Origin of the sequence: Comamonas sp. E6 (genome assembly GCF_001010305.1) — a bacterium.
GTDB classification, from domain to species: Bacteria; Pseudomonadota; Gammaproteobacteria; order Burkholderiales; family Burkholderiaceae_C; genus Comamonas; species Comamonas thiooxydans.
On sequence record NZ_BBXH01000027.1, the window covers coordinates 1 to 57065 of the forward strand.

The window sequence follows — 57065 nt, forward strand, 5'->3', positions numbered from 1 at the left end:
CGGGAGGGGTCTGGTTTGGAGCGTGGCGCCCAGTTGATGGACGCCTGCGATGGATCAAGTACCAGGCAGCTGGGATGACCAGCATGCTTAGGAGGGGGGCCGTGACCATACCGCCGACCATCGGTGCGGCGATGCGGGTCATGACTTCCGAGCCCGTGCCATGTCCGACCAGAATAGGAAGCAGACCCGCCATGACTACAGCCACGGTCATGGCCTTTGGCCGCACGCGCATGACGGCTCCCTCGCGAATGGCAGCCAGCAACGTTTCTTCATTGTCCGGCTCGCCTGAGGCTAGATGCTGTCTCCAGGCGTTCTGCAGGTAGACCAGCATCACGACGCCAAACTCGGCGGCAACGCCGGCCAGGGCAATGAACCCCACGGCAGAGGCCACCGACACCGCGTGACCGAGCGCCCAGATGAACCAGAATCCACCGACAAGCGAGAATGGAACTGCTGCCATGACCAATGCGGCATCGCCTGCACTGCGAAACAGGACGTAGAGCAGCATGAAGATGACAGCCAGAGTGAGTGGTACGACGACTTTCAGGCGTTCCGTAGCCCGCTCCAAGTACTCGAACTGGCCAGACCACGACAAGGCATAGCCGGCAGGCATGGCCACCTGCTTGGCGACAATGGCTTGCATGTCATGGACGACGGAGCGCAAGTCCCGGCCACGTACATCGACATAGACCCAGCCCGAGAGCCTTGCGTTTTCGCTGCGGATCATAGGTGGGCCTTCTGCGATGACGATCTTGGCAACGTCCTGCAGGAGCACAGTGGCACCCTTGTCTGTCACGAAAGGCAGCTTGCGCAGGCGTTCCAGCGAATCGCGGATTTCGCGCGGGTAGCGGACGTTCACTGGAAAACGCTCTCGACCCTGAATGACTTCTCCGACATTCTCACCACCGATGGCTGTGGATATGACCGCCTGCACGTCTGCCACAGAAAGTCCGAACCGCGCAGCGGCTTGTCGGTCCACATCCACGTCAATGTACCGGCCCCCTGTCAAGCGTTCGGCTAACGCGGAAGAAACACCAGGCACTCCGCGCACGGCGGATTCAATCTGTGCCGCGAGCTTGTCGATGGTGGCGAGGTCTGGTCCGGCGACCTTGATGCCGACGGGGCTCTTGATGCCGGTGGCCAGCATGTCGATGCGGTTGCGGATCGGGGGCACCCACACGTTTGATAGACCCGGAACCTTGACCACCCGGTCCAGTTCTTCAACCAGCTTCTCCGGGGTCATGCCAGGACGCCATTGCTCACGTGGCTTGAACTGGATCGTGGTCTCGAACATCTCCAGCGGCGCAGGATCGGTCGCAGTATCTGCCCGTCCCGCCTTGCCGAACACACGCTGAACCTCGGGCACTGTTTTGATAAGCCGGTCTGTCTGTTGCAACAACTCTGCGGCCTTTGAGACCGAAATACCAGGTAACGCCGAGGGCATGTACAACAGATCGCCTTCGTCCAGCGGCGGCATGAACTCACCGCCCAGCCGCATGACCGGAATTGCGGTGATGGCCAGGGCCAATGTCGCTGCCAGCAGCGTGAACTTAGGAAAACGCAAAACCAACTCCAAAGCAGGCCGGTAAATGGCGATAAGGCTTCTGTTGATAGGGTTCGCAGTTTCCTTTGGAATGCGTCCTCGAATGAGGTATCCCATCAGCACTGGAACCAGAGTCACCGACAAGCCAGCAGCAGCCGCCATCGCATAGGTCTTGGTGAAGGCCAGTGGCGAGAACAGCCGTCCTTCCTGGGCCTCCAGGGTGAACACGGGCAGGAACGACAGCGTGATGACCAGCAGCGAGAAGAACAGCGCAGGACCGACCTCCACGGCTGATTGCGCGATCAGTTCCCAGCGCTCGGCCACGGACGATGGGCGTCCATGTCGTTCTTCAAAGTGCTCCAGATGCTTGTGCGCAGCTTCGACCAGGACCACCGAGGCATCGACCATAGCCCCTAGAGCAATGGCCACACCGCCCAACGAGAGAATGTTCGCGCTCACGCCTTGCCAGTGCATCACGCCAAAAGCCGCTAGCACCCCAATAGGCAGTGTTACAACTGCCACCAGCGCGGAGCGCAGGTGGAATAGGAAGATGGCACAGACGACGGCGACGACGGCGAACTCCTCCAGAAGCTTGACACGCAGGTTGTCGACTGCACGATCAATGAGTTTGGAGCGGTCATAGGTTTCCACCACCTCAACGCCTTTGGGCAGACTGGGTTTGAGCGTCTCCAGCCTGGCTTTGACGGCTTCGATAGTGGCTCGGGCATTCTTGCCGGAGCGCATGACTACTACCCCTCCCGTGACTTCACCCTCACCATCTAGTTCGGCGATGCCCCGTCGCATTTCCGGGCCTATCTGGACTATGGCCACATCTCTCAGCAGCACGGGTGTCGCTCCGCTGAGGGTGATCGGGATGGTACGGAAGTCCTCCAGTGATTGAAGGAATCCGCGCGAGCGCACCATGTACTCGGTCTCGGCCATTTCCACTACCGAGCCGCCAGACGACTGATTGGCCTTCTGCAGGGCCTGCACGACCATGGACTGTGTGATGGCGAGCGTTCGCATGCGGTCCGGGTCGAGCACCACCTGGTATTGGCGGACCATGCCGCCGATGCTGGCGACTTCCGCCACATCCGGAACGGTTTTCAGCTCGAATTTCAGAAACCAGTCGTTGAGGGCTCTCAGCTGTCCAATATCGTTATGGCCGCTGCGGTCGACCAGCGCGTACTCGTAGACCCAGCCCACACCAGTGGCATCCGGGCCTAGCGCGGCTGTCGCACCTACTGGTAAGCGGCTTTGCACCTGGTTCAGATACTCCACCACCCGTGACCGTGCCCAGTATGGATCGGTCTTGTCGTCAAACAGGATATAGACGAAGGAGTCGCCAAAGAACGAATAGCCTCGGACGGTTTTAGCCCCAGGTACGCTCAGCATGGTTGTGGTCAGCGGGTAGGTCACGAGGTCCTCCACCACCTGGGGCGGCTTGCCTGGGTAGGTGGTGCGAACGATCACCTGTACGTCGCTGAGGTCCGGCAATGCATCGACCGGGGTGCGAGATGCCGACCAGATGCCTACCGCCACGAGGAACGCGGTGGCAATCAGCACTAGAAAGCGGTTGGTGATGGACCAACGGATCAGAGCAGCAATCACTTGGCGCCTCCGGTGGTTCCAGCGGCGCTGCCGCTTTTCTGCACGGAGATGACTTCCCAATCCATGGGCCCGCCTTTTCGGAACTCGAAGCGCACCAGATCTCCTGGCTTCAAGCCCGTGAGCGTCATCGAGTCGGCCTTGCCAAAGCTCATTGTCATGGCGGGCCACTTGAGAGCCGGCACAGGGCCATGCGAGATCGTGATCCCGTCGTCATCCATGCTTTCCACCTTGCCCTCGGCGCGGAAGATGTCGGGGGCTTCGGTGGCCGTAGCGGGCACAGGCTGGGATTGCCCGGCCTCCATGGCTCCCAGAGCTGACTTGAGCCGCGCTTCCGAGTCCACTAGGAATTGGCCGCTGGCAATCACCTCTTCGCCTTCGCGCAAGCCTTGCAGCACCTCCAATTGATCACCCAAGTCCTCGCCCAGTTTGATTTCCCGAGGCTCGAAGTTGCCAGACTCCTTGCGGACGATGACCAATGCACGGGTGCCGGTACGGATGACGGCTTCGGAAGGCAGGACTAGGCGCGAGGCTGGAGCGTCGCCGACCTGCAGGCGCAGCAGCAACCCGGGTATCAGTTTGCCGCTGCGGTTAACGACCTCGAATCGCGCTTGCAGGGTGCGTGTGCTGGCGTTGACCTGTGGCAGGATTTCCTTCAACTCGCCTTCGAAGGTTTGGGATGCATCGGCTTGCAGAACGGCCTTGACCTTCTGGCCACGCGTCAGACGTACGGCTTGTGCTTCCGGCACTTCAGCCACGGCCCAGACCTTCTCTAGGCCGGAGATACGGAACAACGTAAGGCCAGGTGACACCTGGGCTCCATCTCGCACACCAAGTTCCGTCACCACGCCATTTACCGGAGCCTGCAAGGTATAGCGAGCTTGGGCGACCCCGGTTTCCTCACTCTTGCGTACCAGTTCTGCGGGGATGGACATGGCGCGCATGCGCTCACGGGTTGCCGTAATAAGCTCCTGAGGTACACCTGAACGCTTGAGTGCGAGCAGTTCGTTTTGTGGCCCCAGCCACTCGGGCGCAAAAATGGTGGCCAAAGCCTGACCTTTGCGAACCTGCTCCATGGGAGCGCGCACAGCCAAATGCTCGACATAACCGGCAACACGGGTCTGGACGGCAACACTCAGGCGCTCATCGAACTGCACCGTGCCAACGGCGTCGAACGACGCGCCGATGTCGGCTCGCTTGACCGTCGCGGTCCGGATGCCGAGGTTCTGCTGCACCGTTGGACTGACTTTGACGCCTGTGTCATTGGCATCGTCCGCATAGACGGGCACCAGTTGCATGTCCATGAATGGCGACTTGCCCGGTTTGTCAAAGCGTGGTCCCGGCACCATGGGGTCATGCCAGTAGAGGATCTTGCGCTCGCCTGCGGGAGCCTTGGATTCCGAGGCGGCTACGGCTTTGGGGGCAGCGCCTTCGGAGGTCAAGCGGCCAATAAAGAAGCCACCGGCTGCCAGCAGTACGCCTGCCGTAACCAATGAAGTGACCAGTGCTGTGCGCTTCATTGGGCACCTCCTTGAGCGATGGGTTTGAGGTTCAGTTGGGCCTGCGTACGTACCAAATCACGCTGCAGTGCGAGGAGTTTTCTCTGAGCTTCGACCTCGGCATGTCGTGCCTCAAACACAGCGGTCAGGGCCAGTTGATTGGAGCGGTAGGCTGCCAGGGCGGCGGAAGTGCGCTGTCTGGCCGGGGTCACTACGGAGCCTTGGTATCTCTCGATACGCTGCTGCAGGCGCGCGGCGTCGCTAGTCAAGGTGCGGTAATCGGCCATGGCTGCGCGCATTCCCTCCGTCAGGTCAGCCTCTGCTTTGTCGACCATGGCCAGCTTGGCCGAGGTTTCGCGGTCTTGGCGCTGGCTTGGTGCGATTTGGAGCGGGATGCTGACACCGACCGAAACCAAATCGGAATAGCCGGTGCGCTGGCCGTAGGACACTTCCCAGGTCCAGTTGGGAGAGCGCTCCTTGGCTGCGACGTTTGCACTCTGGCGAGCAATTTCGACGTCGCTTTTTAAGCCTGCGACGGCTGGATATCTCGCCACGTAGTCCCATTCCTCGGGAACCGGGAAGGCAGGCGGCTTGTTGAGGGCATCGGGAAGAATGCCGATCCAGCGTTGCAGACTGACCATGGCTGCAGACTGCTGTTGGCGAACCTCTTCGCTTTCATCCTCTGCAATCCCTTTGGCGGATAGGAGCTGCAACGCTTCTGCGCTGTTGCCTGTGGCAGCTGCTATGCGGCTTTTTGCCGCATTCAGCTCCTCGTGCAAGTGATGCTCGGTTTGTGTGGTTAGCTTGAGTGCTTCAGTGGCGAACCACGCATCGACATACGCCATGCTGACCTGCAGGCGAGCCTCGGCTTCGGCAATGTCTTTTTGTACGGCATCGCGGTCGGCCCGTGCACGAGCCACACCTTCGCGCGCGGCTCGTTTATCTGCAGAGAGCCACTCCTGGCTGACACCGATGCGCTTCATCGTCATGGACTCACGGGTACCGCTGAAGCGGTCTGAGCCGGTAACCGGCAAATTGTCGATGCCGGCCCGCAGCATGGGATCTGGCAACTGACCCGCAGCCTGGATGGAATGGACAGAGCCTTGCATCGCCGCCTGGGCTGCGCGGGCTGCTTCGGAGCGTTGGACGGCCAAGCTTATTGCCTGGTCGAATGAAATCGATTCTGCAGCAGCAACGGCCGGCAGAAAGACAGCAGCCAAGGAGGCTGCTCGCAAAAAAATAGGGGACATGGAAACTCCGTGGACGAACGAGGGCATTGCCGGCGTATGGACAAGCCACGCCAGCACCAGTCAGTCGACGAAGTGATCAGACTCTGAGTCTGAGAGTAGAGAGAAAAAGAGGGTCCGGAGGCGGTCGAACGTCCAAGGTGATGGGCCAGGACACTGCAAGCGCAGCATCAAATTCGAGCACTAGCGGCAGCTCCAATACCTGCACGATGGCTGGTAATGACGCCACGGGCAGTTTGATTGCCTCGAAGGTCACATCCGGGGCATTGGTGTACTGATGACACAGAACCGGTTGCTGTTGGTCCATGCCTTCGCATGGCATGCCGGCCTCCATCCTGGCCGTCATCGCTTCAACGCTGTCCTCTTGCGGGCAGACGTAGCCCGCCAACGCCAGCTGTGCGAACAGCACCGAAAGCACCACCACGATGGCGGTGGTCAGGCGGTAAATGCGACGATGCAGCATGATTACAGGAAGTGCAGTCAATCTACCAGCCTTGGGCAGTCAACGCTACACGACATAACCGCTTTCTAGATGTCAAAGGTCTTAGAGGGGGCAGATGGCCTGCACGCATCTTATTCGTCGCCTTGGCTAAAGGAGGCTGAAGAAGCCTCCATATTGTAAACACAAGTCCCAGATGCTGAAATGTCAGTCAAGCAAAGCCAATAGGTGAATGAAATGGTTTAAGTCTTAGGCCCAGTATACGACGGTGGACCTAAGACACACTCAAGGCTTAGCGCGCCATAGATTGGAGACGGGCCTCACGCTCTGAAGGTGATTCACGCAGCAGTTCATTGATTACTTCTGCGCGTGTTTTGCTAGAGCCCACGCTAGGTACCTGGGTTGGATAGTTGCTTTCGCCGTACGACAGGCGACCCTGTTTCATCGCAGTTTCAGTTTCTGCGATGACTTGAGCTCGGGTTTTTTGGCTCACGAAATGCTCTGGATGCACGATCACGCCTCGTTCATTATTTGCCGGATGCTCGTAGCCTGCTGAGGCAATACCCGGAAGCGCTAGGACAATGGCTGCTGCAGCACTTGCCAGTGTGGAAGAGATGAAGAATCGGCTTTTAGACATGGTTGAAGCTCCTAAGAAAGTCGTTGAACACAATCTCCTGGGCCTTGATCAAGGTGAAGAGAAGATGTGTTGATCTTAGGAATCGGCGCCCAACAAAATCGGGACAGCGCGGTGACATTGTTGTCAGCTTCTTTGCAGCCTCCTTGGCTTCAGAGGTTCAACTCAGTGCGCCAGTTGAGACGAACAAAGCATGGCATGTAAATCCGTTCGAGGTGGCTCAAGCAGGATTGCGAAGTACATCTAGACATCCACGCAGCTTAAAGGTTGAGACTCGCTTCGCAACCCGGAGGTTATGCCGACCGACTATTGGAAAAATGGAATGGCATGCATGACCAACCCTGGACCTATTGTCAGTACGCCAGTGTTTAATGGCTTTCTCGTGCACGGTTTCAGAGGCGTGGTCGAGGCGGCTGCGGCGACTTTCTGCATTGCCTCTTGTTCACGTTGGTTCTATCTCCGTATTTCAAGAAATATGGAAAAAAAGCCAGGCTTCATCGCCATTGTTCGTGGGATTACTGCTGCAGCGATAGGAAAAATCATCGGTGCAGTTGCAGTCATTGCGCAGCGATCAATTACAGACGGGATCGCCGCTGCAATTTCTATCATTTCTACAGTAACTCAGTGGAAACTTCAAACAAAGCTCCCAGGGCCAGTCATCGTCGCAGCAGCTTCAGTTGTTGGCCTTGTCATCTATCAACTAGATCATTGACATCGTAAGGCGAGTGCGGTTCACGCGTGTCGGCACGCTGAATCTGCACATCAGTGTTTGTGTTCGTGCTGATGATGGAAATCTGGGAAATGCTCATGGTTGTGCGTCGTAGGCTCATGAGTGTGCAAATGTGCATGCTTACCCGTTGGCATCGACCCGTCCGCGTGGACATGCTGATGATGCTCATCATGTTCATGTTCATGACTATGTTCTAGCAACTCATGGGTGTGCTCGTGCTGATGGGTTTCAGTAAGGTGTAGCCAGACCCCGATACCCATCAAAACGCCAGCAACGAGCAATCGAGGCGATGCAGGCTCTCCCAAGAAAGCAATGGCCAGCACGGCTCCAAAAAACGGCGCGATGGAGAAATACGCCCCTGTGCGAGCTGTACCCAGATAGCGCAAGGCGATCACGAACAAGACCAAGCTCGTGCCATAGCTCAGGAAGCCAATCACCGCCCCCAAAGCCACGACTCCTGGTGACGGCCAGACTGCGCCAGTCGCCAGAGCCAACAGCAAATTGGTAGCGCCGGCAGCCAGGCCCTTCATCATTGCAATGAATGAGGCATCCGCAATCGATACCTTACGAGTCAGATTGTTGTCAATGGCCCAGGACAGACAAGCGCCGAGCACTGCAAGCGTGGGCCAGAGGCTGGCAGTGCCCGTTTGGCTTGGCCAGCTGAGCACTACCGCACCAGCAACAATTGCCACCATCCCCAAGGCGATACGGTGATCAAAGTTTTCTTTGAAAACAAACCACGCGAGAACGGCTGTCAGTACGCCCTCGGCGTTGAGCAGCAGAGATGCGTCGGTCGCAGCCATCCCAGACAAGCCTGTCATCAAAAGCAGCGGCCCCATCATGCCGCCTGCTACAACGGCTCCGGCAAGCCATCCCATCTCATGCCGCTTCAGGGCGACTGCAGGAGCTTTCGTAATCAGCCTGTAGATCAGCAAGCCGATACCAGAGCCGAGGTAGAGAATGCCTGCCATCAACCAGGGACTGGCATGCTCCAGCAGCATCTTGACTGCTGGTGTACCTGCTCCAAATAGAACTGCCGCGCCGAGTGCCGCGACAACTCCACGGTTTGCCAAAACATTCATAGCTACCTCGTCTTACCTATGCTTTGTCGAGCTGGGTATTACTTCACCGAAAAACGCACGGTGACAGTTTGGCCTTCAACGCCGGTGATGGTCGCAACAACTTTGCTGCCCTTGGCAACCTTGATACCTGTTGCTTCAAGTTTGTTGCCACCGGCAGGCTTGATGTCGGCTTCAGACTTTTCCGCACCATTGAGCACGGTCAGTTTTCCGCCCATCTTGCTCACGTCAGCAGGATCGTCGTGATCGATTACGTAGATGGCAGCACCATTGGCTTGTGGAACCAGTTCAAAGGACAGATCGCTGGCCGATTGGACAATGCCGCCGTGCTGAGGCTTGGCAGTGCCATGCGCGATGGCGTTCATGCTGATCAGAGAAAGGCCCAGGACAGCTGCAGACAGCAGTTTTTTCATAACTATTCCTAGCTAAAGCGAGGCGCATCAAGGGCTGCGCCTCAAAGCCCGTAATTGCTTTAAAACGCTTCTTGCTGCTCAGGCGTGCCTTCGGCTTCTGGATTTGAAGCCAGAAGCTTTTCGGTGGCCGTTCGACCAAATGCCAGGTACATCAGTGGAGTCAACAACGTATCTAGGAGCGTGGAGCTCACCAAACCACCGAAGATGACCACCGCAACTGGATGCAAGATTTCCTTGCCAGCAGCATCGGCAGACAGCAGCAAAGGCGTCAGGGCAAACGCAGCTACCAGCGCAGTCATCAGCACAGGTGTCAGGCGCTCCAGTGAGCCGCGGACAACCATGGACTGGCCGAACTGCTCCCCTTCAAACTTGCAGAGGTTGATGTAGTGGCTCACCTTGAGGATGCCATTGCGAACTGCAATGCCTGTCAAGGTAATGAAGCCCACCATGGAGGCCACGGAGAGCGTGATTCCCGAAAGCCACATTGCAATCACACTGCCCACCAGAGCCAACGGGATATTGGCCATGATGATCAAGGCCAGCGTCGTGGAGCGGTAGCGTGTGTAAAGCACCAGGAACACCAAAGCCAGAGACATCAGCGATAGCCACGCAATCTTTTGCGCAGCCTGCTCCTGAGCCTGGAACTGCCCCTCCAGAGAGATGGAGTTGCCTGTCGGTAACTGGGTGCGATCTATCGCCGCACGAATGTCACGCACGATACGACTCATGTCTGAACCGTCCGTGTTGGCATAGACCACGATGCGACGACGACCGTTTTCCCGGCCAATCTGGTTGGGTCCATCCGTCTCGGAGACCGTCGCAATCGCTGAGACAGGAATCCTGCCAGCCGGCGTGTCGATCAGGGTTCGAGCCAGGTCTTGCGGGCTGCGACCTTCATCGGGCAAACGCAACACCAGTTCGTAGCGACGAGGGCCATCCACGATCTGTGCACCATGAGCACCATCCGTCAGCGCTTGCAGCACACGAATAGCCTCCCCGGGAGCCAACCCCACCTGGGCGGCTTTCTGATGGTCAAGACGCACAGTAATCTGAGGAATCAGCACTTGCTTCTCGACGGTCAGGTCAACCAGGCCAGGGATGCTTGAAAGACTTTGGCGCATCTGCTCGGCCAAACCACGCAGCGTGTCGGTATCGTCACCAGAAATTTTCAGGGCGATCTGAGCGCGAACACCGGACAGCAAGTGATCCAGGCGGTGAGAAATCGGCTGGCCCACAGCAACTTGTGCGGGCAGCACAGACAGCTTTGCGCGAATATCGGCCATCACGGCTTCACGATCACGCTCGCTGCGCTTCAGATCAACGTCGATCTCTGCAGAGTGAACCCCTTCCGCGTGCTCGTCCAGCTCAGCCCGGCCTGTTCTGCGCCCAACCTGGGTGACCTCGGGCACCTCCATGATCAAGGTCTCAGCCAAGGAGCCCATTCGATTGGCTTCTGCCAATGACGTCCCCGGATTGAACACCATGCCCAGAACCAGCGAGCCTTCATTGAAGGCTGGCAGGAACGCTCTCGGGAAGAAGGGAACGCTGGCCAGTGCAATCACTACTGCAGCCAAGGCCGTAGCCATCAGCGCTTTGCTTCTTGGGAAAGACCAAGCCAGCAGCTTTTCATCCCATTGCTTGAGGCGTCTGACGATGGGGCTGTCCCCATGATCAATGCGCTTCATTCTCGGCAGGAGGTAGGAACACAGTACCGGCGTCACCGTCATCGACACCAGCATGGAAGCCAGAATGGAGATGATGTAGGCGATGCCCAGCGGCGAGAACAAGCGGCCTTCGACCCCTGGCAGAGCAAACAGCGGCACGAACACCAGCACCACGATGGCCGTGGCATAAACGATGCCGGAGCGAACCTCCACGCTGGCTTTGCGCACAACCTCAAGCGTCGGCATCGGGTGCTCCTGCTCCCGGTTTTGCTTGAGTCTGCGCAGAATGTTTTCTACGTCCACCACCGCATCGTCAACCAACTCGCCAATGGCAATGGCAAGTCCGCCCAAGGTCATCACATTGATGGATTGTCCCAGCCAGTGAAATACCAGCGCCGTGGCAGCCAGCGACAGTGGGATCGCGACCAGTGAGATCAGAGTGGTTCTGGCTGAGAGCAAGAAGGCAAACAGAACGATGGCGACCATGATGGCTCCATCACGCAGTGCCTCTGTCACGTTGCCAATGGAGGCTTCAATGAAATCCGCCTGTCGGAACAAGGCTCTTGGTTCGTTGATGCCTTCAGGACGGCCCTTGCTTAGTTCACGAAGCGCTTGCTCGATGTCACGCGTCACGCGAACGGTATCGGCTTCAGGTTGCTTCTGAACGCTGACGATGACCGCAGGAGAGCCGTTGTAACCACCGTCACCGCGCTTCATGGCCGGAGCAAACCGGACATTGGCAACCTGCTCCAGGCGGATTGGACGGCCATCTCGCCAGGCCACTGCAGCGGACTGCAGGTCCTCGACCTTGTTGGTACGCCCAATGTGGCGGATCAGATATTCCCTGCTATTGAGGTCTATGAAACCGCCGCCTGCGTTGCCTGCAAACCCCTTGAGAGCCGCTTCCAGCTGAGAAAGGGTGACGCCGAACTGAGCCATCCTGGCGGTGTCAGGCTCGACACGCAATTGACGTACTTCACCCCCGATGGGAATGACTTGCGAAACACCTTGGACAGCCAACAAGCGAGGACGCAGCACAAAGTCTGCATACTCCCGTGCCTGCATGGGTGTTGCGGCCGATGCGCCTTTTTCGCCCACATTCAAGGGCAAGGCCAGCAGCATGACCTCACCCATGATGGAAGACACAGGGCCCATCACCGGCACCACATCAGCGGGAAGTCGCTCGCGTACGAGCGCAAGCCGCTCCGCCACCAACTGGCGATTGCGGTAGATGTCAGTTCCCCAGTCAAACTCGGCATAGAGAATCGACAAACCGACCCCGGACATGGAGCGCACGCGAGTGACCCCCGGCATGCCATTCAATGCTGTTTCAATGGGGAAAGTCACCAACTGCTCGACTTCTTCAGGGGCCATGCCCCCGGCTTCGGTCAGAACAGTGATTAGAGGTTTGTTGAGGTCCGGGAAGACATCAACAGGCGTTTTGACCGCTGTGATGATCCCGTAGACCATCAATATCGCAGCGAACGCCAGCACAAACAGCCGGTTATGCAGGCTGTTACGAACAATCCAGTTGAACATGTGTCACCTCACAGTTCAGCGGATTTGTGCGATCAGCGCCGCACCTTGAACCACGACCCGGTTTTCATCGCCAAGCCCCTTGGTAACGACGATCCGGTTCGCATCCAACGCTTGGTACTGCACGGGCTGAGGGATATAGCGCTCTGCACCTGACTTGATCCAGACGACAGGCTCATTGGCAGGGTTGCGAGTAATCGCCTGTGCGGGAAGAACAAAGCCTTTGACACTTTGCTTGGAGTTGGCAATCACGGTGACAGGTTGGCCAATAGCAATCGGTAGCTGTTGAGTGCCATCGGACGCAACCGCCTTGAAGGTCAATGGCAACACACCGTCACGCAAGCTTCGACCAGCACCAATGAGCTCCAAACGGACTCCCGGCGTCGCTTTGATCGTTGCTGCACTGATGTTGGCTGCTAGAGCAGGATCGGCCGTTGTGGCCTCCACCATGACCTTGGCTGGATCGGTAATCTCAAACAAGACATCCTTGGATTCGACAACCTGACCGAGCACCACATTGGCGCTGGCGATGACACCCGAAACCGGTGCGACAACGTTTTCCTTGGCAGCAAGTCCGCCACCGATTGCGCTTTCACGTGCCCTCAGGCTTGCAAACTCTGTCTGAGCCGCTTCAATCTCTTTGCGTGGGACAGTGCCTTCAAGCCCTTTGAGTCGCTCCACACGCTTTTGCGCAATTTCGCGGGCACCTCTGAGCTCGGCCAACTGGGCACGCTGTCCTGACAAGGCAAGTGGATCTGCGTGATGGGCTACGACCGCCAGGACCTCCCCTTTACGTACAGTCTTGCCAGCAAACGGCAAGCCTTGGGATCCGGCCTCAATCTTTCCGCCCACAACCGTCTGAACCAGGCCGCTTGCATTGGGGTCCGCGATGACTTTGGCTGGCAGTTCGGTGGTTGCGCTTGCTTCGGACATCAGGGCAATTTCCGTGCGAATTGCCAATCGACGCTGGGACAACATGGGCACATTGACGCTGCCATCAGGCAGACGACTCAAACCTGCTGCCGATGGAGCGGCCGAGGCGGTATCCAGATGCTCTCCGTTGGGGCCATGAGCGCCCGGAGAGGCTTGAGCCATGGTGACGGCCAAGACCGCAGACATGATGACGATGCGTTTCATTGGGCGCCTCCCTTTGCTACCTTGCTGTTAGAGCCACGGCCCAAGAGCCATCCCAATCCACCCACTGCGGCCAATGCCGCAATTGCCAATGCGCCAAACAGCAAAGCGTTTTCATCTCCATGAGCATGGGTGGCCTCAGCTGCAGCTTGGGTCGCCCCGACTTCCAAAGTGCCGTCCAGCAGGTCAGACTCTTTGCCATCCAGAATCGTGATCACCAGCGCGTGTGACCCTTTCTTGCCGAGTTCTGCCAAGAACTTCTCGTCAGCCACGGCATAGTCGCCCTGGTCCGAGTGATAAGGCGCAGGGGCTTTCAGTTGACCCAGCTCGACTTCCACCTTGGCTTGATCCACGGGTTCATTCGTAGCGAATCGATTAATGAACATCGAAAACTCACCGCCCTGCAGGCGACCAACCAGCTCGTAGTCTTCGGACTTAGCCTCGAACCTGGGTGCAGAAGAAGTGGCTCCTGCCGTAGGTGCTGCGTCCAAATGCTCTCCATTGGGACCGTGTGCACCAGGGGATGCCAAGGCGATCCCTGTAGTAAGGGCGAAGCCACCCAGTAAGAGCAAGCGCTTCACGGCGCAAGGAGTTGAAAACGGAGAATTCATGGCAGTTGTCCGTAGGCTTGTTGAAGACGTGCACGTGCGAGGCCAAATGCAGCCTCCTGCCGAGCAGCGCTGTAGTCGGCTTGAGCTGCGGCACTGGCTGCGCGCAGAAGCTCTGGGAGCGATGTCTCGCCTGCATTGAAGGCGGCACGAATCAGCTTGGCTCGTTCGTTAAGCAACGCGGCTTTTTCACGCTCGGTCTGCAACTGCAACTGACTTGCCGCTGCTGCAGCCTTGGCGCTTTCCATGCGAGCAGACAACTGAGCACGAAGCACCTGTTCCTTGCGCTGAGCTATGTCCAGCTCGGTCAAGGCGGCAGCTTGCAAGGGTGCATTTCTATCGTCTGTGCCGAACGGAATACGCACAGCAAGGCCCAGGCTGTAGGCGGAACCCTGACCATGGCCTGGAATGTCTTGCCTGAACTTGGTGATCAGCTCTGGAGCACTGCGATTCGATTTGGCAACCAAATCCAAACGCTTATGTGCCAGGTCTACTTGCTGTTCTGCACGCAACAGTTCGGGATGCTCAGCCAACTGGCGAGGAGATGGGCTTTCAGCACTCGCAAACGTAGCGTCAGGTGTTTGGGCCAATCCTGTCAGGGCTGTCCACTGGCGCTTTGCTGCTTCAAGCTGGGTTTCAGCCTGTGACTGAGTTGCTTGTGCGCTTAAAAGCTCCCCCTTGGCTGCCAAGGCATCTGCTCTTGCCAGATCACCGGCTTTCACACGTTTATCCACGTCTGATGCGATGGCCGCAAAAGTGCTGGTCTGCTGCTTTGACAAAGATTGGCTGGCCTGCAACTCAGCAATCTGCCAATGCAACTCACGGACAACCTCTGCAACACGCAGTTTTCCCTCAGTTTCAGACAACTGAGATAGAGATGACAACGAATCTGCGGCTTGTTGCTTGGCGCTTTTCTGGCCGGGAAGCCAGAGCGGCACCGCCAAAGCTACTTCAGTCTCGCGAGCGCCATTGTTGCTTTGCAGGCGGTCATTGCGGTGGCTCAACTCCACTGAGGGAGGTGCAGCCCAAAGAGCACTTGATGCTTGCTTTTCTGCGGCTGCCTGCCGAGAAATGCCTGCAGCCTCAGCAGAGGCAACGGCGCGGCTCCAGGCCGCCTCAACGGCAGTCGCCAAGGTTGTTTTTTGAATGTTGCTGCTCGATTTTGGCGCAGCAACGCTTTCCATTGGCTGTGCGTACGACGTGCACGCCAACGTCAGCCCTGCAAGAATGCAGAGCCTCCATTTAATTTTGGGGTTCACAAAGCCTCTAAATGCTCTGGGTACATAGCAATACCGTCGCGAGGTACTGCGACAGATCTGACATGCACGAACGAAGGGATGGCTTCAGACGGATGAAGCCGACCTAAAGAGAGCTAGGCTGTGAGTCTGGGAGGCCGTCGAAGACCTTCCAGGATCGGATGGGGGAGCATGGAATCGACGACCGGGCAGAGTGGAGAGCTTACCCAGTCGGGCACCGGAACACTCAAGGTGAAAGCTTCAACCGCTGCAGATGGCATCCCATTGGCCATCATGTGCAGTTTGGAGTCAGAGGAGTCATCGAGCTCCACGGCACCATCATCATGGTGGTGGTGGCCTTCCTCTTGAAGATGCATCGCCGCATGCTCAAGCGCTTCATGTGACGCGAAGACAGGCATCTGGCCAGCCACAGCAAGGGCTTGCCAGAAGACGCTCAGCATCACGAAGAACATGGCCAGACGGCGTGTCATAGTTCAGAAATTATATGTGGAAGGTATCTCCCACAATCTTTGTGGACGCTGCGAAATTGTTTGACGCACGGCCAGACCAGTATTGCTCATACTGACTGAATTTGCGTAACGCTTCCACTGAGGCAGAAAGCTGCCGCTCAATGAAAAGTCACGAGAGTCTGCTTCCGGCGAAAGCAGCGGCCAAGCAAATGCTTATATGAGTGCCGTTGATGAGTTCAGTGGATTCACTTCCACTGAAACATGCGCTAACTCCTCATGAATAGTGACAAGTTGGCGGATGTAGTCAGGGGTGACTTCAGAGTTTCCTTCTACGGCAATGACGGCGGCATATTTCCCTTTGCCCACCCGCCAAACGTGCAGGTCCGTGATGACAGCCCGATATGGACCTTCGGCGATGGATTCTCGAATTTCTTCGGCCACTGGTGCATCCATCTCGGCATCCAGCAAGACTCGACTGCTATCACACAACAGACCCCACGCCCAAATGGCGACTAGAGCCGCACCGACGATGCCCATCAAGGGGTCCAGCCAACCAAAACCCCAGTGTATTCCACCCAGCAAAGCAACGATGGCTAGCACCGAAGTAGCGGCATCCGCAAGGACGTGAAGATAGGCTGAACGCAAGTTAAGGTCGCCATGATCTGAGTTGTCGTCGTGGTTGTGCCCATGGTGATCATGGCCATGATGCTGATGCTGATGGACTAAGGGCCAGAGTTCCTTGCCCACGCAGTAAAGCGATGGGCGCAGAGCAAGGGTAGGAACCTTCGCCACATTCAGCGAGGCACGCCGATCCAGAACGCTTACGTCGAACGCTTCAACAGGTCCTGCCGAACGGAGGTGCTCGACTGCGATGTCTATGGATCCGTACAGGAAGTCCGGTCTAGGAACGAGGGCTGGCAGCATTTTTACAACCACTATCGTTTGCACGAATCGTTGAGCCGAAGACCGCCGGTCGCGTATTTTGTTAAAAGTTTCACCAACCTCTGCTTTTATGTCACACAGGAAAGCGAGGGGGCTTCACACTCAGCGTGTTTAGTTCGCAGTTGATTGCATGCGAGCATCCCGTTCAGCTGTTGTTTCATTACGCATTTCGTTGATAACTTGCTCGCGGGTTTTGCTCGATCCAGTCTCGGGAGTACCACTTGGGAAATTGCTTTCACCGTAAGAAAGGCGGCCTTGCTTCATGGCGGCTTCAGTCTCGGCCTTGACTTGAGCTCGGGTTTTCTGGCTTACAAAGTGCTCCGGATGCACGATCACGCCTTGTTCATTGTTGGCTGGATGCTCATAGCCTGCGGACGCAATTCCAGGAAGAGCCAGTGTGATAACAGCAGCAACGCTTGCGAGTACAGAGGAAATGGAGATGCGGTTTTGAGACATGGTTGGCTCCTAAGAAAGTTGATGAACACATCTCCTGGGCCTTGATCAAGGTGAGGAGAAGATGGGTTGATCTTAGGAAGCAGAGCCCAACAAAAACAGGACTGTCCGGTGACATTGTTGTCAGCTTTTTCGCGGCAGTTCTTATCCCAAATCTGTACACCAAAAGCCCAAAGCGAAAAGTGAAGACCAACCTAGTTGGTGTACACCGCGTGCTCCAGTGCTTGTGCAGACAGACACTTGACATTCACATGATGTGAAGGATGAAACTTTAGCCACAAGCTTTAAAGGAGTACGTAATGGCTATTTTTCGCATCAATGACATGAAATGTGGTGCCTGTGCCGCGCGGATTCAGCGCTCCATTTTGGCAATCGATGATGAAGCAAAGATCGGAGTGAATGCGCGAGATAAAACGGTGCAAGTCTCCGGCGATCTGAGCGACACCGACTACGTGTTGGCTATCCAGGCCGCTGGATACACTCCAGAATTATTGGCGTTAGCAGAAGCCGAGCAGGCAAATGCTGAGAAGCCGCAGACGAAATGCTGCGGCTCCACTTCAGCCAAGACATCTTGCTGCGGATAGTGTCTTCTTGCTTTCAAGAAAAACCTGTTTTCTGATCTACTGAGGAAGTCGGCTGCGGAGTGGGGAATTTCAAGGTGAAGCGAGTTCGTCCATCGGCTGAAGTGGCGGTAATGGAGCCTCCATGAGCTTCGACAATTGCTCGGGTGATTGCCAAACCCAATCCGCTACCGTCTGAGTCCGGATGAGCCCTGGAAGGGTCAGCTCGGTAGAAGCGGTCAAATAACCTGGGCAGGACTTTGGGATCAATGTCCTGCCCTGTATTTTCCACAGTGACAAGTGTCCAGGAAGCTGCGGTCTCAATGTCGATGGTGACCATGCCTGCTTGCGGCGTGTAGCGCAAAGCATTAGATAGCAAATTACTCACAGCACGATGAAACATCAGCCGATCACCATCAATGAGTCCATCGCCTTTTAATTTCAAATGAATTTGCTTTTCTTCCGCGACAGCCTCGTAGAACTCCAGCAATGCATATGCTTCTTGTTGTGCGAAGAACTGCTCCTTACGCGGCAAGCTCACGCCCCGTTCGGTTTTGGCCAGGAACAGCATATCTGACACCATGCGAGCCAAACGCTGAAACTCTTCGGCATTCGAGGCAAGAATGTCTCTGTATGTCGCGGCATCACGCTTGGACGCCAGCACAACCTGAGTCTGGGTCAACAGGTTGCTGATGGGTGTACGTAGTTCATGGGCCAAGTCAGACGCGAAATCTGTCAGTCGCTGAAAATCATCCTGCAACCGATCCAGCATGCGATTGAGCTCATGCGCCAGATCGGCCATTTCAACGGGCACAGCCTCGACCGGCATGCGTTCACTCATCTTCTGCCCGGTCACAACTGCCGCCCGTGATTTCATCTCTCGCAGCGGTGCCAGCCCTTGCCGAGCGGCGAGCCAAGACAGAAGCGAGCACAGCAAAATTGCGGCAATCACATAAATGGCGAAGCTTGCTCGAATTCCGTCGAGAAATTGAATGTGATGCTTTGTGTCTGCAGCGATCAGTACCTTTAATGGTGACGGTGCGTAGGCCGGTAGCGTCTCAAAGCTCAAGGTGTGGAATTCTGCATCTGCGTGCCGCCACACCCCAAACGATCCTTCCTTGTCGATAAAACCCGAGTTGCGATCCGGCACTGCAAAGCCGGATGCGGGCGATTGAAATACGGTTTCTCCTTGGGCATCTTTCACCTGGACTTGAAGATCCTCGTGATAGTTCAGTGCCTCATTTAAACGCCAACGAGCATCATCGACCGACTTGGTGTTCTGGAGAATTTTCTCGATCAAATGGCGCTTGTCTTGAAGCGTCATTCGGTCCAATTCCACGAAATGCTTTTCTGTAACAACTAGGAACAAACCACCTAAGCCAAGCACTACGGCTGCCGCAACAGACGTGAAGAAAAGGGCCAAACGACTAGTTAAAGAGAGCTTTCCCTTGCGAGTGAAACGCTGCACCTATTCCTCCTCAGGAACGTCAAGCACGTAGCCCATTCCCCGTACGGTCTGGATTAGTTTGATCGAGTGGCCTTCATCAATTTTGGCTCGCAGACGGCGCATGGCCACCTCAATGACGTTGGTGTCGCTGTCGAAATTCATGTCCCATACCTGCGATGCGATCAACGAACGTGGCAGCACTTCACCATGACGACGCATCAGCAACTCCAAGAGTCCAAACTCTTTGGCGGTGAGATCAACACGTTTGCCATTGCGAGATACACGTCGACGCAGCAGGTCTAGCTCAAGATCTGCAACAGTCAGAGTAGTGCCTTCGTTGGCCGGATGTCCTCGTCTAAGAATGATGCGAACTCTGGCAAGTAGCTCAGCAAACGAAAACGGCTTCACCAGGTAATCATCTGCACCGAGCTCCAGCCCTTTGACGCGATCCTCGACATGGTCCCGTGCAGTAAGAAACAGGACCGGCATATGTAGGCCCCGATCACGCAGAGCTTGGAGGACCTGCCAACCATTGAGACCCGGCAGCATGACGTCCAAGATCACCAATGAGTATTCTCCTTGCAGAGCCATATGCAAGCCATCTGAACCATTTGGAACCAGATCAGCAATGTAGCCAGCTTCGGTCAACCCTTGGCGCAGGTACTCACCTGTTTTAGGCTCATCCTCGACAATCAAAACCCTCATGTAATCGCTCCGCTGCAGTAGATGCTCAAGAGTGTGCCTAGTTTGACGCCCTCTGACATGAAGATAAGAAAAATGTAATGCTCCTGAAATCCTGGCGATAGAAAGACTTAACACTGCCTAGTTGCTCCCTCCTGGTCAGTCATCAAGCGTGGCGAGCAGAGTGAACCTCCTGGCTGCAACGAAGGCATTTCTTGATAGACGCCTCCAGTCGCAGTGAACATGACGCGAGCATTACATGAATGTAATGAGCGAGTCACTCCACCGAAATTCAGCGCGCCCTAGCATACTGAACATATCGAGCGCTCTTTGCTTCAAGCAAGCGTCGCCGAAAACGATTTTGTTGAAAGCTCTGGAGGATTTCACCTTATGCCGCGTCATTCGCCATTTTTTGTCACTCCCACTCAAGGGTTCTCTCGTCGGCGCTTCGTTCAGGGACTGGCCGCAGGAGGCGTGCTGGCGGGCCTGTCAACGCAGTCGCTCATGGCATTCGCGCAGCAGAGCTCAACAGTCCGTGGGGCCGCGCCGGTGCTGAAGGGTAACGAGTTCGATCTGGTGATCGCCGAGTCCGCAGTGAACTTTACGGGCAAGCCTGGCATGGCGACAACGATCAATGGATCGCTTCCTGCACCAACCCTGCGCTGGCGAGAGGGTGAGACGGTGACGATTCGCGTCACGAACAAGCTTCGCGAGGCCACTTCTATTCATTGGCACGGCATTATCTTGCCCTACCAGATGGATGGAGTTCCAGGCATCAGCTTTGCGGGCATTCCTCCTGGAGAGACGTTTACCTACCGCTTCAAGGTTCAGCAAAGCGGTTCCTACTGGTATCACTCACATTCAGGCATGCAGGAACTCACCGGCATGTATGGAGCGATCATCATTGATCCCGCAGGACCTGAGACTATCCGTGCAGATCGTGACCATGTCGTGCTCTTCTCTGACTGGACTGACGAAGACCCCATGCGCGTTTTCGCAAAGCTCAAGGTTCAGGGCGACTACTACAACTACAACCAGCCCACGGTCTTTGATTTCTTCCGTGATGCATCGCGTGATGGCGTGTCAGCGGCATTAGACAAGCGCAAGATGTGGAACGAGATGCGCATGAATCCAACGGATTTAGCCGACCTCTCTTCTGCGACCCTGACCTACCTCGCAAATGGCGTCACACCTGCAGGCAATTGGACTGCTCTTTTCCGTCCGGGCGAGCGTGTCCGGCTGCGCATGGTCAACGGCGCGGGCAATACCTTCTATGACGTACGTATACCGGGCCTGAAGCTCACGGTGGTGCATGTTGACGGTGTCGACGTAGAGCCTGTGACTGTCGATGAATTCCGATTCGGCCCTGGCGAAACCATAGACGTGATTGTCGAGCCACGTGATGACGCCTATACGATTTTTGCCCAGTCGATGGACCGAACAGGCTACGCACGCGCTACGTTAGCAGTGCGCGAAGGCCTGCAGGCTCCAGTCCCCGCACTCGATCCCGTCGAATGGCTGGGTATGAGCGACATGATGGGCGCCATGAGCCATGGCAGTTCTGGAGCCGACATGGACATGACCGGCATGTCTGGGATGACCGGCATGTCTGGGATGACCGGCATGTCTGGGATGACCGGCATGTCTGGGATGACCGGCATGTCTGGGATGACCGGCATGTCTGGGATGACCGGCATGTCTGGGATGACCGGCATGTCTGGGATGACGGGTATGGCCGGGATGGCTGGTATGTCGGGGGCAATGGCCGGCATGGATCATGGTGCGATGGCCGGCATGAATCACGGTGGTATGGCGATGGACCATAGTCAGCATGCCAAGCCTGCTGGGAGCTTGGCAGTGCCCAGCACCACCGCACGCCATGCTCGCACTGAATATGGCGCAAGAACAGATATGCGAGTCGATATGGCCCGCACCAATCTTGACGATCCCGGTATCGGTCTGCGCAATAACGGCAGACGGGTGCTGACCTTGGCAGATCTGCATACACCTTCAGGTCCGATGGACTCGCGCGGTCCTGGACGAGAGGTGGAGTTGCACCTGACGGGGAATATGGAGCGATATTCCTGGTCTCTTGATGGATTGGAGTTCGGGCAATCAACGCCTGTTCACTTCCGTCACGGCGAGCGTTTGCGAGTCATCCTGCACAACGACACGATGATGACTCACCCTATGCACTTGCATGGGATGTGGAGTGAACTGGAGAGCCCTGATGGTCGATTCCTCGCCCGTCGACACACCTTGCCAGTACAGCCTGCACAACGCATCAGCTTCTTGGTGACGGCAGATGCTCTGGGGCGCTGGGCATGGCATTGCCACCTGATGTTCCACATGGATGCAGGCATGTTCCGCGAAGTCGTAGTGTCTTGAACAAACCTCACAAGGAAGATCAAAAATGTCCAAAGCACTCCCTATTCGTGCATTGTCCACTGCGCTCCTCGCTCTGGTGAGTATTGCGGCCCAGGCGCAAAGCGACCATTCATCGCATGGCCAAGCGAATATGCAAATGGAAGCACCGGCAAGCCCTGCCACAACTGCAGCTGATCCACATGCAGGTCATGGTGCTATGACTGGCAGCGCTGCAAGCGGCCCTGCGATGGATCACGGCAGCATGCAGATGCAAGGGGGATCCGCACCTCCAGATGCTCGCGACCCACATGGGTATTCCAATGGGTTGACCTTGGGATCGGGCGATTACGCGGTGCCTGGCGTCCCGCGCTTGATGCTTGCGGACGAGCATACCTTTGCCTCGCTGCGTGGTGAGACCCTGGAACGCCGTTTTTCACGCAGAGGTGATGATTCAACGGCCTATGACTTGCAAGCATGGTACGGGACCTCATACAACAAAGCTGTCTTGAAGGCAGAAGGTGACGTCGCCAAAGGAAAGCTCGAAGAGTCTCGCACCGAACTGCTATGGAGCCGTGCTGCCACAACCTATTGGGATACACAGCTTGGTCTGCGCTTAGACAACGGCGTGGGACCTAGCCGTCAATGGCTGGCATTTGGTGTGCAGGGCCTGGCCCCTTACTGGTTCGAGCTGGAGGCCACAGCCTATGTTGGCAGTGGCGGCAGAACTGCGCTTCGCCTAAATGCAAGCTACGAACTATTGCTGACTCAGCGCCTGATCCTTGAGCCTAGAGCTGAAATGCAGTTTTACGGCAAGGATGATCCAGAGCGCCACATCGGCAAGGGCCTAGCCGAAGCATCTGCGGGCTTGCGACTGCGCTACGAGTTCAGCCGTCAGTTCGCTCCATATATCGGCGTCGAACGTGCGGGCAGTTTCGGGCGAACCGCTGATCTCGTTCGTGCAGACGGCGGCCGTGCTCAACAAACACGATGGGTGGCCGGTGTCCGCTTCTGGTTCTAGCCTGGCCAATGTCCCCTTCCTAGTTGGCGCGTCCTTGGGAGCGCCAACTCTACAGACCTAGATTCGACATCTGTTTTCAAACCACCATCACACTTAGATAGGAGTCCTCATGAACCGCTCAAACCTGGTCGCTAAGTTCATCGCGCCAATTGCCGCAACACTGTTCGCTTCCGCAGCATTTGCACATCCTTCGTTAGTTTCCTCCTCTCCTGCGGATAAGTCGCAGGTTGCTGCACCTGCAACGATTGAGCTGAAGTTCTCGGAAACGCTGGTTCCTCAGTTCTCGGCTGCGAACTTGATCATGACGGGCATGCCCGGGATGCCGAACCACGGTGCAATGAAGGTCAGCGCAAGCGTCTCTGGCGCTAGCGATGGCAAAACCATGGTCATTACTCCTGCGCAAGCACTTCAACCCGGTGCCTATCGCGTGGATTGGCGTGCCGTGTCTTCGGACACACACCCGATCAATGGCAATGTCACATTTCAGGTGAAGTAACCAAATGGCCGAGGATTGGTTCACCATCGTTTTGCGCCTCGCGCTTTATCTGGACATGGCTGCAGCTTTTGGCGTCGCCGTGTTCGGCGTCTATGCCCTTGGCCATGACGAGCGATCCTTGGCAATTGCGCGTCGCTATCGCGTTTGCGTTGGTGTATGTGCAGTAATCGGGATTGGACTGTCAGTGATTGGCATGACAGTCCTTGCCAAGGCCATGTCCGGTGCGCAAACTTACTCCGAGTTGTCAACGCATATCTTCGAGATGCTCATCACCGGCACTCACATGGGCCTTGCTTGGTGCATTCGTATTCTTGCGCTAGCGCTTTGCATCTTGATTGCCCTAGTGAAGTTCAATCCAACGTTTCGCTTCGTTGCCATGTCCGTATCTAGCGGTGTAGCGCTGGCGACACTGGCCTGGGCTGGTCATGGAGCGATGGACGACGGAATGCGTGGATACATCCACCTTGCTTCAGACATCTCCCACCTCTGGGCAGCAGGTGCATGGGTCGGCGCGTTGCTTGCTTTTTTGATCTTAGCCACAAGTAGGGCAAATGCGACACAGGACACTGTCGCCATATTGAGCCGCACATCAAACGGCTTTGCCCATGTCGGAACGCTGATCGTTTTCGTTCTTGCGGCCAGTGGTGTAGTCAACTATGTATTGATCGCAGGGCCTTCGCTTGATCCGCTTGTTTCGACACTCTATGGTCAGTTGCTGCTAGGCAAGCTAGTGCTGGTTCTCGGAATGCTTGCTTTGGCAGCTGCAAATCGGTTCCGGCTTAGTCCAAGTCTGGAGGCATCATTGGGCTCAGGGAATCGCGCGCAAGCAGTCGCTAAGCTACGCCAGAGCCTGTTCATGGAGACAACACTTGCAGTTCTGGTTTTGGCGAGTGTGGCTTGGCTAGGGATTCTTTCCCCAAAAGGAATTTGATCCTCCGAGATCAACCACCGACAGCAGAAGCGGAGCTGCTCTAAGCAGACGTAGACACTGATAGGAAGGGTAAAACGCTTCCGTCGATTCATGCTTGGATGGCGTCCGCGTCATGTAGTCAGACAAAGGCCATCTCAACAAAGAACTATTTCTTAAATTGAGATGGCCACAAGCAGCGAACTCTGATTGCGCTATCTCAGAATAGGTGGATAGAGTTGTTTTTCGAGCAGATTCTGGCTTGACATTCACATGGTGTAAGGGCCAAGAATCGATCCAACATCGTGAAGGGCCATCGGCATGCATCATCATCAGCATCGATCTTCTTCAGAGTCAGTTGAGTTGGAAAACACCATGACTGAGGCTGAGCCTTTGCAAGATCCTGTTTGCGGCATGACTGTCTCTCTACAGTCGCCTCATCAGATAGTTCACGAGGGACGGACCTATCGCTTCTGTAGTGCCGATTGCCAGCAAAAATTTGCTCATGCCCCTGCGCAATTCATATCGAGTAGCGGGCAGGCGGATCACGCAGTAGAGGGCTCAGTCTATGTATGCCCAATGCATCCTGAAGTCCATCAAGATCATCCGGGGCGTTGTCCTAAATGCCAAATGCATTTAGTGCCTGAGGCCCAGTTACGCAGCTCGCACGAACATGCTCATGTGGCTGCAAGTCATTCAGATCAGAAATCGTTTGATGACTCGGGCGTGGTTCCCGCCGGAACGATCTATACCTGCCCGATGCATCCGGAGGTCCGGCAAGATCATCCCGGAAACTGCCCTAAATGCGGAATGACTCTGGAGCCACTGATCCCGGTTGGAGAAGAGGACAACAGCGAGTTGCAAGACTTTCAACGGCGATTCTGGTGGACGCTACCACTCACCCTGATTGTTACCACTCTGGCCATGTTCGGACACAAGTTCGGCTGGTTCACTATGCAGACCCAAACATGGGTCGAGTTGACTCTTTCCCTGCCCGTGGTGCTATGGACGGGCTGGCCCTTTTTTGTTCGAGGCTGGCAGTCAATCATCCACCGCAGTCCGAACATGTGGACGTTGATCAGCTTGGGATCGGGAGCCGCCTTTGTCTACAGCCTCGTAGCGACGCTGGCACCTGGTGTGTTTCCCGACTCGTTCGTATCCATGGGCCGTGTAGCTGTTTATTTCGAGGCAGCGGTGGTCATCATTTCTTTGACCATGTTGGGGCAGATCATTGAGCTGAAGGCTCGCTCTCAGACCTCGGCCGCTATCAAATCATTGCTTAGCCTAGCTCCTAAGACGGCAAGGCGTATCAATGCAGATGGCAGTGAGGAAGATGTTCCCCTCAGCCACGTGCATGTCGGAGACCTGCTGCGCGTACGTCCAGGCGAGAAAGTACCCGTGGATGGCATTGTCACGGAAGGTCAAAGCGCCGTTGATGAATCGATGCTCACGGGCGAGCCAATACCTGTGACAAAGCGCGTTGACGACAAACTGATCGGCGCCACACTCAATACGAGTGGAGCTCTGGTCATGAGGTCAGAAAAGGTGGGGGCTGCCACCATGCTTTCCCAGATCGTTCAGATGGTTGCATCGGCCCAACGGTCGAAGGCACCGATGCAGCGAATGGCCGACGTAGTGGCTGGAAAGTTCGTTCTGGTTGTCGTGCTAGTCGCTGTAGTGACCTTCTTCGTCTGGGGCATTTTTGGCCCAGAGCCCAGTTGGGTGTTTGGGTTGATCAATGCCGTCGCGGTACTCATCATCGCCTGCCCATGCGCGCTAGGTTTGGCCACACCCATGTCAGTAATGGTGGCCACAGGGCGCGCTGCAGAGCAAGGCGTTTTGTTCCGTGACGCAGGCGCCATCGAAAAAATGCGTGAAGTGGATACGCTCATCGTAGATAAAACGGGCACCCTGACAGAAGGTCGGCCTGCATTCGATAAAGCGATTCCTGCTCCAGATTTCACCACTGACGAAGTTTTGAGGCTTGCCGCTAGCTTGGACCAAGGTAGCGAGCATCCGCTTGCGGATGCCATCGTCCGAGCTGCACGCGAACAAGGCTTGCAGCTCGCAAAACCTGCGGATTTCGATTCCGCCAGCGGTATTGGTGTACGAGGAACCGTTGAAGGACGGCGCTTGGCATTAGGCAACACCACACTGATGGCGCAAGAAGGCGTATCTGCATCCTCCTTGCAAGCAGACGGAGAACGTCTGCGGGGAGAGGGGGCAAGCATCATTCATTTAGCGGTTGATGCGAAATTCGCGGGCATTTTGGCGGTAACAGACCCTATCAAAGCTAGCACTCTGGATGCCATCCAAACGCTTCATGCAAGCGGCTTGCGAATTGTCATGGCAACCGGAGATGGTCTTACCACAGCCAAGGCTGTTGGTGCCAAGCTTGGAATTGATGAAGTCCATGGCGAAGTCAAGCCCGCCGACAAGCTAGCTCTCGTGGAGCGATTGCAAAGTGAAGGCCATGTGGTTGCCATGGCTGGTGATGGGATCAACGATGCGCCGGCCTTGGCAAAAGCTGATGTAGGTGTGGCCATGGGAACCGGGACCGACGTAGCAATGAACAGCGGTCAGATCACGCTGGTCAAGGGTGATTTGCGTGGCATTGCCCAGTCTCGTGAAATCTCAACTGACACAGTGCGCAATATGCGACAGAACTTGCTGTTTGCCTTCATCTACAACGGAATTGGTGTGCCAATTGCAGCGGGAGTTCTGTATCCGTTCACAGGGTGGCTTCTGTCGCCAATGATCGCGGCACTTGCTATGAGCCTGAGTTCGGCATCTGTGATCTTCAATGCATTGCGTTTAAGAAGATAGCTATCGCATTGGTGAATTTCAGTTTACTTACGCGGCCGTTCCGCTCAATGCCTCGGGGTCATTCATCGGGTGAATACAAGCATTGAGCTTGATGGTGCCGGACTGCGCTCAAAACGTTTGAGCGTGCTTGAGCAAGAGGCTGGGAATTATCTACTGTAGCGGGGCAGTCCAGTCGCTCTCCATACCGGAAACCGAATGATTGTCAGTTGTTCTTTCTAAGACAAGCCAGAATGGAATGCAGGCAGATGTTAGCCAGTCCGGTCAAACGAGCGAAGTTTATGCGTGCGCTCGATGAATCTCCTGTCGTTGATGATTTATTGAACGTCAAAACTTTTTCTGCACTCACCACATATCAGCTTAATGCCCGGTTTCCCCCAGACGGATATCGAATCTTTGCAGCCGGTGCAACTGTATTTCACTCGGTTCGACTTGTTCGCAGGGGCAATCAGTGCCCCCTCATCATCGGTAGCGGTCGCGAAAGCTTGGCCGGCGGGCTTCAAAGCTTCTGCCAATGCGGGCATGCTGACCATCGGCGGCTTGCTGCCCTCAATTCCTTGAATGTGGTTGGCCATGCTGGCTTGGCCTGCAAGTACGTGATCTACCGAAGGGAAACGATCGTACCAACTGAGCTGAAACTTTGCTGTCAGCAGCTCCTGGCAAGCAGTCAGAAACCTGCCGCTTGCGACCGCATAGTCCGCCATGCAATCACCGGTTCGCGCGCCACCGGGTTGCCCGGTGGAAGAGGGCATGAGCCCAATGCTTTCCATCTTTCGTGCCCATTCCTCGTTGTGGTACCGGCCTCTCCCAGGCTTTCCGAAATGGTGCTGCCACAAGTGCGTCATTTCATGGACTTGGGTCTGGAGTGTTTCGATGATCGGTACGACCGCAAAGTAGGTCGGATTCATCGCAATCTCATCCGTGGTTGAGCCGTCCAACGAGGCAAAGCGAGCTGCAGAGAAGTAGCCGAAAGTCCGCTTTTTCCACTGCAGCGTAATCAAGCAGCTTGGAAGCTGCCCCTCAAACAGCCGCTCGTTGAAATGGTCGTAGGCCATCTGCAGCTCCTTGTAGGTTTCCTGCGTGGGCGCCAAGCGGGGTGAGGACACAAGGTCAAGCTGGTTTGGCTGATTGATCATATTTGTATTGTGCAATACAAATCATCATTCACAAACATCCAATCTGATGCGACAATGCATCAAATTTGATGTTAAAGGAGTAGCCATGAGGTCGACCTTTACGATCGACGACGAAGTCGTGAACCGTGCCCGTGCTGTTGCAGCGCCTGGTATTGCTGTGCCTGAACTAGTACGCCTAGCACTTGAAACCTTCACTCGCGTCGAGGCAGGCAAGCGCTTGGCTGCCCTGGGCGGAAGCGTGCCAGACATGCCTGATGTGCCACGCCGTGGCAGTGAGGCGGATGCTGAAGGCTCTCGCTGATGCCGGTGTCCGTTCTAGTCGATACATCGGTGTGGGTGAGGCATTTTCGTGAGGCCGACACACACCTGCAGGAGCTGCTGGTGCAAGACAGCGTGCTGATGCATCCCATGGTGCATGCAGAGTTGGCCTGCGGCACGCCGCCAGCGCCGCGTGCCGATACGCTCGCAGCTTTGGCCATGCTGCGTCCGAGCCAGGAAGCGTCAATTCCCGAGACTTTGGCCTTCCTTGAGAATAACAAGCTATTCGGTAAGGGCTGCGGCTTGGTCGATCTATCGCTGCTGGCCTCGACGCTAATCACACCAGGCGCTTTGCTTTGGACTGCAGATCGACGCCTCGCGGAGTTGGCCGCTCAGCTTGGCGTGGCCTATGCCATACCAACGCATTGAGAGTCGGGAAAGCCCTTCTTCGTCGATCGGATAAGCAGACGCCGAACCTCGCCGCATCCTGAAGTCGCGCCGACCGCATTAAGACAAGAAGTGCTGCTACTCAATCCGCAGCATTAGCTAAATGCCATCAACGTCATAGCGCAAATAAGCTTTCAGGTTTTTATACTGTACATCCATGCAGGTAAAAGCCATGACAGCAGCAACTCACTCCATTCCGTTCCAAGCAGAGGCGATCAATGGCAAGGCCATGGTTACGGAACTGAAACCGAGCCGCTGATATAAAAAAAGAGCCTGCCGTCCACGGCAGGCTCTTTGGTTAAGACATTCGTTTAGGCGCAAAGCGTACTAGCAGAGCTCTAAATTCGCGAGCCATCGTGGGCTTTCGTTTAGCTGCTACCAACCGCCGAAAATTGGACTAAAACAGGCATCCGTTATTGGCAGTACAGGTGTGTGCTTCCGGCTACTGCTGTTGGACATTCCCCAATGGATCATGTTTTTGCTGGCGCCTGAAGATCTCTGAGAGTAGGGGGCTCGGAGCATGCCCGAAACACCCCACTAAGTGCGCCTATTAGTCTCAAACGATTCGGGGGGTTCGAGCCTTCACGGCGTTCATGGCAAAGCCCGCTAAAGCAACGGCAAACACCAAAGCTTGGGCAATCGCGGTTTCCGCTGACGGATAGATGCCAAGCACTTCAATGCGCGGCCAATGGATCGGGCTCGCGCTCAACCAGCCGGCCTCCTGGAGGCCGGCAACCCCCTTGCCAGCGAGCACTACCGCGAGCACCGCAACCAGGATCGAACTGAGGCTGAAGAACTTGCCAATCGGCATGCGCGCACTGCTCCGCAGCATAAGCCATGCAATGACGGCTAGGATGGCCACTCCGCATACCAATCCGCCTAGCAAGGCACTGTTGTTGCCGTCACTGGTCAGTGCCGAGTAAAACAACACGGTCTCAAACACCTCGCGGTAGACGGCGATGAACGACAAGGCGAACAATGCCCACGCTGAACGCCGCGTCATAGCTGCCGAAAGTTTTTCCTTTAGGTAGGCCTGCCACTTGCCCGCTGCGCTTTTCTGGTGCATCCAGAGCCCTACGCTCAGCAGCACAACGGACGCGAACAGAGATGAAACCCCCTCGGTCACCTCACGGCTTGCGCCGCTGATGCTCATGAAGTAGGTGGCCACCGCCCAGGTCAGACCACCGCAAGCCAGTGCGGCCACCCAACCACCATGCACATAGCCCAGCACATCGCGTCGCTCTGCCTTCTTCAGGAAAGCCAGCATTCCCACGACGATCAACAGCGCTTCAACCCCTTCGCGTAGCAGGATCGTGAGGGAGGCAACGAAGGTGGTTAGTGGGTCTGCCTTATTAGCGCCGAGTTCGGCGTCCACCTGGGCAAACAGATCGTCCAACTTCTGTGCTGTGGCATCGGCTTGTTCCAACCGCCCACCGGCGAGCGCACCGCGATAGGCCAGCATGGCATTTTCGACTTCTGTGAGAAGTGCCTGGTTGCGCGCGCGCAATGCAGGCTCCAGCGGCTCAAAACCATCCAAGTAGGCCGACAGGCCCAGTCGTGTTGCGCTGGCCCGGTCACCCGCGCGCGCCGCGGCAAGGCTCTCCTGAAGGAGCGAGCGGGCCTGGGTTAGTCCGCCAGAGCCGCTCACGACAGCGGTGACTTCTGGGTGGCTACGAACATATGCGGTGAGGTCGCGAGCAGCGTCTGGAGCTATCAGTTCGGATAAAGCGGCTTCGGTCAAGGTCGCTGCAGCAGCTAGGTCGGGAAAGACAGCCTTAGCGGCGGTGTCTCGACCCCAGGATTGTTCGCCGCGAGCACGCATGGCATCGTCATGCGACAGTGTTCCTGTGAAGAAGGCCAGCGCCCATCGATCCTCGTCAGCGAGCGTGCCAAAGCCCGGCATCGATGTGCCGGTCATGCCTTGAGAAATAACCTGGTACAGCGCGAGCACACTTCGCGAACGGGCACGATCATGATCGGTGAAGGCGATCGGGGGCGGGTCTAGCTTGGTGCTGAGTGGGCCGTCGCCAGCACCCGTTGCCCCGTGGCATGACGCGCACTTGGTTTCAAACAGCACCTTAGCGCGTGCGAGATCCGGTGGCTGAGTCGGAGATAGCGGAAACGGATAGGCTTTGACCAACGCCGCAGCCAGCGAATTGGCACTGTCGGCCACTGCTTTGGCGTCCGCCTTTGCGGCAATAAGGTCTCCGAGCACTTTGGCCTGCCGCTGCAACTCGGGCAGCATCGGAGTGCTCGGCAATGCGGCGAGCTGCAGTACAGCGGTTGCCGCGAATTCCTTCATTTCTTCGTATTCGCTCGCACTTTGAATCTGGCCGTTGCTTACTGCGCCACCGTAGTCGACCGCCAGGTAGTCCAGCAACTGCCAGGTCTGCTTAGCCTGATCGCTTACAGCAGGGTCGGCAGACCAGGCAGGAGAAGCCGACCAGAGCACAAACAATGCGGCTATTGCCAGGAATCTTCTGGCGTAAAGAGAAAGCATTTTCATGATATGGAAGTGTTATTGATTCTCATTTTATTCAGGATATGGTCCACTGGGCGTTGCCCTAGGCCGTTCAGCATAGGTTTCTAAAAAGGAGGTTTGCTTGTTGTAGGCAAAAAAATGATTCAACCAACAACGCCGCATAACTTAGGTTATATTTCTCGATCGAGTCACGGCCAACTGGGCTGAACGCCTATAAGAGGCAACATATCCATCCTCGTCGTGGTTACTGAACGATTACGTGACGACCGCTGCCAAGATTAGTGTTCCCAGTGCAATGCGATACCACGCGAAAACTCCAAATCCATGTCCGGTCAGATAGCGCATCAGAAGGCGTATGGCAAGCAGCGCAAATGCGAAAGAGGCAAGGAGACCCATTACAAAAACGCCGATATCGTCGCTTGACAATGCGTCCCAGTGCTTGAAGAGGTTGTATCCGGAGGCGGCCCCCAAGATTGGAATGCCAAGGAAAAACGAAAACTCCGTCGCCGCCTGCCGTGAAGCCCCGAACCATAGCCCGCCGATAATCGTCGAGCCTGAGCGCGAAGTACCCGGCCAAAGTGCAAGGCACTGCACGAAGCCAATCTTCAATGCGTCGATTCGACTGATCTCTTCGGCACGCTCGGCCTTTACATTCACGGGCCGCCGCTCGGCCCACAGTATCGCGATACCACCGACTACGAGTGCGACGGCCACTGGCCCTGGACTAAATAGCAGCCTCTGCACATGAGATCCAATCAGCAATCCGAGCACTGCCGCAGGCATGAATGCAATGGCGAGGTTCACTAAGAACCGGCGAGCGCCCTGATCGGCACGCGCTGAGACAACAACGCCTGCCAGACGAGCCCTATATTCCCAGATGACCGCGCGCATCGCGCCGAACTGGATGAACACTTCAAAGACGTCGCGTTTCTCTTTCGCAAGGAATGAGAGCGCATTGCCCGCCAGAATCAAGTGCCCTGTCGAAGAGACTGGCAAGAATTCCGTGATGCCTTCGACGACGCCCATCATTAGCGTCTTGAGAACAAGTTCAGCGTGCATTTGCAGACGGCAGTGGTGACGCCGAGTGGGGCATCAGTTTCTCCGAAGCCATGTTCACGGCTCCGCATATGTCAATGAAAAGATGGATCATCGTGCTGGTGTATGGGAATCTGCGCCGTTTCGTCCATGGCCGCGAAAAGCAGCGATCAGCAGAACCCCCGCTCCCAGGGTGATGCCAATGTCGGCGGCATTGAACGCCGGCCAGTGCCAATCACCCCAATGGAAATCGAGCCAGTCCACCACGGCCCCATACCGCAGACGATCAAGTACATTGCCGAGCCCGCCTCCGAGAATTGCCGCATAGCCCACAGCCTCAGGTGCTTTAGTCTTCTCGCAGGCAATGAGCCAGGTGAGAAGGGCAGAAGCAGCGAACCCGATAGCAACAAAAAAGCCGCGTTGCCACCCACCCGCCTGCGCCAAGAAGCTGAAGGCCGCACCTGGATTCAGCCAATGCCCGATGCTGAACCATGGCGTGATTTCATGAGAGCCATACAAGGGAATCCACGCGACTATGGCCGCCTTGGTCGCTATGTCGACGGCAAGCACAGTCACGGCCAGCAGATACACCCACAAATTAGTTCTCTTAATGGCCATGGGGCTTGATTTCCTCAGACGACCGCAGCAAGCGCATCCCATTGAAAACGACGGCCAGGCTAGCCCCCATGTCAGCCAGAATCGCCAGCCACAGACTTGCATATCCAGTAAATGCCAAGGCCATGAACACCGCCTTTGTCCCAAGCGCAAACACGATATTGGCCGTTAAGATGCCTGCAACGCGTTGCGATAGCCGGATGAACTCAGGAAGCTTACGGAGGTTGTCTTGCATCAATGCGACGTCAGCCGTTTCGATCGCTGTATCGGTACCAGCAGCGCCCATCGCAAAGCCTATGCTCGACTTGGCCAACGCTGGCGCATCGTTAACGCCATCCCCCACCATACCAACTGGCCCGCGTGCCAGTAGCCCTTCGATTGCCAATAGTTTGTCCTGGGGAAGTAGTTCGCCCTTGGCGTCGGTGATGCCCACATGCGCAGCCACAGCTTGCGCGGTTTTCGCATTATCGCCAGTCAACATTACTGGCTCGATCCCCAGCGACTTGAGTTCGGCGATCGCTTGTCGGCTGGTGTCGCGCACCGTGTCGGCCACGGCCAGCAGGGCGAGTACTTGCTGGTCAGTTGCGAGGATCACAACGGACTTGGCCTCGTTCTCCAACGCATCGAGCTGAGTCTCGATCTCGAGAGTTGAAAGTCCCAGTTCGTTGATCAGCCGGTGGTTGCCGACGTAATAGACATCTCCATCGACGTAGCCTTTGACGCCTCGTCCAGGGATCGCTTCGAACTTGCCCACCTGAGCATGCGGTTGGTTGTAGCTGGCCACGATGGCAGTGGCCACAGGATGCTCCGACAGCGCATCGATGCTCGCAGCAATCCGCAGAACTTCTTCCGTCGGCTGACCACGCAACGGTATGACATCGGTCAGAGAAGGGCGACCATAGGTCAGGGTCCCCGTCTTGTCCAAAGCTACCGATTTCAGGTGCCGCCCCTGTTCGAGGTAAAGACCGCCCTTGACAAGGATGCCCCGGCGTGCGGCAGCTGCCAGGCCGCTGACCACGGTAACCGGCGTGGAGATCACCAAAGCGCAGGGGCAGGCAATGACCAGCATCACTAGCGCTTTGTAGACCCATTCGAACCAGGGCTGCCCGAAAGCGAACGGAGGAATGACCGCAACGGCGAGAGCAACCGCGAAGACCGCCGGTGTATAGATGCTGGCGAACTTGTCCACGAAGCGCTGCGTGGGTGCGCGTTGCCCCTGCGCCTCCTGCACCGATCGTGCAATACGGTCGAGAGTGGTTTCACCCTTTCGAGAGGTAACGCGGAACTCCAGCGTGCCGCGCTCGTTGATGGTACCGGCGAAGACCGTGGCACCGGCGGTTTTCTCCACGGGCATGCTCTCACCGGTGATCGGCGCCTGGTTTACCGATGATTGGCCCGCGACGACTTCACCATCCAATGCGATGCGTTCGCCCGGACGCACCCGTACAATGCTGCCGAGTGGCACGGAATCCGCCTTGACTTCATGCCATTGCCCGTCAGGCTGGCGTACCAATGCGTTCTCCGGCGCCAGATCCATCAGCTTGCGGATGGCATTGCGGGCCCGATCCAGGCTCAAGGCCTCAATCATCTCAGCGATACCGAAGAGCCAGATCACCACCGCTGCCTCAGGCCACTGCCCAATCAGGGCCGCACCGATGACGGCGACCGTCATCAACAGGTTCATGTTCAGCGAGCGCGTCTTCAGCGCAATCCAGCCCTTTTTGAGGGTCTCAACCCCACCCAAGCTGATGGCCGCGAGGCACGCAAGAATGATGGGCCAGGAAGCCTCGGATGCCCCCGCGAAGACCATGGCCTCTGCGCCGAGCGCTAGTACGCCGGAGACCGCCATCCGAATCCATTGCCCGCGCGAGATGCTGGTGCCGAAATCACGGGGCGCGGATGGCTCTGGGTCAGAGGTGCTTTGGAGCACTGGAGCCATGCCGAGTCGCTCAATCGCGGTCGTCACCGGAGCCAGATCGGCAAGATCGTGGCTCACCGTAAGCGTACGACCCATCAGATTGAAATTCAGGGCTTTCACCCCTGGCATACCTTCGAGCGCCTTGCGCAACAGCCCCTCCTCGGTTGGACAGTCCATTTTTTCGATGAGGTAGATGGCTTGGCCCTGCAGCGCGGTATCGCCGCTGCGCTCGATGCTGGCCTTCATGCCGACATCGTTCAGCGCCTTGAGGATCGGCGCAGGGTCCGGCAAATGATGCAGCACATCCAGCCGTCGCCCCATCAGGTTGAAATCCAGTCGCTCAATACCGTTGATTGCACCCAGGCGCTTACGGATCGTTGCCTCTTCGGTGGGGCAATCCATATTCGGAATAAGGAAGCGTGTACCGTTGCCTGTCACTGGTGTCCGGATTGAAGACGCCACCATGCGAGGGGGGAGGGCTTCGACAGCGATTGGCATGCTACCCGCCGTCTTTTGTACCGGCTGCATACCCAGATTCACGATGGCCTGGGCAATCGGAGTGGTATCGGTGAGCGTATGGGATACCGTCAACGTGTGGGTCTTCAGGTCGAAGTCCAACTTCTGTACCCCTTCCAAAGGCTCCAGCGTTGCGCGCAACTGGCGTTCTTCGCTGGGGCAATCCATTTGCTGGATGAGATAGACAAGCTGCGAAGACCTGGGCTGCACGACCGCCTGCATGCCAATGTCGTGAAGTGCACGCAGGATTGCATTTTGGCCGGCAGGCTCATGCACTACTTCCAAGTAATGAGCGGGCAAGTCAAAAACTACATCTTGGATGCCATCAATTTGCGCTAGCCGCTTGCGGATCTGGGCTTCCTCACTAGGGCAGTCCATATTGCCTATGAAAAAACCCGTCACGAGCGGCGCAACTGTCGCTTTCGTGATTCCTGTAGCGCACCCGCATGTTGAGCCGCAAGTTGCTTGCGTCATTGCATTGTTCATAGTCAGTTGTCCTTGAATTCCTGATCGCTGGTTCGCTGCACGTAGTAACGGCATCAGATGCGACAGCGCACTCTGGTTGATCATCACGCCGTCACTTGACTTCGGAACCTATCTAGCGCATCATTAAAAACCCTAAAGCAGATTGAGAGTCAAGGGAAACCCGCAACTAGTGCCAGGGAATACAGAGTGAAGATCGGTGAATTGGCCAGCGCGACAGGGGTGCAGATCCCAACAATTCGTTTCTACGAGCAGGAGGGATTGCTGCCACCTGCAGCGCGCACGGCAGGCAACTACAGGCGATATGACGAATCGCACGTCCAGCGACTAGCGTTTGTGCGGAATTGCCGCTCGTTGGATATTGGGCTGGACGATATCCGGTCTTTACTTCAATTGAAAGATAGGCAGCGTGAACCTTGCGGCGAGGTCAATGAGCTTCTGGACAAACATATCCTGCAGCTAGTCAAACGCATTGAGGAGCTGAAGGCTCTCGAGGGACAGTTGATCGCCCTTAGAGCGCAATGCTGTTCCGGGCAGGTCATCGAGCTGTGTGGAATACTTGATGGCCTGTCGTCGGCGTTGCAAAGTCCGGTGCCAAGGATGTTATGAAAGATATCGGCCGTCTACTCAGCGAACCCAAGAGTTTGACTCGGAAGAGATTTGATTTACACGAGGCGTCTGCATCGATGATGGACTTTCGGTGTATTGCGCATACTTGCACTGGTACTTCTGATTTGATCTCGCAACGTTGACAATCTGAACCTCAGTCGGTTCGATACATAGAAGCTTCACGCCCAACCTTCGAGGGATGTGGAAGTCATTCAATTTGGATCGTGTGGAATGCACGATCGCCCAGGGAAACATGAAGATCCATTTCACATCGTTGGGGCTTCTTATGCTCAAGTTCTTTATCTCACTCATCGGCCTACTTTGGCGATTCGCCCTCATTATTGGTGGGTTGGTGCTCGGATCATTCTGGAATGCAGCCTTGGCCTTCTTCACGTCACCCAGGACGATTGAAGAAAGCACCTCAATTTCCTCTGCATACGATGCTCATACAGCATTCCAGAATGGAGAAGTAGGCATGGCGGACCTTCAGTATTATTGTCAACAAGAAGAAGATCTTTAACTTACGATCACCGCTTTAAGCGAATGCTTGAGCCTTTGCCTGCTTTGTCAGAAAGATTGTCAGCCTTGTTAATACTGGAGTTCTCAAACCCCACACGATAGCCGACCCACGCCATCATGGAACTCCAGATAAGCGGAAGTGCGATGAACATCACCGCTAATAATGTGTTGAGGAGCATTCGTTTATACAACTGCGGCTGACCAGAGCTCACGCTTTGCGTAATCTCTTGCATCAATGCAGATCCGGTCAAACCTGGGTACATCGCATCGATTAAATGGGCGTCAAGCCACCGGGCTACAAACCACATGACGGCCCAAAATTTGACCGTAAATATTGCTAATCCTCCGACCACCATCATTTTTAAATCGTAGCAACTAATCACTACGATCAATGGCAGGAACATATACAACGCCATCAATACAAGTGCTTGAAGCATGGGAAGCATATTCAACAATGGAGCCATGCCGAGTGAGGATTCAAATGCCTGTTTACCCACTCCGATGGTACTAATCCCCCCTGTGACAGTACGCCAGGCGTTCGTGCCCTTGCCATAGTCATCGCCCAGCATCTTGTCAGGACTAACAAATGTCGGGTTGGCCTTCTCGAAGGCCAGTTTGGCCATGGCATCCTTGGCCTCATCTGTCGAGTTAAACGTGATAGAGTTTTGGGCGACTTGCAAGAGACTCCGCCATGTCGAGGTGTTGCTGGTGAGGCGCTCTCGCACTCCTCCGGTAGCAGCATCAGCTTCCCACCATTGCTTGCAGGTTGGGCGCCCCCAGTCCGGGTTCATAAAGCCCTGATCCGAAGCGCCACCTTGCATGTATTCGCTGTCGCGATTGAAGTCGATGCTCCAGCCAGGCACCGGGTTATATGAGCGCATCACGTCATAGAAACCGGGCTCTGTTCGGAACAACTGGCTGCCGACCCAGTCCACATCCGTGGGGCCATAGATGCTTCCCTCAGCAAGAATGCCCCGGCCGCTTGCCGAGATCTGGTTCTTGTCCATTGAGAAATACTGGCTCCGTGCCGGCACAAAGCACTCGCTGTAGAAGCGCTGCACATCGTGCAACAGAGCCGGATCTTCAATCGTGGCCATCCTGGCCAGATCTGCTACGACGCGCAGATCGCGTTCAGAGCTGGTCATGCCCGCCCGAAAAGCGCCATTGATGCCAGAGGACAGCCCCATGACGCTGTACCACCACAAGGGGACATAGGACAGGTTTCCAGATCGGGCAAAAGAGCCGTTCACCGCGTCTGCCATCGCTCGGTCGTAGCCCGAGTTCGTCCCGCCCTGTGTCGACACGACCTGGGGCTCAGAACCATCTGCAGTCTGCTCTGGCTTGTAGCTGAGATTGATGTTGTGCAGCGAGGTAAAAGGCGTTGTCGCGAAGCACAGCGCCATGACCAACAGCGCAGTAATCAGCTTGGTCTGCACCGACTCAATGAGAGCCAGCACACCATTAATGCCAGCTCCTTCTTCTTTGGCGCTATGCCAGGCGCTAAACACAATGAGCGCGAAGGGCAGGGCTGCCAGGCCGGTGCCGGTCAAAATCTCGCCGAGAAGGTTGGCGAATGCCCAGCCATAGAGCGTCGTAAAAAGTTCAAGATAGCTATCGAGCTGCATATCGATCAGGAGATAAGGCCCATGATGAATCGGGCAATATTGCCCGCGCCTATTGGCACGAGTGCCAGGTACATCGTCAGCATGCCGGCAACGCGCCAGCGCATAGCCAGCACCGCCCGCAGCTCATGCTTGGCAACGTAGCCGCGTCTGAATCCCCAGGCCACGATCGGGCGCCAACTGACAATCACCCAGCAGCACAGGGCGGTCTGAGTAAGCGTCCCGAGTTGCGCGCCCTTGCGAAACCACGCTGAGACAGCGACGACCTGTGAGGGCTCCAGCTTGAGCAGCCAGGTCAATAAGGTGCCGCCAATCAAAACGATCAAGGCACCGTAGATGAGCCAGGGCAGCCAACGACGAAGCCGCCCCTTACGCTTTGGAACCGACTCAGACGCTTCCACGACTTTTTCGGCGTCGGTCATCTTGTGCTCACACGTCCGTCGACCAACGGCGCAGGATCTGCACGCGTGCCGCCTTGCACATCCATCGACGCGGCCCCGGCTTGTTGCTGGTTGCCCATGATCGACAAGGCAGTCTCGCCGGTCATTTCTTTCCGTATGCGGAACTCAAACATCATGTCGTTGATGTACTGAGTCAGGCGGTCAATCTTCGTCTGCACCTCGGATCTAACGGGAGCAGCGCCCGTGGCCTCGGGCAGGCTCATACCGGAGATCAGCGCGTTACGCGCGATCAGTGCCTTGTCGATGGTCTTGTAGACCGCAACCTCCTGGGCCAGGCGGTTAATGGCCACGGACCGCACATCGGTCGGCAGCTTGCGCACGGCGTCCATCAATTGCGGGCTCACGGCCATGCCGGGAGCGCTGACCTTGGCCAAGTCGGCATGGCTGCTTGAAGTGCTGAAGCCCATATTGCGCATCGTGGGCAGTACCTCATCCAGCTCGCGCTCGAATTTCGGGGCCAGGCCGGTCGCCGTCGAGGTGATGGTGGGGCTCGGGCAATCGGAGCCTTGGGTGCACATATAGATTTTCTGGTCGCCAAGAACTTCGGCGCTCCAGCGAGCCAGGTCGTCCGGGGTCTTGAAGGCCTGGACCAGGCGCGTCGATGCCAGCGAGGAGCTGCCGTAGTTCGCCGTCGACAGGGAGTTGGCTGCCTTGTTGATGGTGACGTTGTAGCCGGCGACGGCCAGGTCGCGGATTGGCTGGATAGGTGGGGTCCCAGCCCCACCGGCACGGCTGCCAAATACCCATGGCAATCCGGCACGCTGGCCCGCCTCGTTCTTGTTGATATCGAGCTTGGCATTAACCACGCTGCCGCCCGTATTGGCCTTGACTTTCCAGGCATCACCCTTGGCCAGGGCTATGTACTCCTCGTAAGGGTCCTGGCCATTCTTAATCATCGCCTCCATGTCCTCACAGGTCTTCAGCGATGCAGAGACTAGCAGATCCGCCTTCTGGCTGAAGTTTTGGAAGAGCTGATAGAGGCCTGGCTGCGCGCGCTGGAGGAAATACAGCGGCAGGGCCGAGATACCGGCTTGCACGGCCCCGGTGATCGTCGCACCCAGGTTCTGGATGCTATTCATGAGATCCGACCACGAGAGCCCGATGTCAAACTTCCCGCAGGAATAGTTCGCGCGAACGCCGGCACCCAACTGCATCGATAAGGCGCTGCGATGGGGGGCAGCGCTGATCGGCGAGCCCCCGCCCATCCGATAGTAGAGACCCGACGAGGTAATCGTCTGGGCGGCTGCAGGTGTCACGACCGACGGAGCCAGCACGCAGGCCAAGGTCACGGCCGCGCAGATCCGCTTGAAGCGCAGAGAAGAGGAGTGTGCGATTGTCATAGTGAAATTGGAGTGGGAGGTCAGGGCACGGAGTAGAGATACACGCCACGACGCCGGCAGCAGGTGTACTTTTGCCAAAGGTTCCAGGCGTAGCCGTCATCGGAGCTGGTGGCTCCATCCCCGAACGAAGTCAGCGACAGCGAGTCGTTCTGGCCGAATTGCTGGCACCCGGACCAAGCCTGCGGATACAACATCTGCCATTTACGCTTCTCGCCATAGTTGAAGTAGCGATAGCCCCCGGAGGGCTGGACGCGCGAGTAGATGTGAGGCTGAGCTTCCTTGTAGATGATCGAGGCGACACGCTCAGCTAGCACTGCAGAAGCCTTCACGGGATGCGACTGGATGATTTCTCCGGTACGTGGGTACAGGTTGCCCCAGGTCTGCGTATAGCCCGAGCCGATCTCGCCCAGGCCGGGTACCCAGGCCTGCGGATAGATCATTTCCACCGGCACGATGCCGCGCCAGAAAGGCGCATCGAGCTCGCTTTGGAAGTGCAGGTTGAAATAGCTGGCTCCGCCAGGACAGAAGAGGGCACCTCCGGTGCTGCCCGAGAGAATTTCGGAGAGCTGCTGCAGACCGGCGATGCCTACCTGGATCTGCTGCACTGTCTCGGCGATCTCCATCACCTGCTTCACGCCCTCAATGGTCTTGAGGATCGTTCCAAGGCTGGCCAGCAATGATTCCGAGCTCAACAGGCCCTTGGCGTCAGATGCCACGGTCTCCGCGATGCTGGCAGGCACTTGGGTCCACTGGCGCCCAATGTTCGGCAGCTCCTTCGAGGGGAACTTGGCCAACTCGCTAACCGTGGGAAATGCAATGGACTTCGGCATCGTGAACATTCCCCCCGACGCGAGCATGCTGGCAAACATGCCGGCAGGATTGCCTATGGCATCCGCCCCTTTGAAGTTCGCCATTGCCGAGTTGCTGTCCAGGCCGCCGGCGGACGAGTCCAGCAGCCGTCCTGTCAGTGCAGATCCAGCCGTTGTCAACGTGGTGGCCACGACCGTGCCGATGTCGGTCCAAGGGTGGCGCAGCGGTTCGTTGTAGGTGCTGACCACCACATCTGGCACATAGTGGGAGATCTTGATCGAGGTCCGAATCCAGCATCCGGTCCAGCCGCAGCTCAAGAAGAAGCACACGCCCTCGACGGAGTACGACACACAAGACAAGGCTGCCTTGGCCGTATTCGCGATGATGGCCGGGGTGGTGGTTCCTGCCATGGTGGTGGCCGGTGTGAGCACGGCGCACATCGAGGCCGTACTGACGGCCGCGACGAGACGGCGCAGGCTGAGATTTAGGGAAGCTCGTTTTTTCATCGGGAAGGCCTCTGCTGAGCCGCGGCGAACAGTTCGATGGCGCGGTCCACATCCGCAACTCCATAAATGACCTTGGCGCGATTGATGACGATGGCCGGGAGCCGGTCCAATCGGTACTGGACGGCCAGCGTCATGCCGGAGGCCGCATTGGTGATCTGGTCCTTGTAGCGGCGGCGGATCTCGCCCTCGTGCTGACGCATGTAGGCCATGGCGTCGGCCTCGTTCTTGGGCAGCCCAGCATTGAGCTGCTGCTCAAGCTGAGCCATAGCGTCCACCCGATAGACCTTGAGCACGTAGCCAGGCTGGCGAAACGGCGGCCGCACCACCGTGGCCGAATTGGCGAAGACTTCCACGGTCGTCACCGAAGGGCCGATGGAGCCTTGGGCCAGGACGCCATGAGAGCAAAGGCCCAGCACCAGGGCAGTGAGGGATGACCGCATCATGCGCGCGCCTCCTGCAGGCGTGCCGCCACGCGGTAGGCTGCTTGAACCTCGGTGCATCCATGCTCGTCCATGAGACGGCGGCGCTCAGCCTTCTCGTGGCCTTCCGTCATTGCCAGCGCAATTGGCAGTGCCGGCGGCACGTTTCGGAACAGCCACTGATTGTTCGCGCTGATGAGCACACCTTCGGTGTACTTCGCCGGCTCCTTGACGGCAGACTCCATCATGTGGCGTTGCTCTGGTGTGAGCGATCGAAAGCGCGCGATCTCCTCGATCTCGTTCTTGTCCATGGTCAGCAACATCCAGAACTCGCACATGGACAGCACGCGGGACATGCTGCCGGGGAAGTCCTTCAAGTTCTGCGTGGCCAGCCAGAACCAGGCATTGAGCTTTCGCCACATCTTGGTGCCCTTGGCCACCTTCGGGCCAAGCAGCTCGTTAGTAGTAATCAAGTGCCCTTCATCAGTCAGCATGATGAGGGGGCGATCCTCATGCTGAGCGGCCTCTGCGCGCGACTGCACCGAGTCCAGCAGGCTGGTGTAGGCCACAGCGAGCGCATCCTCATAGCCGTCTTTGGTCAGTGTGCCCATTTCCACGAGGGTCACATCGGCATCGGGCCAGTCCTGGCCCAAGCGGTTGAAGAGCTTGCCGCGCAGGCCTGTCGTGAAGCTCATCATCGAATGGCCCATCTCTTCGGCGCGCGAGCGGCGGTGCTCCGACAGAGATGCGTCCTTGACCATGGCCGTCAGCTCCAGGGCAACGTCTTGTGTCAGAGGATGGCGCTTCCCCTCCGTAGACACGCGCACTGCAGCTCGAATAATGGCCCTGGTGACCAGATAGCGGTCGGCGCGCGTCATGCGTTTGAGCTCCGCGTCTTCACCACCCGTAATCATCATGATGGCCGAGATGAGCATCTCGCCCAGGTAGTCGCGCTTTTCTTCGTCCGAGTCGTCGTCGGCGTCAGCCGGCTCCATCACTTCATTGACCGACTCCATCAGTCGCTCGGCACCGACGAGCTCAGCATCCTCTTCGGAGGGAATGCCCGCTCCAGCGCCGAAGTATTCCTCCGCTGCCTTGAAGGACTCCATGATCTCCTTGTCCTGCAGCAGCTCGCTGGCGTATACGAATGGAGGCAGTGACACATCGGTATCACCGCTCAGATTGACGCGATGCACGCTCAAGCCTTTGGTGGCCATGTCCTTGACCATCAGATCGAAGGACTTGCCTGCATCCGCGATCACCAGGCGTGGGCGGTGGATGGCCATGACCAGCATGGACAGGTAATTCAACGTCGCCGACTTGCCCGCTCCTGTGGGGCCGAACACCACCATATGGGCATTCTTCTTGCGGTCGATTTTGTTGAGCGGGTCGATCCACAAGGGCTCGCCGCCCCGATTCCAGAACCAAAAGCCGGGGTTGGCCGTGCCACGTGAGCGCCCATAGACCGGCAAAATGGCGGCGATCAGGCTCGCAAACGTCAGGCGCGACCGTCGCATGCTGCGCAGATCGAACGTGGGATCAAATGCGAATGGCAATGCACGCAGGAACGCGTCATGCGGCACCAGGTCCTCTCGGGATTCGATGAAACGCATTCCGGTCGGCGTCAGCTGGGCATTGACCTCGGAAACAGCCGCATCCAGATCTGCATGGGTTTTGCCGCTCAGGTACAGCCCCATGAACATCGGATACAGCTTGTCCCCGGTGGCCATGTGCTGGAGCACTTGCTCCGACTCTCTATGGGTCTCCTGCGCCACGGCGTTTTGAGCACGGGAAGCCCTTTTGATGTCCTCGACGTGGCGCTCGACCTGGTACTGCGCAGCAATCGTCACCGTCACGGACAGCATCGAGCCAGGCGGCAGCCGGTCAAACCGCGCATAGGCTTCGTTCCCAATCCTGCTTTCTGCGGAGAAGTGCCCGATGCTAGGGTGAGCACGAAGGTTTTGCAGCGTGAGGAACTTCACCGGCTGGCCATCGAACTCGAAGCAGCCTTGTTCCTGGTTGCACGAGGGCTCCGACAGGTTCAGCGACTCGGAAAAATCCCAGTCATAGATACCCTCTGGAGCCTCATCACCCGGATAGGGCGCGCCGCGGAACAGCTCGGCGCCCGTGCTGGCCCAGGGCACATTACGGTTGAAGAATGGAAGCATCCACTCGTAGAAGTCCTTGCCGTTGGCACGCCGCGCCGTTACGCCGGCTTCGTTCAGCGTGGCAAGCAAGGTGGTGGCCACAGCCTCCATCTGCTGCTCGGCCAAGCGGCGCTCATTGACCAAGTCATCAAACTGGCGATAGATACAGCAGCGAACACGGCGCTGCTGGCCGCGCCACGTCTGGCCCGTCACCAAGGTGTCGGTAAACAGCCCTTGCTCTCGGGAAACCTGCGACAGGTGACTGCGGAACTCTTTCAGCACGGACTGCGTGTATTCCGATTCGATGATGGCCTGCGCGCGCTTGGCGTCCTTGTGCTGGGACAGGATGTAGTCGTGAAGGTATTGGTTCAGCCCGTCGATGTTTCGGTCATCGCTCAGGAAGAACTGGACCACCCAAGGCGAAGAGTCGACCTCGGGAATCGCCTGGATGGCCTCTTGAATCTTGCGGCAGTGCTCCTGCAGGTACTCCAGTGGTTGTGCCTCCGTAGCCACAGCTCCCAGCTCGAACAGCGCGCCCAAGGTCTTGCCGTCGCGCATCACAAAGTTGCGGTCTTTGGGTGAAAACTTTACCCAAGGCAGCAGCTCAGTGAAGGAGGGCGGACGGGCGGCCATCTGCTTGCGGTCGGCGGCCGTCATGAGCCGGCGCTTGTGCTTGCCTCTGGTGCCACCAGACAGGCCCAGCATTTCCAGCAATCCGCTCATTGGCCAGCCTCCCGAGCAGTGCGGCTGCGTGAGAATGCGGCGCGGCCTTGTTGCAGCTCTTCGGCCACCTCACCGGGCATGGCGTACTCCGTTGACTCATACATTGGGAAAACCGTGACATAGCCAGGCACGGGGTAACGACCCTTGGCCAGGTGGGGGTAGACCACCATGACCAGATCCGGGTTGGGTACGCGTGCAAAGCGCTGTTGCATAGGCTCCAGGGCTGACCAGTAGCGCTGCGTCATTTCGTCGCCACGCGCGATCGGGCGCGCACTCGACGCACGCTCCAGGCGGTCCCGCGCCGTCTCACGAGAGGAAGCTGCCGACTCCGGGGGCTGAAACTTGCCCCGATACACATCCACCAGGGTCGGACTGCCAGCCGTAGCTTCCTTCAGCGGAGACTCGCGCGACCCAATAGCCGTGCAACCAGCCAGTAGCGCGGGAAGCACGATGGCAAGAAGAAGGGAATTATTCGAGGCCATAGCGGGCTCCAGACAGGACATTGGGGGACTGCGTGCGGTGCACGATCTTTCTTGGGTTGGCGGGCTTGTCGATTTCGATCTGGCGGTCCAGATGCACGACCAGTTGCTGGCCAGCGGGCGTGACCACCGCGTCAAACGAGCTCTTGAGGCGCTCAGTCAGCCAGCGCACCAGCTCATCGGTGGCTCCAGAACCCATGCGGCCCAGTGCAAAACTACCGGCGTTTCCGGTGATCGAGGATGTGGTGCCATTGCTGCTGGCCATGGTGCTGGTCTGGGCCTGCGCCAAGGCCTCGGCGGCCACGCCCAAGCCCTTGGCACCAATGATGTCGGTCAGGTAAGCCGGCGCATTGGTCACGAACTTGCCTTGAATACAGGGGTTGCCGTACAGATCACTGATGAATCCAAGGTCTGTGGAACCATTGGTAGCCATGGCTGTGACGCCGGCACCTGCCTGGGTCTGCGGCGCACGACGCGCCGAAACCGTATGGATCGCACCATCGTTGAACACGAAAGTCATGCTGCGGATCTTTCCCTCGGTGCACGAAAGCGCCATATCGCCTACGGCCACGCCGGTAACGATCATCCCGGCGAGGTCTTCGGGCAAATCCCAGCCGTTGGCGGCCAAGTTGTCGCGCCCGACCATGGCTTTGAATTGCATGGGGTCCGTCACACGGCCATTGACCGGCACACGGCCGATCAAACTGGTCATCGCGGTGACGCCCGCCAGCGTGGAGTTCTCCGGCAGCGTGAAATAAGCCACGGGTTGCGGCTTCGTGGCCGCCTGAGAGGCCTGAGCAGCTTGTGCGGCCTGGGCCGCGCTGACAGCACTGGGCATGGATTGCGTGCCGTCCGGGGCTACCCGCACGTAGCGCGTAACCATCTTCCCTTGAAGCTGAGTTGTCTCGGTCGTGTAGCCCATGGGCGGAACCACCTTATAGGCAGTGCTGCCACCGGACAAGCCTAGATCCTGGGAGCCACCAACGGGACGATGACCTCCGCCGGCGCCATTCGAGCCAAGCCCCGTAACAGAGTCGATGGCGTCGCCAATGGGCTTAAAGACATCGACTGGGGCTGGATCTGTGTCATTGCTGGTACCACCGACAGCACCAGCAGAAGAAGTGCCTGCAGGTGTACCTTTCTCCAAGCGCTCCAGGCGCTTGCTGAAATCCTGGTTAGCACGGAGCACGTCCTGAATATCTGCTCGCAGATCCTTGTTGGCCGCGACCACTGTGGCCAGCGTCTCGCTGGGCGTGTCCTCATCGGCGCCTGCCGTTTTGGGCAGCGGGGCCGCTGCCATTGGCGCAGCGGTCGGCACATTGTTCTGGCGCATGACCATGACCGAGCCGACGATGACGAAGGCCACGATGACAAGAACAGGGGTGAGTTTGTTGCTTTTCACTGCCATGGGTGCCTCACAGACAAGACTCGAAAGTGCGATCGCACACCAGGTACACCGCCGTGGTGTCGGTGTCTGTACCAGCAGCACCGATCCGGCCATGCTGGGCAGTGGCCGAGAGCCAGCGCCCGCGCAAGCTCTCCAAGGGCAGCTCCAGGGCAAAGCGCGAGCGGTTGGTGACGCGCACCGCAGTCACATACAGGTTTCCCGACTTCCACTGGCCTACGGGCGCAGCGTCCACGGCAGCGCCACGGAACAGTGTCGGCACGGGCTCGGTTCCTACGCCAACCTGGCTCACACCTGGCGTGCCACCAGCCAAGCGTCGAGGTGCGTAGAGCTGGCGGGCAGCATGTCGAGTGAGCTGCACCATGTCCGCAGCAACGCTCTCTTGCTGTTGAGACTGGCCACCAGACAATGCAGCTCCACCAATGGGGTTCGGCACGGTCGCGGGCTCGATCACAGAAACCTGCAGCTCGCCTTTAGCGGACTGCGTGGACACGACCTTGCCCTTGGAGTCTTTGGCGTCTGGAGCGGCTACCGCAATCAGATCCATCGGAATCTGCTGGCCGCTATCAACAAGCTCGGCAATGATTCGGATCGCCGTGAATGGCACAAGCGCAGTCACATAGATCGTGCCGGCGATCGTCTCGATACGCGCCACGCTATCCATGTCACTGGGCATGCGCAGCAACGCATCGGCTGGCAGGGTCACAAGGCGCTCCTGGCCGACCGTCAGATTCACCCGGACTGGCTCACGCGCAAACACAGCACGCTCGGCGGGGCCAGAAGTCAAAGGAGCCGGGCCAACGCGGCGAAGAGACGCTTCGGCAGCTGCGCGCCTGGCGGAACCTACGGCTGTATTCGCCAGCGGTGCGGGCACGCTAACGCCTGCCACCATGCGCCCGCCAGCTGGGGCGCGTCCTGCATTGGCTCCTGCAGCTGGTGTTGCAGCTGCTGCACCCGTTTGGCCCAGGTCAATAGGCTCATTGAACTCGGGCGTCTCGGTACTGCCCGCCAGCGATTCGACCTGCTGAGCAGCGACGCTGCCATGCAGAAGCTGCAGGGCGACCAGGAGGCAGATCGAAAGAGAACGACGTTGGATCATGTGGATCAATCGACAGAGGTGTCACGAGGCAGGCTCGAAGGGGCAATAGTTCCGGGCAGACGCGGTGCTTTCAGGTCCGCTTGAACCGGCGCGCCAGGCTTGAGCTCCGCAGGATTGAGGCGTGCGGGCTGGCTACTGCCGAAGCAATCCAAGCCCAGACGCCAAGGGTTGCGCTCACGGTCCACATCGAAGCGCACCACGCGCAGCGGGTACCGAATGAATACGTCCTTGACCGGCTGCCCTGCGAAGGTCTCCTGAACCTGCATGTCCAGCAGCACCGTCCAAGCATCCGAGCCTTCACGGATCACACGGTTTTCGCTGTACGGGAATCCGGGGATCTCGCTGATCTGGCGAGTACGGCGGCGCAACTCGCCTTTGGCATGACGCTGCTGCATATCGGTTTGCAGTTGCGCCTGGCAACGAGGCGTCAAATAGAACTGCATTGCATAAATCTGCTTGCCATAGTCTTGAGAGCCATCGCTTTGCCAGCGATTAATCTGCTGCCAGATGTAGTACGCAAAACCGTAGGCATTTGTAGACGGCACTGGAGACTGCCCATCAATAACCCGTATCGTGTCACCCGCCTTAATATCTGGCGCGACATGCAAGTCGATATTCTTTGGAACGCGCGAAGCGAACCACATGCCAGCCACTGCCAGCCCTACTATGCCAAATATGATTTTGGTAAGCTTTGCGCTATGGCTGCGCTCGGACGCAAGTGCGTCCAGATAATCACCACTGCTCATTATTTGGTTTCCGATGATTTGGCTTCAGCCCTGATCGAATTCAAGCGATAGCTGCAACCCAATTGCATCCGGCCGTCATGGACCAGAAATTTTGGCTTGGCCAAGTTGTGCGACACGAGAAAAAAATGCATCCAATGAAGGTAGTAGCCTTCAGGGCGGTTTCTCTTTACTTCTTGCAGGTACAGTGATGAATACCACAGCGCTGTGAAAGGCACGATAATGCATATAACTGGAACAGTGATCCAAAGTCCAGAGATATATGCAACCACGCCTCCGACAAACAGGCTGGCAGCGAAAGACACGGCCCCAATGTACCCGGCTTCGCTTGCTGCCATGCCGTTGATAATAGGTGGCTCAGAGTTCACGCGATCGGTCAGCGGAGCCGAAGCAATGGCCATGCCTTGAGGACGGGTGTCTTTCGCTGTCATGTCAGGCCAGTGTCTGAGTAGCGTAATTGACCATCAACACCACGAGGCTGAGAATAATGACGCTAACAATTACGTGCTCTTTTAGATCGCCAAGCTGAATAGTGCCTTTGGTGTAGTCGCGATAGCGTTGCAGCGAAGCAATTACCACATATAAAAATGCGGCAACCGCAAGGACCAACCCCAGGATGGTAAATCCGAGTTTCAGATAAGCGCCTATGATCCCAAGAATATCGCCTTCTTGTGTGGTGCCGCCGCCGATACTTCCACCTGCAGGAGGTTGAATTGTTGGCAGAGCGCTAAAAGCAGGGCAGGTTGCAAGCAGCACAACCGGAGCCAATGCGATAGATGCGATGCCAGAGTTAATTTTTTTCAAGTGTTTCTTCATGATTTCTCCAGTCGATTAATTGATTTCTATAGGATGATTGATCCAAGCACTCCGGTCACTAATAAAACGGTAATAGCGACACCAATACATGCCCTCATGGCCTCCGATGTATCCAGCTCTCCATCCCCAAAGGCCTTCAATATCAGTGTCCCGAGCCATGCACCGACAGAAAACACCATCGCAAACACCAAGACAAAAATCAGGTACTTCAAGTTTTGAGGATTGAAGCCGGCGCCTTGTACGAATGCCGTCGCCATTTCTGAACGCATGGTTTGTTTTTGTTTTGGTTATTGCCGATAGTCACCACGCAATGGGGCGACTGGGCGAGGCTGGCGAGGTGCATCCACGTGGTTCGTTACGCCGAGGCGCAGCAGCTCCAGGTCGCGCTGCAGCCAGTCGTAGCGGAACTTCACGCGCTGGCCGGTCGGCGCGGCTTTCTCCGCATCAGCAACCATCAACTGCACCTGCTCGATCTCGCCAGCGATGCGCGCCAAGCGCTCGCGCTCCAGCTCGTCGTCGGCAACATCTGCCCAGGCCATCGCCGTGGTGGAGAGCACTCCAATCACCAAGAGGGAAAAGAACGAATGTCGTGAGCGTTTCATCAATATCTCCTTCAAAATCAATGTCATGCGTATTTCTTGAACGCACCTACCGTTGTCGATAGGGTGAATGCCACAAGCACGGTGAACACCAGAACCATGTAGGCTGGGTTGAAGCCGCCGAACGGCCAGGACAGGTACAAGCCAAAGCCGCCTGTAAGCGCCCATCCCACATAGCGCTTGGCGTGGTGGTAGACGAACGAGGATTCGCGGCCGCCTTGCCAACGGCGCCGGTCCCTGCGCACCAACCCGTCGATCACCCCCATCAGGCAGGCAAGGGCAAATGCTGGGAGTGCAAAAACTGCAGTGCAGAGGCGCAGCAGAACGTCCTGCAGGACAAACATGCTGATGACCACCCATTCGCTGAGCATGTAGATGAACGACGCACCAGCCTTGGCCAAACCCTTGAGTTGAGGCTGCGCGCTTTGACCCAGAAAGCTAGGCAGTGCCGCATCTGAACCAGCCTGCTGGGCGGCCAAGTTGCGCTGATACCAGCGCAGCGCACCAAGGCGCTCGTAGGGCATACGTACCCACTTCACGATGCGCAGCGAAAAGTCCACGGTGTCTGGCACTAGCAGACTGCGTGGAGCGGCTGCGATATAGCGCAGATCCTGCTGCACCATCTCCTGGGCATGGCGGATGCCCTGGCCACGCCAGAAGAAATAGCCACCGCCGATTTCAATCACCAGGCCGATGAGCCACGAGGACACTGTCACACTGAATAGTCCAAAGCCAACCAACACGGCCACGCTAACAGGGCCGTGTGTGCTTGGCTTTCTGGCGGGCGAGTTCGGAGCCGTCATGAGTGCGGTCCCATCACGTTGCCGGCCACGGCGGACGAAGTTGCGCCTGCCATGGCGTAGCCAGGCATATCGTCATCAAAGGCAGAAGCGAGATCCGTATCGATCAGCCCACCTGCACCAGCGCCCAAGGGCTGTGTACTGAGCCAGTCGGTTTCTGCGGCCCACGTCTCACTCGTGCGATAGCGGCGCTTCATGTCCTCAGCAACCGCCTTGAGCGAAGCTGGTATGAACGGGTCGTCCTTGGTATCAGCCAGAGGAATACGAATCTTGTGGCAGCGATTGCCTTCCAGCAGCGCAAACGCTTGACCCTGTGGCAACGAGAGGACGTCAGAAGGCTCGATCAGCGGCGCCTTCGACTTGTTCGCTATGTCGTTGTTCTGGCTGGTGAAATCGACGCCATTGCCCTGGGCAGCCGTGTCCGACACGCCCGATACTGGCGTGAGCACTGTCACGTTGACCTGTGGCACCTGGTCCGTCAGCAGGCTCGCTGTCGCCTTGCTGCGCACCCGTAGCATGCAAAGGTGGTTGAAGTTGTCGAGGATCTGGCCAGCCTTGGCCTTGTCACCAACCTTCGCCTCGATGTCAAACATCGACTGGGTGTATGCAGTGATGCGAAAGCCAGATCCGCCCAGTTTGTTGACCATGGGCACGAACTCGGGACCTGCAATCTCATTGACCTCATCGAAATGGCAACACACAGTCGGCAGCTGCAGCTTCCCGTCGCCGTGTGGGTCGAGGCCTGTCTTGTAGAGCTTGCCGCCGGTCGAAACGAGATCGGACAGCATGGAATTACCCACGGCAGACGAAACCACGGAGTCAGACAAGGCATCGAGGCCGGCATACACGATGCCGCCCTGGCGGAACACTGTCATCCAGTCGAAGATCGGCCGCTTGTCGTTCGGGTCAAAGTAGTCAGGGCTGATGAGCTTGCCCACCGCGCCGGAGGTGAGCTTTTCGAGGAATGGCCCCAGGCTGGCAATGATCTTTTCGTAGAACGAACGCTCGTAGCTGAATGCGGCCGCCAGGCCGACCAGTACCTTGTCGTCCAGTCGTGCTTCCTTGATGAGCAGATACATCGCCACCTGATCGGGCGAACGATCCTGCAGGCTCCTTGGAACCGGAGCCTTCTTTGCCACGATAGCGCGCTCCAGCTCCACTAGGCGGTCCTGATAGCTGCCGAAGCGCTGGGGATGGTCAATCGCGAGCTTGCGAAACGTCATGCCCGCGTAGTCCATGAACAGCGGGTCAATGCCAGTCACGTCCTTGAGCAGCGTCTCGTAGGTCGGAATGCGACCGAGTGCCACCTGGGCCTGAGCCACGATGTTGGTGAACCGCCAGCTGAACTCCTTGAAGGCAGCCGAGTTGCCCGAGGAGGGCAGCGCATTCGTGGCACGGCCAGCGACTTCGGTAATACGCGCGAAATTGCCAATGCCGTTGTAGCGTGCAGAAATCTCCGGGTAGCCCAGATGGAACATATAGAACTGATCCAGGCGACCAGCGCGTCGTGCCTCAGCATGCATGCGAAGCATCAACTCCGCGTCGCCCTTGGGGTCGATGACGATCACCACATGACCGGCATGAATGTCCTGAGAGCACAGAAGCTCCAAGAGGCGCGTCTTGCCCACGCGAGTCGTGCCCATCACCAGCAAGTGGCCAGAGCGCGAGCCTTGGCGCAACACCACCGGCCTTTCGTTCTGCACTCCCACGCCATGAAGCACAGGGTTGCCGCCCAGGTCCACGCCCGTGGCGAAGGGGTTGGCGGTACCGCCGACATCAAGCGCACGCTCCAGTACCCTGGCCAGCAGGCTGTCGGTCTTGGCCTGCGCCCACTTGCGCATCTTTTCGCCGGTCGCTGCGAGCTTGAGCTCTGTTGGCGAGGCCTTCACGAAGCGCTGAACATCTGTCTCACGCGCGTCCAGCAAGCGCTGGGTGTGCAACTGCGTCCACTCAAAGCCTTCGCCCAGGTAGAGATGCTCCTTGAGATTGACAGGAAGCTTGTGAGGGGCCAAGCGCGTCATCTTGGTGAACTTCAGCCCGCGTTGATAGCTATAGACCTGGAACGCCTGGCGCGCACGCACGCAACCGAAGCCGGCAGCGATTGCGCCCGAGACGGCGCCCAGCGAGTGGGGCATCATCAGCGCCCATGGCGCGGCTGCAGCTACGCCAGCAATCCCAAAAGCTGTGGCTGCGCTCAATGCTTCGACTGGCGGCCTCAGCACGCCTTCCATGGTCCCGTCACTCACTGCATGCCCTCCAGCTGGAACATGCCGTGATGGCTTGGAACATTTTGGGACTGCGCAGCCGCAAAAGGCGTTCCAAGCTGAACCAGCCTAAAGCGCAACAGCCGGGCATTGGCACATGCTTTCATCGCGCCTTCCAATCCGATATGCACCAGGCCGAGTTCGCTCATGGAGCCACTCCAAACGTGCGCTGAGGCAGAATCTGGTAGGCGCGGCCATTGCTGTGCACCAGCACGGGAAAAACTGGCGCACCCTTGGCGATCAATGTTTCTGCAAGGAATGCCCCTGTATCAGGAGCCAATTGCAAGGGGTTGGCCACTTGCTGCACCAGCTTGAATGCGGCTGGCGTTGCTGCCTGGACCACAATGCCGACAGCATTGAGCTGTATCAGCTTCTTGTGATTGAAGGCTACCCAGCGCAAAGACGCGTCGTCCGCGCCGATCACGAACATGGGCTGAGTCAGCCATTGGCCATTGAAGACCTGCACGCCGTCTTGCTTGAGCACACCTCCGCGCAATTGGCTGCGAAATGGGAAACGCAGCCCGTCGAGCACATTCGCCTCATCTGTGCCGCCCACGATCTGGGCCACATAGGGCGCCAACGGCACCGACTTGCCGCTGTCGTGGATCATCTCGAGCTCCACGCCGGCCAGGGCCTGCGCGCTGCAAGCGAATCCAAGGGCGAGGATGGCGAACCTGCAGTGCATATCAGCGTTTTCCGCGGTTGGCAGGAGCTGGCGATGCGCGCTCGATGATCTGTGTGCGTGGCACGTTCAGCATGTCGGCTGCACCTACAGACGACTGCACGCGCGGCAGGCCGTCATAGTTCACCATCGGCTCATTGGGATACAGGCGGGCCATGGCCGCCTGCATTTCGCGGTCCCACAATATGCTTCGCTCCACATCTTGGTGGAAGATCCGCGCCATGCGCTCGGCATACTGACGGCGCTCTGCATCGTTGCGAGCATGAATGCCCAGCACCTCAAGGGGCGAGAGCTCCTTGACCGAGAAATTGGCACGAGGTCCTAGCGACAGCACCTTGGCTCGCTGCATCTCATCGGCAGTCAGACCCCACATCTGTTGCACAGCACGCGCTGTCTCGTCCAGTTGCGAGCGCCCCTGTTGAGTCGTGCTGGGCAGCGAGCTCGCTTCTGCAGTGCGGCCAGTGCGCAGCTGCGCAAGGGCGCCCGTGCTCAGCTGCAATGCGACCACGGTGGCAATAAAGGCAGTTTTTTTCATGAATCAGCCTCCATTGCTCACTGAAAGGGTCAGGCCTTGGCTGCCTGGAGCCACGAATGTGGCTGTGCGAGACACAGGATCTGCCGACTTGAGCGACAGACCATTGACCACATCACCTGGGCGCAAGACACGCACGCGGCGATCACCGGGCACGCCCGACGCGACCACGACCGAAGGCTCGCCGTTCCACATATCGACGGACACAAGCTGGGCACCTGCAGGAGCTGCAGCTGGCTTCACGGCAACGACCTTTGATGCTTGGCGGGGAGTCGCCGGCTTCGCCTTCACCATTACGCGCTTGGGCGCTGGGCGCGGCGACGGCTGCTCGACGGGGGCGGCCTGTGCGGCTGCCGGAGCCGCTGCAGGCGCTACCGCAGGAGCGGGAGCCGGTGCCGCAGAGGTCTTGCCAGCAAGCGCGTTGGCCTGCTGCATCGCCGCCATCTGCTGGGACATCAGCAACATCATGTCTTCCATGCGCTTCATGCGATCAAGCACCTGGGGGTCGACGCCGACTGGTGTTGCAGTCGCCACTGCCGTGGGGGCCACGGCCATAGTCGGCGCTGGTGCGGCAGTAATAGGGGCACTACCAGCCGGTGCTGCTGCAGCGGCCTCATTTCGCTGGAGGGCCACGTTGGCCACGGCTTGAGGCACAGCGCCCGCGTCCCCCATGCTGGCAACGCCTGCATCAGCTGCAGACTGCCGCATAACCGCCTCTGGATCGAATTCTGGCTGCATGCCCACGGGGATTGGGTCCGCGTCGCCAGCTGGTGCTCCGCCGATAGGTGCCGCATCAACCAAGGGCGCAAGGGACAGCGGGGAAGTGTCAGCTAGGCGCGGATCGAACTCGGAAGCATCGAAAGCAGGCTGCGGTGTCACTAGGCCGGCCTCTGGAAGCGATGAGCCAAGCAGATCCAGTGCTGGTAGACGTTTCTGCCCATATTGAAGGTACCCCACTGCCAGTATCCCCACGACACCCGCAATGCCGACTGTGCGCAGCACCCATGGGTTCGTCGGCTTGCGTCGAGAGGGGATATCGCTGGACTCAACACTCACAGGCACCTCGGCCTTGCGTGGCTTTGCTGCAGCCGGTGCGCGACCAAACGCGCGGGCGAGGAATCCTGGCCGTTTTTCAGCCTCTACAGGCGCAGCAGCTGCCGCCGCAGTTGCGGTGGCAGCATTGAGTGGAGCGGCAGCCTCAAGCTCGTTCAACCAAGAATGATCGACAGCTGAATCATCGACGCCTGTGACCTCAGGGGCCACAGGAACCGCCGGTGTCACCGCTGGCGGCAATTCGGCCACATTGGGAGGCGGCGGCGGTGGCACGCTTGGCTCAGTCACTTGTACGTCTGCATCGACAGTGCTTTGTTCCGACATGCTCACTCCTTGGCGGACGCCTTCGGATGAGGCGTAGTGCTAGGGCTGACGATGGGCTCCAGGCGGCGAGGCTTGGGTGCGTTGGCCAGGGTGAACCACACCCGGCGAGTGATGTGGTCGGTATGCCAGCGCCATGCTGTGCCCACCAGCACATTCAGAACGTCTTGAACAGAAAAGGGGCCCAGCGTGCGCTGAGCCTCCGGCAGCGGCAGACCGAGAAAACGCCGCGCATCGGAAGTCAGTGACTGGGAATCCACCAGGGCATAGCCCGTGCGAAGCAGCGTGTACTCGATGGCTTCGCCAACGGTCGTCACCTGTTCGCGCGGGAATGTGAGCTGAGCCACGAGGGCGAGCGGCTCATTCAGGTTCAACTGAGGCTGAGCTTCAGCGGTGGTGTAGCGGCCCAACTGCAGACGCTTGTTTCCGTCGACAAGTTGAGGGGTGGCCTGGGCTGAGCAGGCCATGGCCAGCAAAGCCATGCTGGCAAAGAATCTGGGCATGCGGGTCATGGACCGTAGGAACTCCAAAAAAGAGCCTGGGCCACAACCATGAAGAGGGTGTGCGTGAGGATCTGTGGCCCAGGAAAGATGACGCACTGCGTCAGTCACCGGGCCGAATCTTCTAAGACCTACACTCTATTCACCAGCGTAAACCGTGCGTTACATACCTAACGGTTTACGCTTGACAAAT

54 protein-coding genes are annotated in these 57065 nt (G+C 57.5%); 12 read left to right on the forward strand and 42 right to left on the reverse strand.

Going from position 1 to position 57065, the window contains the following annotated elements; all coding sequences use genetic code 11:
• From CSE6_RS21605 to CSE6_RS21625, 5 genes are all read right to left on the reverse strand, one after another.
• Positions 1 to 3154: efflux RND transporter permease subunit (locus tag CSE6_RS21605; protein WP_059441449.1), on the reverse strand; the 3154-nt coding region annotated here is incomplete at its 3' end.
• Positions 3151 to 4671: an efflux RND transporter periplasmic adaptor subunit gene (locus CSE6_RS21610; RefSeq protein ID WP_059441450.1), complete on the reverse strand. Its 1521-nt coding sequence runs from the start codon at positions 4669 to 4671 to the stop codon at positions 3151 to 3153. The genes CSE6_RS21605 and CSE6_RS21610, both read right to left, overlap by 4 nt.
• Positions 4668 to 5957, reverse strand: coding sequence for a TolC family protein (locus tag CSE6_RS21615; protein ID WP_238585761.1), 1290 nt, complete (start codon positions 5955 to 5957; stop codon positions 4668 to 4670). The genes CSE6_RS21610 and CSE6_RS21615 overlap by 4 nt, the downstream gene beginning before the upstream one ends.
• Before the next feature lie 19 nt (positions 5958 to 5976).
• Positions 5977 to 6360 carry a hypothetical protein gene (locus CSE6_RS21620; RefSeq protein ID WP_059441452.1) on the reverse strand — a complete coding sequence of 128 codons (384 nt, stop codon included), beginning with the start codon at positions 6358 to 6360 and terminating at the stop codon, positions 5977 to 5979.
• Positions 6361 to 6628: 268 nt separating this feature from the next.
• The gene (locus tag CSE6_RS21625) at positions 6629 to 6973 is read right to left on the reverse strand and encodes a DUF4148 domain-containing protein (RefSeq protein ID WP_003055050.1); all 345 of its coding nucleotides are present in this window, start codon (positions 6971 to 6973) and stop codon (positions 6629 to 6631) included.
• 328 nt (positions 6974 to 7301) lie between these two features.
• Between CSE6_RS21625 and CSE6_RS21630 the strand changes: the two genes are divergently transcribed.
• Positions 7302 to 7682 carry a chromate transporter gene (locus tag CSE6_RS21630; RefSeq protein WP_158235177.1) on the forward strand — a complete coding sequence of 127 codons (381 nt, stop codon included), beginning with the start codon at positions 7302 to 7304 and terminating at the stop codon, positions 7680 to 7682.
• Positions 7683 to 7732: 50 nt separating this feature from the next.
• On the opposite strand, the gene CSE6_RS21635 is transcribed toward CSE6_RS21630, so the two are convergent.
• From CSE6_RS21635 to CSE6_RS21670, 8 genes are all read right to left on the reverse strand, one after another.
• Positions 7733 to 8782 carry a DMT family transporter gene (locus CSE6_RS21635; RefSeq protein WP_059441453.1) on the reverse strand — a complete coding sequence of 350 codons (1050 nt, stop codon included), beginning with the start codon at positions 8780 to 8782 and terminating at the stop codon, positions 7733 to 7735.
• A gap of 38 nt (positions 8783 to 8820) precedes the next feature.
• The gene (locus tag CSE6_RS21640; RefSeq protein WP_059441454.1) at positions 8821 to 9192 is read right to left on the reverse strand and encodes a hypothetical protein; all 372 of its coding nucleotides are present in this window, start codon (positions 9190 to 9192) and stop codon (positions 8821 to 8823) included.
• Between the two features lie 59 nt (positions 9193 to 9251).
• Positions 9252 to 12395: an efflux RND transporter permease subunit gene (locus CSE6_RS21645; RefSeq protein WP_003081359.1), complete on the reverse strand. Its 3144-nt coding sequence runs from the start codon at positions 12393 to 12395 to the stop codon at positions 9252 to 9254.
• A 15-nt stretch (positions 12396 to 12410) separates the two neighbouring features.
• Positions 12411 to 13529, reverse strand: a complete 1119-nt coding sequence (locus CSE6_RS21650) for an efflux RND transporter periplasmic adaptor subunit (RefSeq protein WP_003081355.1) — start codon at positions 13527 to 13529, stop codon at positions 12411 to 12413.
• Positions 13526 to 14017 carry a hypothetical protein gene (locus CSE6_RS21655; RefSeq protein WP_003081354.1) on the reverse strand — a complete coding sequence of 164 codons (492 nt, stop codon included), beginning with the start codon at positions 14015 to 14017 and terminating at the stop codon, positions 13526 to 13528. Before CSE6_RS21655 ends, CSE6_RS21650 begins: the two co-directional genes overlap by 4 nt.
• A 116-nt stretch (positions 14018 to 14133) precedes the next feature.
• The gene (locus CSE6_RS21660; RefSeq protein WP_083994785.1) at positions 14134 to 15318 is read right to left on the reverse strand and encodes a TolC family protein; all 1185 of its coding nucleotides are present in this window, start codon (positions 15316 to 15318) and stop codon (positions 14134 to 14136) included.
• Positions 15319 to 15506: 188 nt separating this feature from the next.
• Positions 15507 to 15860 carry a hypothetical protein gene (locus tag CSE6_RS26225; protein WP_034350255.1) on the reverse strand — a complete coding sequence of 118 codons (354 nt, stop codon included), beginning with the start codon at positions 15858 to 15860 and terminating at the stop codon, positions 15507 to 15509.
• 192 nt (positions 15861 to 16052) lie between these two features.
• A complete protein-coding gene (locus CSE6_RS21670) occupies positions 16053 to 16763 on the reverse strand; it encodes a cation diffusion facilitator family transporter (RefSeq protein WP_003062571.1) in 711 nt (236 codons plus the stop codon).
• On the opposite strand from CSE6_RS21670, the gene CSE6_RS26835 reads away from it, so the two are divergent.
• Positions 16650 to 16907, forward strand: coding sequence for an integrase core domain-containing protein (locus CSE6_RS26835; protein ID WP_369346160.1), 258 nt, complete (start codon positions 16650 to 16652; stop codon positions 16905 to 16907). The two genes, CSE6_RS21670 and CSE6_RS26835, sit on opposite strands and share 114 nt — an antisense overlap.
• Here CSE6_RS26835 and CSE6_RS21675 read toward each other — a convergent pair.
• Complete coding sequence (locus tag CSE6_RS21675; protein ID WP_003055069.1) at positions 16893 to 17237, reverse strand: DUF4148 domain-containing protein; 345 nt, start codon at positions 17235 to 17237, stop codon at positions 16893 to 16895. The two genes, CSE6_RS26835 and CSE6_RS21675, sit on opposite strands and share 15 nt — an antisense overlap.
• Positions 17238 to 17533: 296 nt before the next feature.
• Between CSE6_RS21675 and CSE6_RS21680 the strand changes: the two genes are divergently transcribed.
• Positions 17534 to 17818, forward strand: coding sequence for a heavy-metal-associated domain-containing protein (locus CSE6_RS21680; RefSeq protein WP_003062225.1), 285 nt, complete (start codon positions 17534 to 17536; stop codon positions 17816 to 17818).
• 13 nt (positions 17819 to 17831) lie between these two features.
• Here the strand turns inward: CSE6_RS21680 and CSE6_RS21685 are convergent, their stop codons facing one another.
• Entirely contained in the window at positions 17832 to 19262 is a 1431-nt protein-coding gene (locus CSE6_RS21685; protein WP_059441456.1) for a heavy metal sensor histidine kinase, read from the reverse strand.
• Positions 19263 to 19946 (reverse strand): heavy metal response regulator transcription factor, encoded by a 684-nt coding sequence (locus CSE6_RS21690; RefSeq protein WP_003055075.1) that lies wholly within the window; start codon positions 19944 to 19946, stop codon positions 19263 to 19265.
• Between the two features lie 366 nt (positions 19947 to 20312).
• On the opposite strand from CSE6_RS21690, the gene CSE6_RS21695 reads away from it, so the two are divergent.
• The 5 genes from CSE6_RS21695 (at position 20313) to CSE6_RS21715 (ending at position 27536) form a co-directional block, all read left to right on the forward strand.
• Positions 20313 to 22310 (forward strand): copper resistance system multicopper oxidase, encoded by a 1998-nt coding sequence (locus CSE6_RS21695; protein WP_059441457.1) that lies wholly within the window; start codon positions 20313 to 20315, stop codon positions 22308 to 22310.
• 25 nt (positions 22311 to 22335) lie between these two features.
• Positions 22336 to 23307: a copper resistance protein B gene (locus CSE6_RS21700; RefSeq protein ID WP_003055078.1), complete on the forward strand. Its 972-nt coding sequence runs from the start codon at positions 22336 to 22338 to the stop codon at positions 23305 to 23307.
• 109 nt (positions 23308 to 23416) lie between these two features.
• Entirely contained in the window at positions 23417 to 23803 is a 387-nt protein-coding gene (gene copC / locus CSE6_RS21705) for a copper homeostasis periplasmic binding protein CopC (protein ID WP_059441458.1), read from the forward strand.
• A gap of 4 nt (positions 23804 to 23807) precedes the next feature.
• Positions 23808 to 24734 (forward strand): copper homeostasis membrane protein CopD, encoded by a 927-nt coding sequence (copD, locus tag CSE6_RS21710; RefSeq protein ID WP_019042273.1) that lies wholly within the window; start codon positions 23808 to 23810, stop codon positions 24732 to 24734.
• A gap of 351 nt (positions 24735 to 25085) precedes the next feature.
• A complete protein-coding gene (locus tag CSE6_RS21715; RefSeq protein ID WP_083994786.1) occupies positions 25086 to 27536 on the forward strand; it encodes a heavy metal translocating P-type ATPase in 2451 nt (816 codons plus the stop codon).
• A gap of 314 nt (positions 27537 to 27850) precedes the next feature.
• Here the strand turns inward: CSE6_RS21715 and CSE6_RS21720 are convergent, their stop codons facing one another.
• The gene (locus CSE6_RS21720; RefSeq protein WP_059441460.1) at positions 27851 to 28669 is read right to left on the reverse strand and encodes a SprT-like domain-containing protein; all 819 of its coding nucleotides are present in this window, start codon (positions 28667 to 28669) and stop codon (positions 27851 to 27853) included.
• An 85-nt stretch (positions 28670 to 28754) separates the two neighbouring features.
• Here CSE6_RS21720 and CSE6_RS21725 point away from each other — a divergent pair, with 85 nt between their 5' ends.
• Both CSE6_RS21725 and CSE6_RS21730 read left to right on the forward strand, forming a co-directional pair.
• Positions 28755 to 28970, forward strand: a complete 216-nt coding sequence (locus CSE6_RS21725) for a DUF2191 domain-containing protein (protein WP_059441461.1) — start codon at positions 28755 to 28757, stop codon at positions 28968 to 28970.
• Positions 28970 to 29356, forward strand: coding sequence for a type II toxin-antitoxin system VapC family toxin (locus CSE6_RS21730; RefSeq protein WP_083994787.1), 387 nt, complete (start codon positions 28970 to 28972; stop codon positions 29354 to 29356). Before CSE6_RS21725 ends, CSE6_RS21730 begins: the two co-directional genes overlap by 1 nt.
• 574 nt (positions 29357 to 29930) lie before the next feature.
• Here the strand turns inward: CSE6_RS21730 and CSE6_RS21735 are convergent.
• From CSE6_RS21735 to CSE6_RS21750, 4 genes are all read right to left on the reverse strand, one after another.
• Complete coding sequence (locus CSE6_RS21735; protein WP_059441462.1) at positions 29931 to 31880, reverse strand: cytochrome c/FTR1 family iron permease; 1950 nt, start codon at positions 31878 to 31880, stop codon at positions 29931 to 29933.
• Between the two features lie 231 nt (positions 31881 to 32111).
• A complete protein-coding gene (locus tag CSE6_RS21740) occupies positions 32112 to 32915 on the reverse strand; it encodes an undecaprenyl-diphosphate phosphatase (protein WP_059441463.1) in 804 nt (267 codons plus the stop codon).
• Positions 32916 to 33002: 87 nt separating this feature from the next.
• Positions 33003 to 33509 carry a signal peptidase II gene (gene lspA / locus CSE6_RS21745; protein ID WP_059441464.1) on the reverse strand — a complete coding sequence of 169 codons (507 nt, stop codon included), beginning with the start codon at positions 33507 to 33509 and terminating at the stop codon, positions 33003 to 33005.
• Positions 33499 to 36426 (reverse strand): heavy metal translocating P-type ATPase, encoded by a 2928-nt coding sequence (locus CSE6_RS21750; RefSeq protein WP_193751160.1) that lies wholly within the window; start codon positions 36424 to 36426, stop codon positions 33499 to 33501. The genes lspA and CSE6_RS21750 overlap by 11 nt, the downstream gene beginning before the upstream one ends.
• A gap of 186 nt (positions 36427 to 36612) precedes the next feature.
• Between CSE6_RS21750 and cadR the strand changes: the two genes are divergently transcribed.
• Together cadR and CSE6_RS21760 are read left to right on the forward strand one after the other, a co-directional pair.
• On the forward strand, positions 36613 to 37032 hold the full coding sequence (gene cadR / locus CSE6_RS21755; RefSeq protein WP_059441466.1) for a Cd(II)/Pb(II)-responsive transcriptional regulator: 420 nt from the start codon (positions 36613 to 36615) through the stop codon (positions 37030 to 37032).
• A 253-nt stretch (positions 37033 to 37285) separates the two neighbouring features.
• Positions 37286 to 37552, forward strand: a complete 267-nt coding sequence (locus CSE6_RS21760) for a hypothetical protein (RefSeq protein ID WP_238585763.1) — start codon at positions 37286 to 37288, stop codon at positions 37550 to 37552.
• Between the two features lie 7 nt (positions 37553 to 37559).
• Here the strand turns inward: CSE6_RS21760 and CSE6_RS21765 are convergent, their stop codons facing one another.
• From CSE6_RS21765 to CSE6_RS21860, 21 genes are all read right to left on the reverse strand, one after another.
• Complete coding sequence (locus tag CSE6_RS21765) at positions 37560 to 39176, reverse strand: conjugal transfer protein TraG N-terminal domain-containing protein (RefSeq protein ID WP_059441468.1); 1617 nt, start codon at positions 39174 to 39176, stop codon at positions 37560 to 37562.
• Positions 39177 to 39181: 5 nt separating this feature from the next.
• Positions 39182 to 39595 carry a hypothetical protein gene (locus tag CSE6_RS21770; protein WP_059441469.1) on the reverse strand — a complete coding sequence of 138 codons (414 nt, stop codon included), beginning with the start codon at positions 39593 to 39595 and terminating at the stop codon, positions 39182 to 39184.
• Positions 39592 to 40974 carry an integrating conjugative element protein gene (locus tag CSE6_RS21775; RefSeq protein ID WP_019042342.1) on the reverse strand — a complete coding sequence of 461 codons (1383 nt, stop codon included), beginning with the start codon at positions 40972 to 40974 and terminating at the stop codon, positions 39592 to 39594. The genes CSE6_RS21770 and CSE6_RS21775 overlap by 4 nt, the downstream gene beginning before the upstream one ends.
• A gap of 20 nt (positions 40975 to 40994) precedes the next feature.
• Positions 40995 to 42224, reverse strand: a complete 1230-nt coding sequence (locus CSE6_RS21780) for a TraU family protein (protein WP_059441470.1) — start codon at positions 42222 to 42224, stop codon at positions 40995 to 40997.
• A 62-nt stretch (positions 42225 to 42286) separates the two neighbouring features.
• Positions 42287 to 42733 carry a TIGR03757 family integrating conjugative element protein gene (locus CSE6_RS21785; protein ID WP_003055187.1) on the reverse strand — a complete coding sequence of 149 codons (447 nt, stop codon included), beginning with the start codon at positions 42731 to 42733 and terminating at the stop codon, positions 42287 to 42289.
• Positions 42730 to 45579: a conjugative transfer ATPase gene (locus CSE6_RS21790; RefSeq protein WP_059441471.1), complete on the reverse strand. Its 2850-nt coding sequence runs from the start codon at positions 45577 to 45579 to the stop codon at positions 42730 to 42732. Before CSE6_RS21790 ends, CSE6_RS21785 begins: the two co-directional genes overlap by 4 nt.
• Positions 45576 to 46061: a TIGR03751 family conjugal transfer lipoprotein gene (locus tag CSE6_RS21795; protein ID WP_059441472.1), complete on the reverse strand. Its 486-nt coding sequence runs from the start codon at positions 46059 to 46061 to the stop codon at positions 45576 to 45578. The genes CSE6_RS21790 and CSE6_RS21795 overlap by 4 nt, the downstream gene beginning before the upstream one ends.
• A complete protein-coding gene (locus CSE6_RS21800) occupies positions 46048 to 47466 on the reverse strand; it encodes a TIGR03752 family integrating conjugative element protein (RefSeq protein ID WP_059441473.1) in 1419 nt (472 codons plus the stop codon). The genes CSE6_RS21795 and CSE6_RS21800 overlap by 14 nt, the downstream gene beginning before the upstream one ends.
• A gap of 7 nt (positions 47467 to 47473) precedes the next feature.
• Positions 47474 to 48562, reverse strand: coding sequence for a TIGR03749 family integrating conjugative element protein (locus tag CSE6_RS21805; protein ID WP_059441474.1), 1089 nt, complete (start codon positions 48560 to 48562; stop codon positions 47474 to 47476).
• A gap of 5 nt (positions 48563 to 48567) precedes the next feature.
• Positions 48568 to 49308: a PFL_4703 family integrating conjugative element protein gene (locus CSE6_RS21810; protein ID WP_003055196.1), complete on the reverse strand. Its 741-nt coding sequence runs from the start codon at positions 49306 to 49308 to the stop codon at positions 48568 to 48570.
• Positions 49308 to 49736 (reverse strand): TIGR03750 family conjugal transfer protein, encoded by a 429-nt coding sequence (locus CSE6_RS21815; protein ID WP_238585764.1) that lies wholly within the window; start codon positions 49734 to 49736, stop codon positions 49308 to 49310. Before CSE6_RS21815 ends, CSE6_RS21810 begins: the two co-directional genes overlap by 1 nt.
• A gap of 1 nt (position 49737) precedes the next feature.
• A complete protein-coding gene (locus CSE6_RS21820) occupies positions 49738 to 50121 on the reverse strand; it encodes a DUF2976 domain-containing protein (RefSeq protein WP_003055198.1) in 384 nt (127 codons plus the stop codon).
• Positions 50122 to 50147: 26 nt separating this feature from the next.
• Positions 50148 to 50390: a DUF3262 family protein gene (locus CSE6_RS21825; RefSeq protein WP_059441475.1), complete on the reverse strand. Its 243-nt coding sequence runs from the start codon at positions 50388 to 50390 to the stop codon at positions 50148 to 50150.
• 18 nt (positions 50391 to 50408) lie between these two features.
• Positions 50409 to 50723 carry an RAQPRD family integrative conjugative element protein gene (locus tag CSE6_RS21830; RefSeq protein ID WP_059441476.1) on the reverse strand — a complete coding sequence of 105 codons (315 nt, stop codon included), beginning with the start codon at positions 50721 to 50723 and terminating at the stop codon, positions 50409 to 50411.
• Positions 50724 to 50746: 23 nt separating this feature from the next.
• Positions 50747 to 51523 carry a TIGR03747 family integrating conjugative element membrane protein gene (locus CSE6_RS21835; protein WP_059441477.1) on the reverse strand — a complete coding sequence of 259 codons (777 nt, stop codon included), beginning with the start codon at positions 51521 to 51523 and terminating at the stop codon, positions 50747 to 50749.
• The gene (gene traD, locus CSE6_RS21840; RefSeq protein WP_059441478.1) at positions 51520 to 53751 is read right to left on the reverse strand and encodes a type IV conjugative transfer system coupling protein TraD; all 2232 of its coding nucleotides are present in this window, start codon (positions 53749 to 53751) and stop codon (positions 51520 to 51522) included. The genes CSE6_RS21835 and traD overlap by 4 nt, the downstream gene beginning before the upstream one ends.
• Before the next feature lie 11 nt (positions 53752 to 53762).
• Entirely contained in the window at positions 53763 to 53933 is a 171-nt protein-coding gene (locus CSE6_RS26230; protein ID WP_193751158.1) for a hypothetical protein, read from the reverse strand.
• Positions 53930 to 54469 (reverse strand): PFL_4695 family integrating conjugative element protein, encoded by a 540-nt coding sequence (locus CSE6_RS21845; protein WP_059441479.1) that lies wholly within the window; start codon positions 54467 to 54469, stop codon positions 53930 to 53932. Before CSE6_RS21845 ends, CSE6_RS26230 begins: the two co-directional genes overlap by 4 nt.
• Before the next feature lies 1 nt (position 54470).
• On the reverse strand, positions 54471 to 55001 hold the full coding sequence (locus CSE6_RS21850; protein ID WP_019042358.1) for a hypothetical protein: 531 nt from the start codon (positions 54999 to 55001) through the stop codon (positions 54471 to 54473).
• A 3-nt stretch (positions 55002 to 55004) separates the two neighbouring features.
• On the reverse strand, positions 55005 to 56375 hold the full coding sequence (locus CSE6_RS21855; RefSeq protein ID WP_238585766.1) for a hypothetical protein: 1371 nt from the start codon (positions 56373 to 56375) through the stop codon (positions 55005 to 55007).
• Between the two features lie 2 nt (positions 56376 to 56377).
• A complete protein-coding gene (locus CSE6_RS21860; protein ID WP_059441480.1) occupies positions 56378 to 56884 on the reverse strand; it encodes a hypothetical protein in 507 nt (168 codons plus the stop codon).
• Between the last annotated feature and the right edge of the window lie 181 nt (positions 56885 to 57065).

What these genes read in the sequence shown, in the direction of transcription:
- CSE6_RS21610 (WP_059441450.1), bottom strand. Translation starts at nt 4,671, where the DNA reads ATGAAGCGCACAGCACTGGTCACTTCATTGGTTACGGCAGGCGTACTG.
- CSE6_RS21620 (WP_059441452.1), bottom strand. Translation starts at nt 6,360, where the DNA reads ATGCTGCATCGTCGCATTTACCGCCTGACCACCGCCATCGTGGTGGTG.
- CSE6_RS21625 (WP_003055050.1), bottom strand. Translation starts at nt 6,973, where the DNA reads ATGTCTAAAAGCCGATTCTTCATCTCTTCCACACTGGCAAGTGCTGCA.
- CSE6_RS21630 (WP_158235177.1), top strand. Translation starts at nt 7,302, where the DNA reads ATGACCAACCCTGGACCTATTGTCAGTACGCCAGTGTTTAATGGCTTT.
- CSE6_RS21635 (WP_059441453.1), bottom strand. Translation starts at nt 8,782, where the DNA reads ATGAATGTTTTGGCAAACCGTGGAGTTGTCGCGGCACTCGGCGCGGCA.
- CSE6_RS21640 (WP_059441454.1), bottom strand. Translation starts at nt 9,192, where the DNA reads ATGAAAAAACTGCTGTCTGCAGCTGTCCTGGGCCTTTCTCTGATCAGC.
- CSE6_RS21645 (WP_003081359.1), bottom strand. Translation starts at nt 12,395, where the DNA reads ATGTTCAACTGGATTGTTCGTAACAGCCTGCATAACCGGCTGTTTGTG.
- CSE6_RS21650 (WP_003081355.1), bottom strand. Translation starts at nt 13,529, where the DNA reads ATGAAACGCATCGTCATCATGTCTGCGGTCTTGGCCGTCACCATGGCT.
- CSE6_RS21660 (WP_083994785.1), bottom strand. Translation starts at nt 15,318, where the DNA reads ATGGAAAGCGTTGCTGCGCCAAAATCGAGCAGCAACATTCAAAAAACA.
- CSE6_RS26225 (WP_034350255.1), bottom strand. Translation starts at nt 15,860, where the DNA reads ATGACACGCCGTCTGGCCATGTTCTTCGTGATGCTGAGCGTCTTCTGG.
- CSE6_RS21670 (WP_003062571.1), bottom strand. Translation starts at nt 16,763, where the DNA reads ATGCTGCCAGCCCTCGTTCCTAGACCGGACTTCCTGTACGGATCCATA.
- CSE6_RS21675 (WP_003055069.1), bottom strand. Translation starts at nt 17,237, where the DNA reads ATGTCTCAAAACCGCATCTCCATTTCCTCTGTACTCGCAAGCGTTGCT.
- CSE6_RS21680 (WP_003062225.1), top strand. Translation starts at nt 17,534, where the DNA reads ATGGCTATTTTTCGCATCAATGACATGAAATGTGGTGCCTGTGCCGCG.
- CSE6_RS21690 (WP_003055075.1), bottom strand. Translation starts at nt 19,946, where the DNA reads ATGAGGGTTTTGATTGTCGAGGATGAGCCTAAAACAGGTGAGTACCTG.
- CSE6_RS21695 (WP_059441457.1), top strand. Translation starts at nt 20,313, where the DNA reads ATGCCGCGTCATTCGCCATTTTTTGTCACTCCCACTCAAGGGTTCTCT.
- CSE6_RS21700 (WP_003055078.1), top strand. Translation starts at nt 22,336, where the DNA reads ATGTCCAAAGCACTCCCTATTCGTGCATTGTCCACTGCGCTCCTCGCT.
- copC (WP_059441458.1), top strand. Translation starts at nt 23,417, where the DNA reads ATGAACCGCTCAAACCTGGTCGCTAAGTTCATCGCGCCAATTGCCGCA.
- copD (WP_019042273.1), top strand. Translation starts at nt 23,808, where the DNA reads ATGGCCGAGGATTGGTTCACCATCGTTTTGCGCCTCGCGCTTTATCTG.
- CSE6_RS21715 (WP_083994786.1), top strand. Translation starts at nt 25,086, where the DNA reads ATGACTGAGGCTGAGCCTTTGCAAGATCCTGTTTGCGGCATGACTGTC.
- CSE6_RS21720 (WP_059441460.1), bottom strand. Translation starts at nt 28,669, where the DNA reads ATGATCAATCAGCCAAACCAGCTTGACCTTGTGTCCTCACCCCGCTTG.
- CSE6_RS21725 (WP_059441461.1), top strand. Translation starts at nt 28,755, where the DNA reads ATGAGGTCGACCTTTACGATCGACGACGAAGTCGTGAACCGTGCCCGT.
- CSE6_RS21730 (WP_083994787.1), top strand. Translation starts at nt 28,970, where the DNA reads ATGCCGGTGTCCGTTCTAGTCGATACATCGGTGTGGGTGAGGCATTTT.
- CSE6_RS21735 (WP_059441462.1), bottom strand. Translation starts at nt 31,880, where the DNA reads ATGAAAATGCTTTCTCTTTACGCCAGAAGATTCCTGGCAATAGCCGCA.
- CSE6_RS21740 (WP_059441463.1), bottom strand. Translation starts at nt 32,915, where the DNA reads ATGCACGCTGAACTTGTTCTCAAGACGCTAATGATGGGCGTCGTCGAA.
- lspA (WP_059441464.1), bottom strand. Translation starts at nt 33,509, where the DNA reads ATGGCCATTAAGAGAACTAATTTGTGGGTGTATCTGCTGGCCGTGACT.
- CSE6_RS21750 (WP_193751160.1), bottom strand. Translation starts at nt 36,426, where the DNA reads ATGAACAATGCAATGACGCAAGCAACTTGCGGCTCAACATGCGGGTGC.
- CSE6_RS21760 (WP_238585763.1), top strand. Translation starts at nt 37,286, where the DNA reads ATGAAGATCCATTTCACATCGTTGGGGCTTCTTATGCTCAAGTTCTTT.
- CSE6_RS21765 (WP_059441468.1), bottom strand. Translation starts at nt 39,176, where the DNA reads ATGCAGCTCGATAGCTATCTTGAACTTTTTACGACGCTCTATGGCTGG.
- CSE6_RS21770 (WP_059441469.1), bottom strand. Translation starts at nt 39,595, where the DNA reads ATGACCGACGCCGAAAAAGTCGTGGAAGCGTCTGAGTCGGTTCCAAAG.
- CSE6_RS21775 (WP_019042342.1), bottom strand. Translation starts at nt 40,974, where the DNA reads ATGACAATCGCACACTCCTCTTCTCTGCGCTTCAAGCGGATCTGCGCG.
- CSE6_RS21780 (WP_059441470.1), bottom strand. Translation starts at nt 42,224, where the DNA reads ATGTGCGCCGTGCTCACACCGGCCACCACCATGGCAGGAACCACCACC.
- CSE6_RS21785 (WP_003055187.1), bottom strand. Translation starts at nt 42,733, where the DNA reads ATGATGCGGTCATCCCTCACTGCCCTGGTGCTGGGCCTTTGCTCTCAT.
- CSE6_RS21790 (WP_059441471.1), bottom strand. Translation starts at nt 45,579, where the DNA reads ATGAGCGGATTGCTGGAAATGCTGGGCCTGTCTGGTGGCACCAGAGGC.
- CSE6_RS21795 (WP_059441472.1), bottom strand. Translation starts at nt 46,061, where the DNA reads ATGGCCTCGAATAATTCCCTTCTTCTTGCCATCGTGCTTCCCGCGCTA.
- CSE6_RS21800 (WP_059441473.1), bottom strand. Translation starts at nt 47,466, where the DNA reads ATGGCAGTGAAAAGCAACAAACTCACCCCTGTTCTTGTCATCGTGGCC.
- CSE6_RS21805 (WP_059441474.1), bottom strand. Translation starts at nt 48,562, where the DNA reads ATGATCCAACGTCGTTCTCTTTCGATCTGCCTCCTGGTCGCCCTGCAG.
- CSE6_RS21810 (WP_003055196.1), bottom strand. Translation starts at nt 49,308, where the DNA reads ATGAGCAGTGGTGATTATCTGGACGCACTTGCGTCCGAGCGCAGCCAT.
- CSE6_RS21815 (WP_238585764.1), bottom strand. Translation starts at nt 49,736, where the DNA reads ATGACAGCGAAAGACACCCGTCCTCAAGGCATGGCCATTGCTTCGGCT.
- CSE6_RS21820 (WP_003055198.1), bottom strand. Translation starts at nt 50,121, where the DNA reads ATGAAGAAACACTTGAAAAAAATTAACTCTGGCATCGCATCTATCGCA.
- CSE6_RS21825 (WP_059441475.1), bottom strand. Translation starts at nt 50,390, where the DNA reads ATGCGTTCAGAAATGGCGACGGCATTCGTACAAGGCGCCGGCTTCAAT.
- CSE6_RS21830 (WP_059441476.1), bottom strand. Translation starts at nt 50,723, where the DNA reads ATGAAACGCTCACGACATTCGTTCTTTTCCCTCTTGGTGATTGGAGTG.
- CSE6_RS21835 (WP_059441477.1), bottom strand. Translation starts at nt 51,523, where the DNA reads ATGACGGCTCCGAACTCGCCCGCCAGAAAGCCAAGCACACACGGCCCT.
- traD (WP_059441478.1), bottom strand. Translation starts at nt 53,751, where the DNA reads ATGGAAGGCGTGCTGAGGCCGCCAGTCGAAGCATTGAGCGCAGCCACA.
- CSE6_RS26230 (WP_193751158.1), bottom strand. Translation starts at nt 53,933, where the DNA reads ATGAGCGAACTCGGCCTGGTGCATATCGGATTGGAAGGCGCGATGAAA.
- CSE6_RS21845 (WP_059441479.1), bottom strand. Translation starts at nt 54,469, where the DNA reads ATGCACTGCAGGTTCGCCATCCTCGCCCTTGGATTCGCTTGCAGCGCG.
- CSE6_RS21850 (WP_019042358.1), bottom strand. Translation starts at nt 55,001, where the DNA reads ATGAAAAAAACTGCCTTTATTGCCACCGTGGTCGCATTGCAGCTGAGC.
- CSE6_RS21855 (WP_238585766.1), bottom strand. Translation starts at nt 56,375, where the DNA reads ATGTCGGAACAAAGCACTGTCGATGCAGACGTACAAGTGACTGAGCCA.
- CSE6_RS21860 (WP_059441480.1), bottom strand. Translation starts at nt 56,884, where the DNA reads ATGACCCGCATGCCCAGATTCTTTGCCAGCATGGCTTTGCTGGCCATG.